The organism is Pseudomonas endophytica (genome assembly GCF_001411475.1).
Lineage (GTDB): Bacteria > Pseudomonadota > Gammaproteobacteria > Pseudomonadales > Pseudomonadaceae > Aquipseudomonas > Aquipseudomonas endophytica.
This window is the reverse complement of the sequence record NZ_LLWH01000035.1, coordinates 1-57,671: the sequence shown is the minus strand read 5'-3', so window position 1 is coordinate 57,671 and position 57,671 is coordinate 1. Positions and strand designations below refer to the sequence as shown.

At 55.9% G+C, this 57,671-nt stretch carries 50 protein-coding genes and 1 riboswitch (1 of these 51 running past the window's edge); of the genes, 15 read left to right on the top strand and 35 right to left on the bottom strand.

Translation table 11 applies throughout. From position 1 onward, the window contains the following. The 14 genes from AQS70_RS04160 to cobO all read right to left on the bottom strand — a co-directional run. Positions 1-538: the 5' portion of a glutathione peroxidase gene (locus tag AQS70_RS04160; RefSeq protein ID WP_055101662.1), read on the bottom strand. The gene continues 14 nt to the left of window position 1, outside the view; the window shows 538 of its 552 coding nt (coding positions 1-538); it begins with the start codon at positions 536-538; its stop codon lies off the left edge, out of view. 55 nt (positions 539-593) lie between these two features. Then, the gene (locus tag AQS70_RS24165; RefSeq protein ID WP_277620574.1) at positions 594-716 is read right to left on the bottom strand and encodes a hypothetical protein; all 123 of its coding nucleotides are present in this window, start codon (positions 714-716) and stop codon (positions 594-596) included. Continuing rightward, the gene (locus AQS70_RS04155; RefSeq protein WP_055101661.1) at positions 713-1,921 is read right to left on the bottom strand and encodes an MFS transporter; all 1,209 of its coding nucleotides are present in this window, start codon (positions 1,919-1,921) and stop codon (positions 713-715) included. The genes AQS70_RS24165 and AQS70_RS04155 overlap by 4 nt, the downstream gene beginning before the upstream one ends. Before the next feature lie 52 nt (positions 1,922-1,973). After that, positions 1,974-2,387, bottom strand: a complete 414-nt coding sequence (locus tag AQS70_RS04150) for a MarR family winged helix-turn-helix transcriptional regulator (protein ID WP_055101660.1) — start codon at positions 2,385-2,387, stop codon at positions 1,974-1,976. Positions 2,388-2,487: 100 nt separating this feature from the next. Next, positions 2,488-3,228, bottom strand: a complete 741-nt coding sequence (locus AQS70_RS04145; RefSeq protein WP_055101659.1) for an adenosylcobinamide-GDP ribazoletransferase — start codon at positions 3,226-3,228, stop codon at positions 2,488-2,490. A 2-nt stretch (positions 3,229-3,230) separates the two neighbouring features. After that, complete coding sequence (gene cobC / locus AQS70_RS04140; RefSeq protein WP_055101658.1) at positions 3,231-3,806, bottom strand: alpha-ribazole phosphatase family protein; 576 nt, start codon at positions 3,804-3,806, stop codon at positions 3,231-3,233. Further along, positions 3,803-4,858, bottom strand: a complete 1,056-nt coding sequence (gene cobT / locus AQS70_RS04135) for a nicotinate-nucleotide--dimethylbenzimidazole phosphoribosyltransferase (protein WP_055101657.1) — start codon at positions 4,856-4,858, stop codon at positions 3,803-3,805. The genes cobC and cobT overlap by 4 nt, the downstream gene beginning before the upstream one ends. Continuing rightward, positions 4,855-5,376, bottom strand: a complete 522-nt coding sequence (gene cobU / locus AQS70_RS04130; RefSeq protein WP_055101656.1) for a bifunctional adenosylcobinamide kinase/adenosylcobinamide-phosphate guanylyltransferase — start codon at positions 5,374-5,376, stop codon at positions 4,855-4,857. The genes cobT and cobU overlap by 4 nt, the downstream gene beginning before the upstream one ends. A 65-nt stretch (positions 5,377-5,441) precedes the next feature. Beyond that, entirely contained in the window at positions 5,442-6,893 is a 1,452-nt protein-coding gene (locus AQS70_RS04125; RefSeq protein WP_055101655.1) for a cobyric acid synthase, read from the bottom strand. Next, entirely contained in the window at positions 6,890-7,894 is a 1,005-nt protein-coding gene (cobD, locus tag AQS70_RS04120) for a threonine-phosphate decarboxylase CobD (protein ID WP_055101654.1), read from the bottom strand. The genes AQS70_RS04125 and cobD overlap by 4 nt, the downstream gene beginning before the upstream one ends. After that, on the bottom strand, positions 7,887-8,795 hold the full coding sequence (gene cbiB / locus AQS70_RS04115; protein ID WP_055101653.1) for an adenosylcobinamide-phosphate synthase CbiB: 909 nt from the start codon (positions 8,793-8,795) through the stop codon (positions 7,887-7,889). Before cbiB ends, cobD begins: the two co-directional genes overlap by 8 nt. After that, a complete protein-coding gene (bluB, locus tag AQS70_RS04110; RefSeq protein WP_055101652.1) occupies positions 8,792-9,442 on the bottom strand; it encodes a 5,6-dimethylbenzimidazole synthase in 651 nt (216 codons plus the stop codon). The genes cbiB and bluB overlap by 4 nt, the downstream gene beginning before the upstream one ends. Next, a complete protein-coding gene (locus tag AQS70_RS04105; RefSeq protein ID WP_055101651.1) occupies positions 9,439-10,752 on the bottom strand; it encodes a cobyrinic acid a,c-diamide synthase CobB in 1,314 nt (437 codons plus the stop codon). Before AQS70_RS04105 ends, bluB begins: the two co-directional genes overlap by 4 nt. 10 nt (positions 10,753-10,762) lie before the next feature. Continuing rightward, positions 10,763-11,374 (bottom strand): cob(I)yrinic acid a,c-diamide adenosyltransferase, encoded by a 612-nt coding sequence (gene cobO / locus AQS70_RS04100; RefSeq protein WP_055101650.1) that lies wholly within the window; start codon positions 11,372-11,374, stop codon positions 10,763-10,765. A gap of 82 nt (positions 11,375-11,456) precedes the next feature. After that, positions 11,457-11,704: riboswitch (cobalamin riboswitch) on the bottom strand. A gap of 126 nt (positions 11,705-11,830) precedes the next feature. On the opposite strand from cobO, the gene AQS70_RS04095 reads away from it, so the two are divergent. After that, positions 11,831-13,135 (top strand): PQQ-dependent sugar dehydrogenase, encoded by a 1,305-nt coding sequence (locus AQS70_RS04095; RefSeq protein ID WP_055101649.1) that lies wholly within the window; start codon positions 11,831-11,833, stop codon positions 13,133-13,135. A gap of 233 nt (positions 13,136-13,368) precedes the next feature. On the opposite strand, the gene AQS70_RS04090 is transcribed toward AQS70_RS04095, so the two are convergent. From AQS70_RS04090 to AQS70_RS04070, 5 genes are all read right to left on the bottom strand, one after another. Next, positions 13,369-13,908, bottom strand: coding sequence for a C40 family peptidase (locus tag AQS70_RS04090; protein WP_055101648.1), 540 nt, complete (start codon positions 13,906-13,908; stop codon positions 13,369-13,371). 143 nt (positions 13,909-14,051) lie between these two features. Beyond that, positions 14,052-14,675, bottom strand: a complete 624-nt coding sequence (locus AQS70_RS04085) for a C40 family peptidase (RefSeq protein WP_055101647.1) — start codon at positions 14,673-14,675, stop codon at positions 14,052-14,054. A gap of 305 nt (positions 14,676-14,980) precedes the next feature. Next, a complete protein-coding gene (hda, locus tag AQS70_RS04080; RefSeq protein WP_055101646.1) occupies positions 14,981-15,685 on the bottom strand; it encodes a DnaA regulatory inactivator Hda in 705 nt (234 codons plus the stop codon). 234 nt (positions 15,686-15,919) lie between these two features. Continuing rightward, on the bottom strand, positions 15,920-16,993 hold the full coding sequence (locus AQS70_RS04075; protein WP_055101645.1) for an AI-2E family transporter: 1,074 nt from the start codon (positions 16,991-16,993) through the stop codon (positions 15,920-15,922). Between the two features lie 33 nt (positions 16,994-17,026). Then, positions 17,027-18,028: a DUF2066 domain-containing protein gene (locus tag AQS70_RS04070; RefSeq protein ID WP_055101644.1), complete on the bottom strand. Its 1,002-nt coding sequence runs from the start codon at positions 18,026-18,028 to the stop codon at positions 17,027-17,029. 384 nt (positions 18,029-18,412) lie between these two features. Here AQS70_RS04070 and purM point away from each other — a divergent pair, with 384 nt between their 5' ends. From purM to AQS70_RS04050, 4 genes are all read left to right on the top strand, one after another. Beyond that, complete coding sequence (gene purM, locus AQS70_RS04065; protein WP_055101643.1) at positions 18,413-19,471, top strand: phosphoribosylformylglycinamidine cyclo-ligase; 1,059 nt, start codon at positions 18,413-18,415, stop codon at positions 19,469-19,471. After that, a complete protein-coding gene (gene purN, locus AQS70_RS04060; protein WP_055101642.1) occupies positions 19,471-20,121 on the top strand; it encodes a phosphoribosylglycinamide formyltransferase in 651 nt (216 codons plus the stop codon). The genes purM and purN overlap by 1 nt, the downstream gene beginning before the upstream one ends. An 8-nt stretch (positions 20,122-20,129) precedes the next feature. After that, positions 20,130-20,843 (top strand): DUF3108 domain-containing protein, encoded by a 714-nt coding sequence (locus AQS70_RS04055; RefSeq protein ID WP_055101641.1) that lies wholly within the window; start codon positions 20,130-20,132, stop codon positions 20,841-20,843. A gap of 641 nt (positions 20,844-21,484) precedes the next feature. Beyond that, the gene (locus tag AQS70_RS04050) at positions 21,485-21,667 is read left to right on the top strand and encodes a hypothetical protein (protein ID WP_055101640.1); all 183 of its coding nucleotides are present in this window, start codon (positions 21,485-21,487) and stop codon (positions 21,665-21,667) included. Positions 21,668-21,766: 99 nt separating this feature from the next. Here the strand turns inward: AQS70_RS04050 and AQS70_RS04045 are convergent, their stop codons facing one another. From AQS70_RS04045 to AQS70_RS04010, 8 genes are all read right to left on the bottom strand, one after another. Next, complete coding sequence (locus AQS70_RS04045) at positions 21,767-22,711, bottom strand: hypothetical protein (RefSeq protein ID WP_156354994.1); 945 nt, start codon at positions 22,709-22,711, stop codon at positions 21,767-21,769. Between the two features lie 125 nt (positions 22,712-22,836). After that, entirely contained in the window at positions 22,837-23,382 is a 546-nt protein-coding gene (locus tag AQS70_RS04040; RefSeq protein ID WP_055101638.1) for a DUF2058 domain-containing protein, read from the bottom strand. Positions 23,383-23,404: 22 nt separating this feature from the next. Further along, positions 23,405-24,238, bottom strand: a complete 834-nt coding sequence (gene mazG / locus AQS70_RS04035) for a nucleoside triphosphate pyrophosphohydrolase (RefSeq protein WP_055101637.1) — start codon at positions 24,236-24,238, stop codon at positions 23,405-23,407. A 103-nt stretch (positions 24,239-24,341) separates the two neighbouring features. Further along, positions 24,342-26,597 (bottom strand): GTP diphosphokinase, encoded by a 2,256-nt coding sequence (gene relA, locus AQS70_RS04030; protein WP_055101636.1) that lies wholly within the window; start codon positions 26,595-26,597, stop codon positions 24,342-24,344. Positions 26,598-26,703: 106 nt separating this feature from the next. Further along, on the bottom strand, positions 26,704-28,056 hold the full coding sequence (rlmD, locus tag AQS70_RS04025; RefSeq protein WP_055101635.1) for a 23S rRNA (uracil(1939)-C(5))-methyltransferase RlmD: 1,353 nt from the start codon (positions 28,054-28,056) through the stop codon (positions 26,704-26,706). Continuing rightward, a complete protein-coding gene (gene cysM, locus AQS70_RS04020; RefSeq protein ID WP_055101634.1) occupies positions 28,056-28,958 on the bottom strand; it encodes a cysteine synthase CysM in 903 nt (300 codons plus the stop codon). Before cysM ends, rlmD begins: the two co-directional genes overlap by 1 nt. Positions 28,959-29,189: 231 nt before the next feature. Beyond that, positions 29,190-30,557 carry a sensor histidine kinase gene (locus tag AQS70_RS04015; protein ID WP_055101633.1) on the bottom strand — a complete coding sequence of 456 codons (1,368 nt, stop codon included), beginning with the start codon at positions 30,555-30,557 and terminating at the stop codon, positions 29,190-29,192. After that, positions 30,547-31,263: a response regulator transcription factor gene (locus tag AQS70_RS04010; RefSeq protein ID WP_055101632.1), complete on the bottom strand. Its 717-nt coding sequence runs from the start codon at positions 31,261-31,263 to the stop codon at positions 30,547-30,549. Before AQS70_RS04010 ends, AQS70_RS04015 begins: the two co-directional genes overlap by 11 nt. A 210-nt stretch (positions 31,264-31,473) precedes the next feature. Here AQS70_RS04010 and AQS70_RS04005 point away from each other — a divergent pair, with 210 nt between their 5' ends. Genes AQS70_RS04005 through AQS70_RS03990 form a run of 4 tightly spaced genes read left to right on the top strand, consistent with a single transcriptional unit; the run spans position 31,474 to position 36,140 of the window. Continuing rightward, positions 31,474-34,239 (top strand): response regulator, encoded by a 2,766-nt coding sequence (locus AQS70_RS04005; RefSeq protein WP_055101631.1) that lies wholly within the window; start codon positions 31,474-31,476, stop codon positions 34,237-34,239. Between the two features lie 45 nt (positions 34,240-34,284). After that, complete coding sequence (locus tag AQS70_RS04000) at positions 34,285-35,274, top strand: 2-hydroxyacid dehydrogenase (protein WP_055101630.1); 990 nt, start codon at positions 34,285-34,287, stop codon at positions 35,272-35,274. 27 nt (positions 35,275-35,301) lie between these two features. Further along, positions 35,302-35,739: a hypothetical protein gene (locus tag AQS70_RS03995; protein ID WP_055101629.1), complete on the top strand. Its 438-nt coding sequence runs from the start codon at positions 35,302-35,304 to the stop codon at positions 35,737-35,739. Then, positions 35,736-36,140 (top strand): META domain-containing protein, encoded by a 405-nt coding sequence (locus AQS70_RS03990; RefSeq protein ID WP_055101628.1) that lies wholly within the window; start codon positions 35,736-35,738, stop codon positions 36,138-36,140. Before AQS70_RS03995 ends, AQS70_RS03990 begins: the two co-directional genes overlap by 4 nt. A 47-nt stretch (positions 36,141-36,187) precedes the next feature. Here the strand turns inward: AQS70_RS03990 and AQS70_RS03985 are convergent, their stop codons facing one another. Continuing rightward, entirely contained in the window at positions 36,188-36,649 is a 462-nt protein-coding gene (locus AQS70_RS03985; protein WP_055101627.1) for a TlpA disulfide reductase family protein, read from the bottom strand. Positions 36,650-36,766: 117 nt separating this feature from the next. On the opposite strand from AQS70_RS03985, the gene arsC reads away from it, so the two are divergent. The 3 genes from arsC to AQS70_RS03970 are packed head-to-tail and all read left to right on the top strand — an operon-like array spanning position 36,767 to position 38,122. Next, on the top strand, positions 36,767-37,120 hold the full coding sequence (gene arsC / locus AQS70_RS03980) for an arsenate reductase (glutaredoxin) (RefSeq protein WP_055101626.1): 354 nt from the start codon (positions 36,767-36,769) through the stop codon (positions 37,118-37,120). After that, positions 37,117-37,722, top strand: a complete 606-nt coding sequence (wrbA, locus tag AQS70_RS03975) for an NAD(P)H:quinone oxidoreductase (RefSeq protein WP_055101625.1) — start codon at positions 37,117-37,119, stop codon at positions 37,720-37,722. Before arsC ends, wrbA begins: the two co-directional genes overlap by 4 nt. Continuing rightward, entirely contained in the window at positions 37,715-38,122 is a 408-nt protein-coding gene (locus AQS70_RS03970; protein ID WP_055101624.1) for a DUF2069 domain-containing protein, read from the top strand. Before wrbA ends, AQS70_RS03970 begins: the two co-directional genes overlap by 8 nt. A gap of 53 nt (positions 38,123-38,175) precedes the next feature. Here AQS70_RS03970 and AQS70_RS03965 read toward each other — a convergent pair whose 3' ends face one another. Beyond that, on the bottom strand, positions 38,176-38,847 hold the full coding sequence (locus tag AQS70_RS03965; protein ID WP_055101623.1) for a DNA-3-methyladenine glycosylase I: 672 nt from the start codon (positions 38,845-38,847) through the stop codon (positions 38,176-38,178). A 55-nt stretch (positions 38,848-38,902) separates the two neighbouring features. Next, positions 38,903-39,727 (bottom strand): tRNA 2-thiocytidine(32) synthetase TtcA, encoded by an 825-nt coding sequence (gene ttcA, locus AQS70_RS03960; protein WP_055101622.1) that lies wholly within the window; start codon positions 39,725-39,727, stop codon positions 38,903-38,905. A 234-nt stretch (positions 39,728-39,961) separates the two neighbouring features. On the opposite strand from ttcA, the gene AQS70_RS03955 reads away from it, so the two are divergent. Further along, complete coding sequence (locus tag AQS70_RS03955; RefSeq protein ID WP_055101621.1) at positions 39,962-40,564, top strand: Yip1 family protein; 603 nt, start codon at positions 39,962-39,964, stop codon at positions 40,562-40,564. A 118-nt stretch (positions 40,565-40,682) separates the two neighbouring features. After that, entirely contained in the window at positions 40,683-41,177 is a 495-nt protein-coding gene (locus AQS70_RS03950; protein WP_055101620.1) for a SprT family zinc-dependent metalloprotease, read from the top strand. A 48-nt stretch (positions 41,178-41,225) separates the two neighbouring features. Here the strand turns inward: AQS70_RS03950 and AQS70_RS03945 are convergent, their stop codons facing one another. From AQS70_RS03945 to AQS70_RS03935, 3 genes are all read right to left on the bottom strand, one after another. Then, positions 41,226-42,560: a dicarboxylate/amino acid:cation symporter gene (locus tag AQS70_RS03945; RefSeq protein WP_055101619.1), complete on the bottom strand. Its 1,335-nt coding sequence runs from the start codon at positions 42,558-42,560 to the stop codon at positions 41,226-41,228. A 491-nt stretch (positions 42,561-43,051) separates the two neighbouring features. Then, on the bottom strand, positions 43,052-44,398 hold the full coding sequence (locus AQS70_RS03940; protein WP_055101618.1) for an ATP-binding protein: 1,347 nt from the start codon (positions 44,396-44,398) through the stop codon (positions 43,052-43,054). Further along, positions 44,395-45,072 (bottom strand): response regulator, encoded by a 678-nt coding sequence (locus AQS70_RS03935; RefSeq protein ID WP_055101617.1) that lies wholly within the window; start codon positions 45,070-45,072, stop codon positions 44,395-44,397. The genes AQS70_RS03940 and AQS70_RS03935 overlap by 4 nt, the downstream gene beginning before the upstream one ends. A gap of 136 nt (positions 45,073-45,208) precedes the next feature. Here AQS70_RS03935 and AQS70_RS03930 point away from each other — a divergent pair, with 136 nt between their 5' ends. Further along, complete coding sequence (locus AQS70_RS03930; protein WP_055101670.1) at positions 45,209-45,955, top strand: 4'-phosphopantetheinyl transferase family protein; 747 nt, start codon at positions 45,209-45,211, stop codon at positions 45,953-45,955. 62 nt (positions 45,956-46,017) lie between these two features. Here the strand turns inward: AQS70_RS03930 and AQS70_RS03925 are convergent, their stop codons facing one another. Further along, positions 46,018-52,554, bottom strand: coding sequence for an NEL-type E3 ubiquitin ligase domain-containing protein (locus tag AQS70_RS03925; RefSeq protein ID WP_055101616.1), 6,537 nt, complete (start codon positions 52,552-52,554; stop codon positions 46,018-46,020). Positions 52,555-52,674: 120 nt separating this feature from the next. Then, positions 52,675-57,639 (bottom strand): NEL-type E3 ubiquitin ligase domain-containing protein, encoded by a 4,965-nt coding sequence (locus tag AQS70_RS03920; protein ID WP_206542127.1) that lies wholly within the window; start codon positions 57,637-57,639, stop codon positions 52,675-52,677. Positions 57,640-57,671: the final 32 nt, after the last annotated feature.

The window sequence follows — 57,671 nt, the reverse complement described above, 5'->3', positions numbered from 1 at the left end:
CTATGGCTTTTTCTATAGCTTCAATCAACTCTGGACTGTCCGGCTTGGTCAAACTCGAGAAACTGGCGACCACCTGACCTTTGCGGTCCACGACGTATTTGTAGAAGTTCCACTTAGGCGAGTTGCTTTGCTCTGCCAATACCTTAAACAGATGCGTTGCATCATTACCATGAACCTTTTGCGGCTCCGTCATGGTGAACGTCACGCCGTAATTGACGTAGCAGACATTGGCAGTCTCTTCGCCATCTTTAGACTCTTGCTTGAAATCATTCGAGGGCACGCCAATCACTTCCAGCCCTTGGCCTTTAAAGCGTTGATTCAACGCCTCAAGCCCTTTGAACTGTGGAGCGAAACCACAAAAGCTCGCCGTATTAACAATCAATAAAGGCTTGCCAGCAAACTGCTGACACAAATCAATCGACTCTTTGGCTCGTAACTTAGGCAACGAGCCTTCAAGCAAAGACGGACAATCAGCCGCCCAGACAGAACCCGCACACGCTAACAGCAGAACAGGCATCGCAATCCAGCGCTTAAGCATTATCAGTGTCCTTTAATGAGAGGCAGGCACAGAACTTACTCGCCCCGGCAAGGCACTAGCAAGCGCCCATGCCTAACTCTAGCAAAGCCAACCCGCCCTGATGCCAGCCCCACCAACACAGGGCTAGCAGTAAAAAGCCCGCACCGACGGCACCCAGCCAAAGCCATGTTGAGTTCACGCCATGCCCCCTTGTGCTTGCAAACGTGCCACGGGACGCTCACGTACCGGCCAGTTCAGAGCGGCCGCCATTAAGCTGAGCACAATTGAACCCTGCCAGATCAGCTCGTAACTGCCGGTTTGATCATAGACCACGCCGCCCAGCCAGCCGCCCAAGAACGCTCCCATTTGATGGAACAAGAAGACAATTCCGCCCAGCATCGACAAATTACGTACGCCAAACATTGTTGCAACGGTTCCGTTGGTCAGCGGCACAGTCGAGAGCCACAAAAAGCCCATCGCCATGCCAAACAGGTAAGCGCTGAACTGCGTCACTGGGGCCCACAAAAATAAAACAATCACTACCGCCCGCGCCAGGTACAAGCCCGTCAATAAGCGTGGTTTAGACATACGCCCGCCCAACCACCCCGCGGTGTAGGTGCCGAAAATATTAAATAGCCCAATCAGCGCCAACACGGTTGTGCCCACAGTCGCGGGTAAATGTTGATCGACCAAGTAGGCCGGTAAGTGAATACCGATGAACACCACCTGAAATCCGCACACAAAAAAACCAAACGCCAGCAGCCAGAAACCCGAGTGCGTACAGGCCTCACGCAGCGCCTCTTTGAGCGTTTGCTCGCTGCCTAGAGTCGGCATCGGCCGATCTTTGAGCATACTCACCAGCGGCACGATCAACGCCACCAACAGCCCCAATACCAACAAGGCAGACGACCAACCGAGCCAGCCGATCAGCCCCAATGTGCCAGGCAACATTGCAAACTGGCCAAACGAACCCGCCGCACTGGCGATCCCCATGCCCATGCTGCGTTTTTCTGGCGGCAAGGCACGGCCGACCACCCCTAAGATGACCGAAAACGAGGTGCCAGACAGGCCGATACCAATCAACAAACCAGCACTGAGCGATAACGTCAGTAATGAATCCGACATTCCCATCAGCACCAGGCCCAAGGCATACAGCACACCACCGATGACGACGACCTTGGCTGCGCCAAAGCGATCCGCCAACGCGCCAGTAAACGGTTGTGCCAGCCCCCAAATCAGGTTCTGCAACGCGATAGCGAAGGCAAAGACCTCACGACCCCAACCAAACTGCGCACTCATTGGCGGCAAAAAAAGCCCAAACCCATGCCTGACGCCTAAGGACAGCGCCAATATCAATGCACAGCCAAGCAGCACCCAGCCACTGGTTCGCCACACCGTTGTCATTATTATTCTCCTGATGCGGGTACATGCCCGTTCTTATTCGTAATAACGGGTGCTAATCGACACCCGCCAGCTCATCCAGTAACTGCACTAGCTGCGCGCGCCGGTCTTCCCCTAGGCGTTCGACCAAACGCTGTTGCGCGGCCTCCCAAGCGGGGCCAGCTGCAACCAAGCGTTTTTCGCCCTCTTCGGTCAGACACACCAAACGATTACGTTGGTCTTGACCTTCAGACAGCGTCACCAGCCCCGCACTTTGAAGCACGCGTAAGTTTCGCCCAAGCGTACTGCGATCCAGCCCCATGGCCTCGGCCAGGCTGGAAATGCTCGGGTGATCAAGTCGCTTGAGATTGCTCATTAACGAAAACTGAGCGACGTTAATTCCGAAGCCATCAAGGGCTCCGTCGTAATGTCGGCTGATGCCCCGCGAGGCGCGCCGCAAGTTAGTGCACAAACACAAAGTTGGTAACATTTTATCTGTATATACCCGCAATAAAGGAGAATCAAGATTTAAAAATGCACGACTAACAGGCGCGAATTCAGGTTCGCTCCATTGATAGTGAAGCTCGCGCTTATGAGGTAAGGCTTATCGCCACACCTACCAAAACCAAGACTTCAAGCAATTCCAGCAGCGCGCCGGCTGTGTCTCCTGTGGTGCCACCCAAGCGACGCATCATCAACCGGCGCAGCCACACGAACCCTACCGCCGCTAGTGCTAAGGCCCAAACCCCTGCGCTGGATGCCAAAAGCCAACAGGTTAAAGCGCTCAGCCCTAGCACCCACCAGCCCGCCTGCCGTGGCAAATGATCAGCCAATGCCTGCCCCAAACCCCCTGCCCGCACGTAAGGTGTGGTCAGGAATATCGCGAGTAACGCACTGCGACCGATCAAAGGGACGACCAATAAAACCGCCGTCTGCTGAAGCTCGATTAGCGCCAACACTGCACAAAACTTGAGTAATAACACCAACACCAGCGTGACCACCGCTATCGGGCCACTGCGTGGGTCTTTCATGATGTTTAGGGTCCGCTCGCGATCACCAAAGCCGCCCAGCCAAGCGTCCGCACTGTCTGCCAAACCGTCCAAATGCAACCCGCCACTGAGCAACACCCAGGCGGTCAGTAATAGCGCCGCATGCAACATTAAGGGTGTGCCCGCCAGCAGACTGCTTAGCCCCCACAAGAGCACGCCAAACAACAGCCCAACCAGCGGATAAAACAACAGCGAACGACCCAGCTCTTGAGGCTGCGGCATACCGGGCAAACGTATCGGCAAGCTGCTCAAAAATTGCAGGGCGATCCACAACGGCAACATGCTCAGCGCCCCTCGCTCAATGCGCCGCATGCGTCGACGTGTAGCGTGAACAGCGCGCCATTGAGGACTTGAATTTGCAACAGCTGTTCGCGCGGTAGCCCTCGGGCTTGCGCCAACAGAAGCTTCATCACGCCCCCGTGACACACCACCAACACCCGCTCACCGGCGTAGATGTGCTGCAAACGACTAACCGCTGCCAACACCCGCGTCGAGAACTCAAGCACCGGTTCGCCTTGCGGTGGGGTGAGCGCGTAGGGATCAGCCCAAAACAAACCCAGCGCCTGTTCGTCGGTTTCCATCAGCGCGGCAGCACTCTGCCCTTCCCACGCGCCAAAATGCAGTTCTTGCAGGTCTTTATCGAATGTCACAGGGAGTTTGAGTTGCTCGCCTAATGTTTGGGCAAACAAGGCACAGCGCTGCAAAGGCGAACTGACAATTCGATTCCACGGACCTTGGCCCTCAACAGCAGCGCGCATTTGCTCCCAGCCCAGCGCTGTCAGCGCGTCATCCAGGCTGCCGCGCAGCCCGCCACCCAACTCGGTTTCGCCATGGCGCAGTAGATCCAGGGTGAGACTCATGCCGGACGATCCGCAACAGAGGCTTCAGCGAAAGTCGCCATCTGCCCGTGCAAGTCACACGCCAAGCGCACTAAAGGCACGGCCAGCGCAGCCCCACTGCCCTCTCCCAAACGCAAACCCAGATCGAGCAGCGGCTGAGCGTTCAGGCTTTCGAGCACACGTCGATGGCCCTGCTCAGCACCTCGATGGCCGAACAATAGCCACTCACGACACTCAGGGTTTAAACGCACAGCAACCATGGCTGCAACCGTACAAATAAAGCCGTCGACCAATGCGACGATGCCTGCTTGGGCGCACGCTACATAGGCACCAGCCAACGCTGCAATTTCAAACCCGCCCAAACGAAACAACGTTTGCAGCGGGTCATCCAAGTAGCCGTCATGAAATCTCAGCGCGTGCTCAATCACCCGCGCCTTATGGCTCACGCCGGCCGCATCCAGACCGGTGCCAGGCCCAGTCAAATGAGAAGCGGGGCACTGCAAAAACGCACTGGCCACGGCACTGGCGGAGGCCGTATTGCCAATGCCCATCTCGCCAGCCACAAATAGCTCACTGCCGTGCTGTTGCGCACGCGCCACGCTGTCACGTCCGGCAGCAAGGGCTTTCAAGCCTTGGGCGTCTGACATGGCAGGGCCAGAAGCGAAATTGGCGGTGCCCGCGCCCAGCTGCAAATGCCGCACCCCCGGCAAATCGAGCATTGGGGTCACGGTGCCCAAGTCAACGATGTCCAAATGCGCACCCAACTGACGGGCCAACACGCTGATTGCCGCCCCGCCGCTGACAAAGTTAGCCAGCATCTGCCCTGTTACCGCTTGCGGATAAGCCGACACACCTTCGGCCACCACGCCATGATCCCCAGCAAACATCGCAATCCATAATTGGTCCGCACGGGGTTTTAAGCGTCCTTGTAAACCGGCCAACTGCACGGCCAACGCTTCCAGTTGCCCTAGTGAACCCGCAGGTTTGGTCAACTGCTGTTGGCGCTCGGCCGCCGCGGCTTGCACCTCACGATCAACCGCTTTACAGGGGCTTAGCCACCACGGGGTGTTCATAGAGCAGTTCCTTTCAATGTCAGGGGCAGGCCCGCTACAGTCAGCACCACTCGCTGACAGCATTCGGCCAGAGCTTGATGCAACCAACCGGCTTCATCGACGTAACGGCGAGTCAATTCGCCCAGCGGTACGACACCCATTCCGGTTTCGTTGCTGACAAAAATAATCTGCCCTGGCAGTTCAGCTAGGCATTCCAGCAGTGCATCTCGCTCTGCGCTCAAGCGCTGTGGGGCGTCAAGCATCAACAGATTAGTCAGCCATAGGGTCAAGCAATCGACCAACAGACAAGTGTCTGCGCCTGCGTTTTCACGCAGCACTCGCGCCAACTCAATCGGCTCCTCTATCAACCCCCAATGCGCGGGGCGACGCTCTCGATGCTGACGAACCCGCTCGTTCATTTCACCGTCCAGCGGCTGGCTGGTAGCGATATAGATGACCGCGCAACCAGCGTCTGCAGCGAGCTTCTCGGCCAAGCGACTCTTACCCGAGCGGGCACCACCCAAAATCAATTGCTGCATGCCAAAAAACCTCTCTAAGACCGCGTATTCCTTGGAGCGAGTGTGCTCGCTCTTACGATTACCGATCAGATCCTGCACAGTTCACGTAAGTAGGCGGTATCCAGATGTTTCTCAACCAGATCAGCTAGACGTTCGATGTCGCGCTCGCGCAGGGCGTGGTAGTCCACAGGCTGTACGTTTTCTAAACCAGCCCAGCGCAGCAAAGCGCCACAGGCGGCAGGCGACTCGAACAACCCATGCAGATAAGTACCCAGAATCTGCCCGTCAGCGCTGTGCGCGCCGTCACAACGACCATCCTCTAAACGCACTGCGGGTTGCTCAAGCGCTGCACCCGTGGTGACGCCTGCGTGAATTTCGTAACCATTGACCTCGGCGTTTTCCAGCAGCAAATGACCGCGTACGTTACGTAACTGCTTTTCGGCCGCCAGTTCGGTGCTGAATGCCAGCAAGCCCAATCCATCACTGGAGCCCGCCGCGCCTTCCAACCCCAACGCGTCATGCACTTGCTCGCCGAGCATCTGCAACCCCCCGCAAACTCCCAATACTTTGCCGCCATAACGTAAGTGACGATTTATTGCCGTTTCCCAACCATTGGCGCGCAAATAGGCCAAGTCGCTGCGCACACTTTTTGAGCCCGGCAGGATGATCAAATCTGCGGACGGTATCGCCTGACCCGGCCCGACAAACTGCAAATCCACCTGCGGGTGCAGGCGCAGCGGATCGAAGTCGGTATGGTTGCTGATTCGCGGTAGCACCGGCACTACGACCTTTAACACTTGTTCAGCCTTGTCGGTTTGGCGCTGGTCAATACCGTCTTCGGCTTCTAGGTGAAGGTCCAGCACGTAGGGCAAGACACCTATTACCGGTTTCCCCGTGCGCTGCTCCAACCAATCAAGCCCCGGTTGCAACAGTGCAATATCGCCGCGAAACCGGTTGATGATGAACCCTTTGACCCGCGCCTGTTCAGGCTCTGACAACAGCTCCAGCGTGCCGACCAGATGCGCAAAAACCCCGCCGCGGTTGATGTCAGCAATCAGCACCACCGGGCAGTCCACCGCCTCGGCAAAGCCCATGTTGGCAATGTCTCCGGCACGCAGGTTGATCTCGGCCGGGGACCCCGCGCCTTCGACCATCACCACTGGGAACTCGGCACTCAAGCGTTGATGCGAAGCCAGGACCGCTTGCATCGCGATGGCTTTGTAGTCGTGATAGGCCACTGCATTCATGCTAGTGACTGCGCGGCCATGAATAATCACCTGCGCACCCGTGTCGCTGTTGGGCTTTAGCAGCACCGGGTTCATATCGGTGTGCGGGGCCAGGCCAGCTGCTTGGGCTTGAACCGCTTGCGCACGGCCGATTTCACCCCCTTCAGCGGTCACGGCGCTGTTGAGCGCCATGTTTTGTGGTTTGAACGGCACCACACGTACGCCTTCACGGGCCAGCCAGCGGCATAAGGCCGTAACCAATGTGCTTTTGCCAGCATCCGAGGTGGTGCCCTGCACCATCAAAGTACTCATGGGCCCTCCTCAACGAGCATCTGGGTATAAGCTTGCAGGGCTTGCTCCAGCTTTAACCAATCGGCTTCATCAGCAGGCAGACCAAACCGCACGCTGCTGTTAGCGATAAACAGGCGCAACAAAATCCCGCGCTGCGCCATAAACTCGTAAAGACGCCCGGCCCGTGGCGTGATCAGCCACTGGAATAAAGCGCACCCACCTTGGGGCTGTAAATCATGCTGGCCAAGCAAGTGCTGTAATCGGGTACTGGCCACCTCGCTGCGCTCGCGTTGCTGCGCTTGGGCTGCGGTATCAAGCAGGCAGGCTTGGCCGACAATGCGCGTCGGGCCGCTTACCGCCCACGGCCCAACTTGCTCAGCCAGCAGCTTGAGCAGCTTGCGTTCCGCCAGCACAAAGCCCAATCGCACCCCGGCCAAACCAAAAAACTTGCCAAAAGAACGCAGCACAATTAACCCGGTACGCCCGCTGTCAGCGGCCAAACTCAAGTCGGGGGTATTGTCCATAAACGCTTCGTCCACCACCAGCCAGCCACCGCGCTGAGTCAGCCGTGCGTGCCACGCCAGCAAACGCTCGGGTGACAGGCTTAAACCCGTAGGGTTATTAGGATTGACCACCACCAGCACATCCAGCGTGTCGAGGTATATATCGACCTCCTGCTCCATCACCTCACGCACGATGTGCCCGCTACGCCGCCAAGACTCGGCATGCTCGGCGTAACAGGGTGAAAGAACGCCCACCTTGCCATTGCGGCGCAAACGCGGCAGTAACTGGATGGCACACTGCGAGCCCGGCACCGGTAGCACGTTCTGCGCGCCGTAGTAGTCGCACGCCGCCTGCTCCAACCCGTCATCGGTTTCAGGCAAGCGTGCCCACGCGCGCTCAGCAATGGGAGCAATTGCAAACGGCCAGGGCGCCAAGCCACTGGACAAATCCAGCCAGTCAGACTCAGCGATGCCATAGCGCAAAGCCGCCTGACGCAAACGTCCGCCATGTTCAAGCAAAGAACTCACTCCCCACGCACAAGATCAGTAACCACAACCACACACCGCGCTGCACCAATTGCCAACCGCGAGCGATGGCGTCGGCATCAGCGGGGGCGCCCTCACCTAACTGCGGGCGCTCGTGTAGCTCACCGTGATAAATCGCCGAACCGCCCAACTCAACACCCAGCGCTCCAGCGCCCGCCGCCATCACCGGCCCTGCGTTGGGGCTGTCCCAAAGTGGCGCCTGTTTGCGCCAGCAGCTCATGGCTAGACGTGTTTTGCCGAGCACGGCGTAGGTCAATGCCACCAAACGTGCGGGAATATAGTTGAGTAGATCGTCGATTCGAGCGGCGGCCCAACCAAAGCGCTCGAAGCGTTCGTTGCGATAGCCCCACATCGCGTCCAGCGTATTGCTCAAGCGATAGAGCACTACCCCCGGTGCACCCGCGACAACAAACCAAAACAACGCTGCGAACACTGCATCACTGCCGTTTTCCAGCACCGACTCCGTAGCAGCACGTGCGACTTCAGTGGAGTCCAGCTCGCTGGTTTGGCGGCTGACCAAATAACCGACCCGCGTGCGCGCTTCATCCAAGTCGTTAGCACGCAATGCTTGGGCCACTGGCTGAACATGCTCACCTAAGCTGCGCATACCCAACGCGCAATACAGCGCCAGAATCTCCACTAGCCAACCGATGTATGGCAGCCACGATAAGGCCGTTGCCAGAATTGTCAGCGGCACGACGGCCAAAAACCACGCCGTCACCCCGTGGCTGCGCCAGCCACGCCCGCCCGAATTAAAACGCTGTTCGATACGCTCAGCCATACGACCAAACGCAACCAGCGGATGCCAGCGTTTAGGCTCACCGAGCAGCGCATCCAACGCCACTGCGCCAACGCACGACAACGCCACACTCATGGCTTTACCCCCCAATAATTTTCGTACAGCAATTCAGTCAGCGGTCGCGCTTGCGCCCACCCTTCCAGCACCAACATCGGTGCCGGATAAAACGCTTCAACTGGCCCTAAGCACAACACCGCCAGCGGCTTGGCGCCAGCAGGCAGGCTCAGCAGATCAGCCAACGCTTGTGGCTCAAACAATGACACCCAGCCCATGCCCAAGCCTTCAACCCGGGCCGCCAGCCACAGGTTTTGAATCGCACACGACAATGACGCCATATCCATTTCGGGCAAGGTACGACGCCCAAAAATGTGCTTTTCGCGGTCGTCCATCAACGCCGCCACTAGCACTTCGGCGCAGTCATTAATGCCTTCGACCTTGAGCGTCATGAACTCATCAGACCGCTCCCCCAACGCCTCAGCAGTGCGCACGCGTTCGTCTTCGACCACACGCTGGATCTTGCCGCGCAAACCGCGATCAGTGATGCGAATAAACCGCCACGGCTGCATCAGCCCCACACTGGGCGCTTGATGCGCGGCCTCCAACAAACGCGCCAATACCTCAGGCGCCACTGCCCCGCCGCTGAAATGCCGCATGTCGCGGCGCTCAGCAATTGCGCGGTACACGGCGGCTTTTTCTTGCGGGCTAAATGCGTTGTCGCTCATGGCACCTTCACAGCACACGGCGCGAACAACGCTGCAATGGCCTGGGGATTGGACGGAAAGTAAAAGTGCACATAGGACGCTGTCAGCCGCCCTTCGCGATACACCGCTTCTGCACCGCGCCCGCCATTTGGGCTGACGCCGCGGGCGATAGGCTTAAGTTCGGTGTTGGTCAGCGAGTGATGATAGGTGTGGCCGCGCAGCAGCCCTTCAGGCAGCTCGACGGCTTGCAACGCCAAAGCCACGAGGCGTTTTTGCATTGTGGCTTCACCCTTGAGCAAACCGACCAATGCCTCACGCTGACCGTCAACATCGGTCAAAGCATCAAGCAGATAGAGCATGCCGCCGCATTCAGCCAGCAGCGGTTTACCCGCCTGATGGTGCGCACGGATTGCATCGAGCATCGAGGTATTGCGCGACAGCTCAAGGTGATGGAGCTCCGGGTAGCCACCTGGCAAATACAGACTGTGCGCTTCAGGCAAGTGCGCGTCACGAATCGGTGAGAAAAACAGCAACTGCGCGCCCATATCACGCAACAGCGCCAGACTCGCGCCATAAGTAAAGGCGAACGCTTCATCACGCGCCACGGCAATTCGCACCCCGGCCAATAACGGTTCACTGGTGACAGATTCGGGCGCCGCGAACGTGACCGCCGGTGGCAGTGCGACCTCACAGGTGCTAGCCAATGCATTGGCAGCGGCGTCTAAACGCGCATCTAAGTCATTCAACTCGCTGGCCTGCACCAGACCCAAATGGCGGCTTGGCAGCTCGATACCGGTTTCGCGAGATAACGCGCCGTACCAGCGTAGCCCCTCGGTCAGGCTGCCTTCGAGCAGTTGTGCATGGCGTACTGTGCCGACCCGATTGGCCAAGACCCCGGCAAACGGTAAGTCTGGCTGATAACGCGCTAATCCTAAGGCCAAAGCGCCAAACGTCTGGGCCATGGCCGTGCCGTCAATCACCGCTAACACGGGTACACCAAAATGGCGCGCCAAATCAGCGCTGGACGGCGTGCCGTCGAACAGCCCCATAACACCTTCAATCAGGATCAAGTCAGACTCGCCAGCGGCTTCCCATAGCAAGCGCCGACTTTCGTCAGCGCCAACCATCCACAAATCCACTTGATACACCGGCCCACCGCTGGCGCGCTCGAGGATCATGGGGTCTAGAAAATCGGGGCCACATTTGAACACCCGCACTTTGCGCCCCTGATTGCGATGCAATCGGGCCAAGGCTGCGGTGACGGTGGTCTTGCCCTGACCGGAAGCCGGCGCAGCGATCAGTACCGCCGGGCAATGACGCGACTCTCTCATGCTTCAACACTCACAGTTCGATGCCTTTCTGGGCTTTGATACCGGCTTGGAAAGCATGTTTGACCACACCCATTTCAGTCACGGTATCGGCCAAATCAATCAGTTCAGGTTTAGCGCCGCGGCCGGTCACCAGCACATGCTGCATGGGCGGGCGGGCTTGCAGATCACTCAGCACTTGCTCTAAATCGAGGTAGCCGTGCTTAAGCGCAATGTTCAATTCATCCAAGACCACCAAACCAATGGCAGGGTCACGCAGCATCTCGCGCGACACTGCCCATGCCGCTTCGGCGGCCGCGATATCACGCTGGCGGTCTTGAGTTTCCCAAGTGAAGCCTTCGCCCATCACGTGATAGAGCACTTGTTCAGGGAAACGACGAAAAAAAAGCTCTTCGCCGGTGCTATTACGGCCCTTGATGAACTGCACCACACCACACTGCATGCCGTGGCGCATTGCTCGGGCCAACATACCAAAAGCCGAACTGCTCTTGCCTTTACCGTTGCCGGTTAACACCAACAGCAGACCACACTCGTTTGGAGCGCTGGCAATGCGCTCATCCATGATGGCTTTTTTGCGTTGCATACGCGCAAGGTGGCGCTCGTCGCGTTCAGGGGATTGGTTCATGGCAGCTCTCCGTTGGGGCTAAAAAATGCAAACGGGAGGCGGGGGAATTCATAACAAATCGACACACCTTCGCCCGCCGCGAGGGTGCTGGATGGATCAGGCCGGTCTCCGGGCTCATGAGTGGGGCGTTTTTAATACCAAAACAGCGCCTAACCACGCGCCTTCCCGTGCGTTAAACACAGTGGCCTTGAGCGTGATGTTGACTCATTTACCGTTGCGGGGGCAGCGCCGGGATCAAAGCGGTTGCGTGGATTCAACACGCCCTCACCGGCTTCCCTGTTTCACTCGGCCAACCTTAAGTTGCAGAGCACCTGAAACAAGCCGCGAAGGTTAGAGGGTTGGGGGTGGAGCGTCAATTAAAGGTGCTGGCTGCATACCAAACAATGGCGATGACCTGAACCTTTGAACGGCTAGCCTTCTCTATGCCTAGTAAGCCTACTTTTCATGGAGATCGACATGCTCAAACGCCAGCACGCTGTTGTCATCGTTTTAGCGGCAGGGTTGGCTGCCTGCGGAGAACGTTCGACCCTGAACGTCGCGGACGGTACCGGCCCTTCGCCCACGCTGCCAGAACCAAACAAAACGCTTATTCCCACCGTCAACATCGCACCGGCGGTGGGCTGGGCCGAGGGGACCAAACCGATGGCCGCGCAAGGCTTGCAGGTGCAAGCGTTTGCCGAGGGGCTTGACCACCCACGCTGGCTGTATGTATTGCCCAATGGCGATGTATTAGTGGCCGAAAGCAATGCCCCCGCTAAACCCGATGGCAGCCAAGGCATTCGTGAATGGATAGCAGGCAAGGTGATGGGCCGCGCAGGAGCAGGCGTACCGAGCGCTAACCGGATCACACTGTTGCGAGACGCCGATCACGACGGCACAGCGGAAACTCGTACGGTATTTCTTGAGAACCTGAACTCGCCCTTCGGCATGACCCTAGTGGGTAATGATCTGTACGTAGCGGATGCCGACAAATTGTTGCGTTTCCCCTATCAGCCGGGCGAAACCTCTATTAGTGCGCAGCCGACCAAGATCATTGATTTGCCGAGCGGCCTAAATCACCACTGGACCAAAAACGTCATCGCCAGCCCCGACGGTAAAAAACTGTATGTGAGTGTGGGTTCGAACAGTAACGTCGGTGAAAACGGTATGGACATTGAAGAAGGCCGAGCGGCGATCTGGGAAGTTGACCCGACCACCGGAAACCATCGTATTTTTGCCTCGGGGCTGCGCAATCCCAATGGCATGGATTGGGAACCGAAGACCGGAAAACTCTGGACCGCCGTCAATGAACGCGACGAAATCGGCAGTGATTTAGTGCCCGATTACATTACGTCCGTACAGGACGGAGGCTTCTATGGCTGGCCTTACAGCTATTACGGGCAACACATCGACGTCAGGGTCAACCCGCAAAACACCGAATTGGTCGCCAAAGCCATTGCCCCCGACTATGCCGTAGGCCCGCATACCGCCTCGCTGGGTTTAAGTTTTGCTGAAAACAGCAAGCTGCCAAATTTTACCGAGGGCGCCTTTATTGGCCAACACGGCTCATGGAACCGCAAACCGCACAGTGGCTACAAAGTGATCTTCGTACCCTTTGCGGACGGCAAGCCGAACGGCATGCCCGTTGATGTACTGACGGGCTTTCTCAACACCGACGAAAAAGCCATGGGCCGGCCTGTGGGCGTCGTCATCGACAAACAAGGGGATTTGCTGGTAGCCGATGACACGGGTAACAAAGTCTGGCGAGTATCAGGCCAGTAACTCAAAACCTTTAGGAGATTCCCTGTCGTCCATACACTGCTGGCAGTCGTAACACCACCGCGCACGGTGTTTGGGTGCATCTCGTTTTTTGTAGCGGGACATTTGTCTGCTAACACACCCCGTGATGTCTTTTAAAATCAATAACTTACTTCATGTTTGATAAGAGCGAGCTTGCTCGCAATCTTTTAATCGTCTTACCCGACAGGACGCCGGGTAAGGCGCTTACATAGACGTTAAGGCAACCGCGCCAAATGCTGTTCGCTCGGCAGAACGCGCTTGGCATTGAGATAGGCTTTTTGCCAGTAGGCTTTGCTGAGGCTGTCTAGCTTAACCGTACCGCCTGTCGCAGGAGCATGAACGAAACGGCCTTCACCGACATAGATACCTGCGTGACTCACCTGGCTGCCGCCACTGGTGGCGAAAAACAGCAAGTCACCCGTTTGCAGTTGGTCTTTGCCGACATTCTGCGCCCTCATCACGATCATCTCGCGGGTGGTGCGCGGCAATGAAATACCCGCCATATCGTTGTAGACGTACTTGATCAAACCACTGCAATCAAAGCCTGAGTCCGGAGTATTGCCACCCCAGCGGTAAGGTGTCCCCACCAAGCCCAAAGCGCGAAATAGCACGTCGGCAGCCAACGGTGAGCCGTTATCAATCTGCTGGGTAACGGCGGGCTGTTTGACCACCACTGGGGTAGGGGCAGGACGATTGGCGCAAGCACTAAGCAGTGCAGCGAAAGTGATAAGGGCAACACGGGCCATGATCGACATAAACAGAATGTTCCTGATTCTGGATACGGCTACTGGGCCGCGAAACCCGAAGCCGCGACAGGAGGACCTTCGCGGCTTCAGGAATTTAACATTGCGACTGAATTCTAGCTCTTAGGAGCCAAACTTCAAGTAAGACTTTAACTTTACTTGCGAGCCACTACGCTCGCTGGCGCCATCGCCAAAGCACGCTTGGCTTCCATAAAGGTCTTGTTCCAGTAGGTATCGCCCAGGCTATCAATTCTGACCCCACCGCTGCGGCGGCTGCTGGAGTGAATAAACTGATCGTCGCCCAAGTAAATACCCGCGTGACTGACACGTCCGCGGCCATTGGTGCTGAAGAACAGTAGGTCACCTGGCTTGAGGTTATTACGCGAAACCAACGGGGCTTTTACGTTGATCATTTCCCGCGTAGAGCGTGGCAATTGCATGCCCGCTTCTTCTTTAAACAGGTAGCCGATAAAGCCACTGCAATCGAATCCAGCCTCAGACGTGCCACCAAAACGGTAACGAGTACCGATCAAGGACATGCCGCGCTCAAGAATGCTGTCAGCCAAGGCTGGCAGTTCGTAAGGCTTGCTGTTTTCGGAGAATTGAGCCAGTTCTTTTTCTGTCGCCAGTTCTTCCTGATCAATAGCGGAAGATTGCGAAGAAGGTGACTTTTGAACCTGAGATTCGACAACTTGTTGGGACACTGGCGTATGAGCAGCGCAGCCGAACAACAGGGTAACGAGTGCGAGAGGCACGAGGGGTGCGAAGCGCTTTAGCATGGGCACGACCGTGGCTTGTAGGAAAAGTAGCGGAGACTATGCCCTCTATGATCCTCATTTGCAAATTCAATCGAAAGAAATGTGACTTAGTCGATTTCACGTGGCATCTAAGGTTTTACACCCCTGACACTCGATTTTGCATCGCCCTCTTCTAGTGCGCGGGTTCACTGACGCCTGAAACTTTCTAAGCCCCGCACTCGCACAATGTTGTTGACTTAAAAACAACGCACCACTAGCCGTAGGAGCGAGCTTGCTCGCGATCTTTAAACATCAAAAAATCATCGCCGCACAACCCATTGAGCTGTTTACCAGCCGAGTGTTTCTTTTAAGAAGGGAATGGTCAGCTTGCGTTGCGCTTGCAAAGACGCCTGATCGAGGCGTTCAAGCAACTCAAACAATGCACTCATGCTGCGCGTACCGCGGGTCAAGATGAAATGCCCGACTTCATCCGTCAGGTGCAGCCCACGACGTGATGCACGCAATTGCAAGGCTCGTAGTTTGTCTTCGTCAGACAAGGGGCGCATTTGGAAAATCAGTGCCAAGGTGAGGCGCGATTTAAGGTCTGCTAGTTTGATCGGCAATTCACGCGGCGAAGCAGAAGCCGCAATTAACAAACGACGACCACTGTCACGTAGACGATTGAACAAGTGAAACAGCGCTTCTTCCCAATCAGCCCGTCCGGCGACGGCCTGGAGGTCATCCAGACACACCAGCTCGTATTGCTCTAAGTTATCGAGGATCTCAATCCCGCGATCCAGCAGCTCAGCCAGTGGTAAATACACAGCAGGCTCGCCCATCTGTTCAAACCGCAAGCATGCTGCCTGTAACAAGTGGGTACGGCCTACGCCATGCTTGCCCCAGAGATAAATCAGACTTTCGGTCCAGCCGGCGTCGGCTTCGCACAGACGTTCGACATAGCCGAGTGCAGCGGCATTGGCGCCTGGATAGTAATTGATAAAGGTAGCGTCATCTCGCAGACGCACACCTAGGGGCAGCTGAATCGGTTTCATGCTGACTGAACAGTTCAAACGAACCGTTAGTGGCCTCTGTGTAAAGTTTGCAAAGTTTATACCCGTGTAGCCGGGCGCACAATGTAACAGACCGCGAGCAAAATCAAAGGTTTACGCTAAAACATTGGAATTAATGAAGTTTCCTAATAGCGCGGCCCATGACTCACACATAAAAAGAGGCCGGTTCATCGCCACATGAACCGGCCTCTTTACTAACCGCCCAACACACCCACGCTACAACTCAGGCTCTTCATCACCTTTGTAAGCCCGCGAGTGCTTGTACAAATCGTGTACATGACGCACCAACACCATAATCACCGCCGCCACTGGCAAGGCCAGTAATACGCCAGCAAATCCAAACAACTCACCACCCGCCAGAATCGCGAAGATCACTGCCACCGGATGCAGGCCGATTCGGTCACCGACCAACAGCGGCGTCAGCACCATGCCCTCTAGCGCCTGCCCCACCATAAAGACCGCGACAATGCCGAGCATCGGATACAAGTCGCCGCCAAACTGAAACAAGCCTGCTATCAGCGCCGCGCCAATACCCACAATAAAGCCCATGTACGGCACGATAGACGCAAGCCCTGCTAACAAGCCAATCAACAGCCCCAGCTCAAGCCCCAGCAACATCAGACCCGCTGAATAAATCACACCCAGCGCCAGCATCACCAGTAACTGGCCACGGACAAAGGCGCCCAGTACGTCGTGGCATTCCGTGGCCAGCGACACAATCTGCTGCTCGCGATCACGCGGTAACAGGCCGCGGATTTTGGCTAACAAAATGTCCCAGTCACGCAGCAGGTAAAAAGCCACTACCGGAATCAGCACCAAATTGACCAAAAAGCCAACCAACGCCAAGCTCGAAGCCGTTGCCCGTGACAGCACTACGCCTGCAATGTCACCCGCCTGCCCCATGTGCGTGCTGATCGTGGCTTTGATCTTGTCGAAGTTCCAGAATCCGTCGCTCAACCCGAACTTGGTTTGCACCCAAGGCAAAGCGGTATTTTGCAACCAGTCCAAGACCTGCGGAGCCAGTTGATAGAGCTTCATCAACTGCTTAGCCAACATCGGCATTAGCACCACCATCAACGCCACCAGAATGACGGTGAATAGGGCAAATACCGAGATCGTGCCCCACGTTCTTGAAAGCCCGACTTTTTCTAGACGATCAACCATGGGGTCGAACATGTAAGCAAGCAGCATCGCGATCAAAAAAGGCGTCAGTATCGTGTGCAAGAAGAACACAAATAGCACTGCCACCAGCGCTACCCCAAACCACACCCACAGCCGCGAAGCCCTCATAAACACCCGCCCTTATATATAGAAGAGAAAAACCTACCAGCTAAAGAGCAACTGCGGCCCCGCAGCTGCGCCCGGTGCTTGATCCGCCGGCACTTCATGCATCTGCGCAAGCGTCAGTTGCGAACGCAATTGTTCAGCACTGCCGTTTACCTGATACACGATACGATCACCGTCGACGCTGATAAGTTGCCCACCAAACGGTTCGAGCAAACGATTTAATTGAGCGTAGCGCGCAAGCGTCATGCCTTGCACTTCAAGTAGCTGTTGCGTAGAGACGCCCGGTTTTACCGCGTAACGTGGGGCGAGTCGCTCGCTGACCTGCAACAGAACGTCATCGGCCAGCGCGGCTTGATCAGGGCCCGTAGCGCTGCCTTGCTCTTGTTGATCGCCAATCCATAAGCGCCACTTGGCTTGCCATTGGCCACTGTCTTCATGAGCATGCACTGCCAACAGCGCGTCAGCCCCATAGCGTTCGGAAGCCTCTTTTAAAGGGGCTGGATTAGAACCTTCAAGGTTTTCAGCGGTGCCCACCAACTGCTCGCTTAAATCTGCCAACGGCAGTCGAAGCGGCAGGCCACGGTGTTGCGCGGCACGGCGTAATGGCTCGGCAGCCGATTGGCCGTCACCGACTAGGCTGGAACCGTCAACCGAATCGTTCAACCACCAGCCCAACAATGCAGGGCGGTTGGTGCCCCACAGCGACAAACCCGCTTCACGCAGGGCGCGATCAGTACTCACAGGGTCGAAGTCGACTTGCAAGGACTCAGGCGGACCTGCGTCATAGCCGTATTGGCTGATGATTTGCTGAGGATCTTTACGGATCGCTTCCAAGGCTGGGCTTTGTGCCGCCTTGGCGTTCCCGGTCAAGCGCACCACTAAGGTTTGCAGCGCTTTTTGCGTCGCTTGCGCTCGCTCGTCAGGGGACTGGCTAGTCACCGGCTCACGCACTTGATAAAGACCTGTCAGGATTTCGGCATGACTCGCTAGGCTAAAAAAGGACAAACAGCCCACGGCTACTAATTGATGAAAACGCATGAAAGATTCCCGACGGCAAAAAAAGGGCATTAAAAGGCCGTTTATAAAATTCAATACCGCTTGAGACAGGCCGCCAGCCAGATCATTCAAGTACGTATCGCAGAATTCATAGGCCCCGACAAAATCAGAACTTAGCGGGTATACCTTATACAGCGTCACGCAAAGCAGCCAGTACGACTAAAAAAGGTTTTTTTCGACAGATATAACCCTGCCTGTCGGCCCGAGGATGGCCGCTGCCCTTCAAGCCTGATAAAATCGCGCGCCTTCGCAGACCGGCCGCAGCCGGGCACTCTGCAAATGCTCTGTTTTAAACCCTGAGCACTTGCAAGCAGGCCCGCTAAGATCGGTCGATACCCCCGAATCCCTCCCCTAAAGGCCTGGATCATGAGCAAGCAACCCTCCCTGAGCTACAAGGACGCCGGTGTAGACATCGACGCCGGTGAAGCATTGGTCGAACGCATCAAGAGCGTAGCCAAGCGCACTGCGCGCCCTGAAGTGATGGGCGGCCTTGGCGGTTTTGGCGCCCTGTGCGAAATCCCGGCGGGTTACAAGCAACCTGTTCTGGTTTCCGGTACCGACGGTGTAGGCACCAAGCTGCGTCTGGCCCTGAACCTGAACAAACACGACAGCATCGGCATCGACCTGGTTGCCATGTGCGTTAACGACCTGATCGTGTGCGGCGCAGAACCTCTGTTCTTCCTCGACTACTACGCCACCGGCAAGCTCAACGTAGAGACGGCGACCCAAGTAGTGACCGGCATCGGCGCTGGCTGCGAATTGTCCGGTTGCTCGCTGGTAGGCGGCGAAACCGCAGAAATGCCTGGCATGTACGAAGGCGAAGACTACGACTTGGCCGGTTTCTGTGTTGGCGTAGTCGAAAAGTCTGAAATCATCGACGGCTCCAAAGTCGCTGCCGGTGATGCCCTGCTCGCGCTGCCATCGTCGGGCCCGCACTCTAACGGTTACTCGTTGATCCGCAAGATCATCGAAGTGTCTGGCGCAGACATCGAAAACATCCAGCTCGATGGCAAACCGCTGACCGATCTACTGATGGCTCCTACCCGCATCTACGTTAAGCCGTTGCTAAAGCTGATCAAAGAAACCGGCGTGGTAAAAGCCATGGCTCACATCACCGGTGGCGGCCTGCTCGACAACATCCCGCGCGTTCTGCCTAAAGGCGCTCAAGCGGTAGTTGACGTCGCCAGCTGGCAGCGTCCTGCGGTCTTCAACTGGCTGCAAGAAAAAGGCAACGTGAACGAAACCGAAATGCACCGCGTGCTGAACTGCGGCGTAGGCATGGTAATTTGCGTGGCTCAGGCCGATGTTGAAACCGCGTTGAACGTTCTGCGTGAAGCGGGCGAACAACCTTGGGTGATCGGCCAGATCGCAACGGCCGCCGAAGGCGCACCGCAAGTTGAGCTGCAAAACCTCAAGGCGCACTAATGCCTGATACCTGTGATGTAGTGGTGCTGCTTTCCGGCACCGGCAGCAACTTGCAGGCCTTGATCAACAGCGTTGAGCCTGAGAACAGCCCGGTCAAGATCCGCGCGGTGATCTCTAACCGCGAAGATGCCTACGGCCTGCAACGCGCCAAAGACGCGGGTATCGACACCCACGTACTGGATCACACAGCATTCGAGGGCCGCGAGGCCTTCGATGCTGCACTGATCGAAGTCATTGATACCTTCAACCCGCAACTGGTGGTTTTGGCCGGATTCATGCGCATCCTCAGCGCAAACTTCGTGCGTCACTATCAGGGTCGCCTGCTCAACATCCACCCTTCTCTGCTGCCCAAGTACAAAGGTTTGCATACGCATCAGCGTGCTTTGGAAGCGGGTGACAGCGAGCATGGTTGTAGCGTGCACTTTGTCACCGAGGAACTCGATGGCGGGCCTCTGGTCGTACAAGCAGTCATTGCGATAGAGTCCGACGACTCGCCGCACAGTCTGGCGCAACGGGTTCACACCCAAGAGCACCTGATTTATCCGCTTGCAGTGCGCTGGTTTGCCGAAGGTCGCTTGTCTCTTGACGAGCAAGGCGCATTATTAGACGGTCAATTACTCGCGGCCAGCGGCCACTTGATACGAACCTAGGAGAAATTATGCGTCGTGCCCTGCTCCTCGCCCTGAGCCTGCTGGCTGTCCCAGCAGTGCAAGCGGCCGAACTCCATCCTTTCCAGGCCAGCTACACGGCTGACTGGAAGCAGCTACCCATGAGTGGCTCTGCCGAGCGCAGCTTGGTCAAGAATGACAACGGCAATTGGACCTTGAACTTCAAGGCTTCGATGATGATTGCCAGCCTGACTGAATCCAGTACCTTCGCCTTCAAAAACGACAGCCTGATACCGCAGTCTTACAGCTTCGAGCGTGGCGGCTTGGGTAAATCCAAGAACGTCAGCCTAGACTTCGACTGGGCCACAAACATGGTCACCGGCACCGATAACAAAGACGCAGTCAAAGTGCCACTGCTCAGCGGTATGCTCGACAAATCGACTTACCAGTTGGCGTTGCAACGCGATGTCGTAGCAGGCAAAAAGAGCATGAGCTACCAAGTAGTTGATGGTAACGACGTCGATACCTATGACTTTCGCGTCATAGGCTCAGAGGTCGTCGACACCAAAGCTGGCAAGGTAGACGCCATCAAGGTGGAGCGCGTTCGCGATCCGACACAAAACAAGCGCATCACTGAAATGTGGTTCGCTAAAAATTGGGAAGGCTTGCTGGTCAAGCTGCGTCAAGTTGAAAAAGACGGCAAGGAATACAACATCATGCTGCAAGACGGCACGGTGAACGGCCAGGCTGTTAAAGGTAATTAAGGCAGCTACAAGCCTTGAGCTGTACCCGTCATGAAAACCCCGCTTCGGCGGGGTTTTTCGTTAAAACGGCGCAACCCACTTCTCGTAGGAACTGCAGAAGGCTGCAAGCTTGGACTTTAAAGATCAAAAGATCGCAGCCTGCGGCAGCTCCTACATTTATAAGCCCACAAACTCCCCCGTAGGAGCTGCCGAAGGCTGCAAGCTTGGGCTTTAAAGATCAAAAGATCGCAGCCTGCGGCTGCTCCTACATTTATAAGCCCACAAACTCCCCCGTAGGAGCTGCCGTAGGCTGCGAGCTTGGGCGTTAAAGATCAAAAGATCGCAGCCTGCGGCTGCTCCTACACAGCTATCCGTCAGCCATTGTGATTCAAATGCCCACTTGGACAGGTCAATCAGAACCTTGGGCGAGGGGCATTTTCTACAGATAACCGAGTTCAATGAGTCGCCAATCATGAAACTTTTGTCATAAAACCAATCCTAAAAACGCTAAACACCCCGTATTTAAAGGGCTTCAGGCATTTTTCGTTTTTTATCAAAATGACAGCACGACAATTAGCTATTTACTTAGGAAGCTAACAAATTCTATAAAGAAGGCCTGCGACGTCTTGCCGCAGACCCTTACTAGAATTTGGAGCAAGCAGATGACTATCAAAGTAACTGAGCGCGACGATTCACGTATGTTCCACCAGTTGGTTGCCCATGGCGTTCATCTGTGGGACGTTCATCAGGAAGACGTATTGGTCGGTATGTTCCACCGCGAGAGCGACGCTCGAGACTACAAAGCCGAGCTGGAAAAGCTTGAAGCGCAAAAAAGCAAAGCGTAAGCAGTGAAATTACAGTCTTGAAAAACGCACCCCCCGCAGCCGCGGGGGGTGTTTTTAAGTAACCCACGCGCCGATTACTCCAGCGCACCCATAAAGGCCTTACGCAACGTTAATGTGCACCATGTGAATATTGTTATCGACGCGTACCGTGGGCAATTTATTAGTAATACGGCCATTCACAACGGTAACTGCTTCACACATCCCCGCGCCCATCCCGTCATTTCTGAACGCAAATTGAAGACTTTCGAGGTGTTGCTTCTCTCGATCAAACTCCATACCGCAGGCTATTATAAAGTCGAGCTTTGAATTCCAATCGGTGTATTCATTCTCACGCTCTTGGTTACCGACTACCGCATAATCAAGGCATAAATCTATGCTGATAGGGCAGCGCTCAACAAAGTCATTTTTAAATATAGTTCTGTAGCCCGCCGCCGTATTAGACTCAGCCAACGATGAACTTTTATTTTTCACCTTTATCGTGACACCTTCGGCAAGTTCAAAAAACCAATAGTTCGAATCGCCTTTTTTGTTATTTCCAAAATCAATACCAGACACATACCGCTTTGGCCACATCACCAATGATGATTTGCCCAGCGCGTTTTGGCTTGCGTTGCTACCGGCCAATAAATAATTAATAACTTCAAAGTGCGTGCCCGTTGTACTTTCGACTTCAGCAAGCGTCGCACAGGTGCCTGCCAGCACCGCCAAATGCCCATGGGTACTAACAGGAAAGCTATCCAGTAAGTGGCTTACACATTCCGAAATTCGTTCAAAACACGTATCACTCAGTGCCAATAACTCTTCACGACTCGCCACCGCAGACCACGGGACATTCCAAAAAAATTCGGGCAGCACAAAAAACAAACACTCACTATTAGCGTTGTCTTGATGCACAACAGCCAATGCAGACTTAATTTTTTCAGCCATATATTGAGTACGCCGCTCAAGCTCTCGCTCAACATACTCAATGATGGATTGGCCAGGCGATCTCGGCAAAGAGAACTCAGAATTAAAAGTCGCCTGCTGGAGTAATGCAACGCTCACATACATATCAATACCTGACCACGTTAATTAATGAAGACTTAGGAGAAGCGTAGTGTCTCGCTTCTCCTTTCGCTTATTAACCCAGCGCTCAAAGTATTAATGCATGTGTAACCACTAACGCCTTGTTACCACATTAAGTCGTCAGGGATCTGATACGCCGCGTACGGATCGTCTTCTTCGGGTGTTTTCGACTCCACCAGCACGTTTAACTGAACAATACGCCGCGGGTCACGCTCTTGAATTTTCAGTGCCGCCTCACGCGGGATCACTTCATAACCGCCTTGGTGCTGCACAATGGCCAGCGACCCATTGGCCAGCTTATTGCGCATTAAGGTGTTGACCGATAGGCGCTTGACCTTTTTGTCGTCGACAAAGTTGTAGTAGTCCTCGGTGTTCAGCTTGGGCACGCGTGACACTTCGATCAATTGTTTGATCTGGGCGGCACGGGCCTTTTGCTCGGCCTTTTCTTGCTGCTGGCGGTTAAGCTCCTGATCTCGCTTGAGCTTCTCAGCCTTGGCTTCAGCCGCCAGACGCTGCTGGGTGTCATCCAGTTCGGCTTGGCCTTTGTGGGCCAAGCGCTGCTGCTTCTGCTTTTCTTTGCCGGCCTGCTTGGCCTGCTTTTCATTGACCAGTCCGGCTTTGAGCAACTGGTCGCGTAGGGAAATGCTCATCTGCTTACTCACTTAGGCAAACTCAGCCGCAGCTGGGTAAATTCTTTTCCTGACGCTTGGCTTCGCCCCACAGAGCGTCCAAGTCTTCAAGGGTGCAATCTTCAATGGGACGCAGGGTATCGCGCAATGCTTGCTCGATAAACCGGAAACGTCGGTCAAATTTTGCATTCGCACCACGCAGGGCGGTTTCTGGATCAACTTTTAAGTGCCGCGCCAGATTCACCACCGAAAACAACAAGTCGCCGACTTCGTCATGGATCGCTGCCGAATCATCATCGGCCATGGCTTCCAGCACTTCGTCCAGCTCTTCACGCACCTTGTCTAACACCGGCAAAGCCCCAGGCCAGTCAAAGCCGACCTGGGCCGCGCGTTTTTGTAACTTGGCCGCACGTGACAAGGCAGGCAGTGCCGTTGGTACATCATCAAGCAGCGACAACTGCTGCGGCGCGTGCGCTTTTTCGGCGCGCTCATGCGCTTTGATTTCTTCCCAACGCAGCTTGACCTGCTCTTCGCTCAAGCGCGGCACGTCTAGGGATGCGTAAAGATCGCCGGTCGGGAACACGTGGGGATGGCGGCGAATCAGCTTGCGAGTGATGCTGTCGATCACTCCGGCAAATTCAAAACGCCCTTCCTCGCGGGCCAACTGGCTGTAATACACCACTTGAAACAGTAGATCGCCCAGCTCGCCCTGCAAGTGCTCAAAGTCGCTGCGCTCGATAGCGTCAGCCACTTCATAGGCTTCTTCGAGGGTATGCGGCACGATGGTCGCGTAGGTTTGTTTGATATCCCACGGGCAGCCGTACTGCGGATCACGCAGGCGGGACATGAGGTTTAGCAAGTCGTCGAGGGTGTACATCATTAATCCTTGTGCAAAACCCTGCTGGAGGCGCCAGCTCGCGATCCTTTTAAGATCAAAAGATCGCGAGGCAAGCTCGCTCCTACAATTTCACCCGGCGTGTTTAGCGCGGCTCACTCCGCCCGATACGGCGGGTTTCGATGATATTGGGCAGTTGCGAAATACGCCCTAGCAAACGCCCCAACGCATCAAGCCCCGGGATCTCGATGGTCAAGGACATCAACGCGGTGTTGTCCTCTTTGTTCGAGCGGGTGTTGACCGCCAATACGTTGATTCGCTCGTTAAGCAGAACTTGTGACACATCACGCAACAAGCCCGAACGGTCGTAGGCACGAATTTCGATATCGACCGGGTAGGTCGACACTGGAATCGGCCCCCAATTGACCTGAATGATGCGTTCCGGCTCACGGCTGCTCAGTTGCAGCACCGAGGCGCAATCCTGACGGTGAATGCTCACGCCACGCCCTTGGGTGATGTAACCGACAATCGCATCGCCCGGCAGTGGTTGGCAGCAGCCGGCCATTTGGGTCAACAGGTTGCCCACGCCTTCGATCTGGATGTCTCCACGCTTACCTGGCTTATAGCCGGTGGCTTTACGCGGAATCAGTTCGATCTGCTCGTTGCCGCGCTCTGGGTCGACCAGTTGCTGCGCAAGATTGATCAATTGGGCCAAGCGCAAATCGCCCGCACCCAATGCCGCGAACATGTCCTCGGCGGTTTTCATGTTGGCTTTGTCAGCGAGCTTCTCGTAGTCAACCGCTGGCAAGCCCAAGCGGCCCAGCTCGCGCTCAAGCAAGGTTTTACCGGCCAAGACGTTTTGATCACGGGCCTGCAATTTAAACCAGTGAACAATCTTCGCCCGCGCCCGCGAGGTGGTGACGTAGCCCAAGTTCGAGTTCAGCCAGTCGCGGCTGGGTGTGCCGTGTTTGCTGGTGATGATCTCAACTTGCTCGCCGGTTTGCAGGCTGTAGTTGAGCGGTACGATGCGCCCGTTGATCTTGGCGCCACGGCAGTTATGGCCGATCTCGGTGTGTACGCGATAGGCGAAGTCCAGCGGGGTTGCACCCTTGGGCAAGTCGATGGCATGCCCGTCCGGGGTGAAGATATAGACCCGGTCTGGCTCGATATCGACGCGTAACTGATCGGCCAAACCGCCGATATCCCCTAGTTCTTCGTGCCACTCCAGGACTTGGCGCAGCCACGAAATTTTCTCTTCGTACTGGTTAGACCCGGCTTTAACGTCGGTGCCCTTATAGCGCCAGTGCGCACACACGCCCAGCTCAGCCTCTTCGTGCATCGCATGGGTGCGGATTTGTACTTCCAGCACCTTGCCTTCAGGCCCAATAACCGCAGTGTGCAGCGAGCGGTAGCCGTTCTCTTTGGGGTTGGCGATGTAGTCGTCGAACTCTTTGGGAATGTGCCGCCACAGGGTATGAACGATGCCCAATGCGGTGTAGCAATCGCGCATTTCCGGGACCAGAACCCGCACAGCGCGCACGTCATAGATCTGGCTAAAAGCCAGACCCTTGCGCTGCATTTTGCGCCAGATCGAATAGATGTGTTTGGCCCGACCGCTGATATCAGCGTCGGTCACCCCAGTGGCCTCAAGCTCGGTGCGTAACTGGTTCATCACATCGCTGATAAAACGCTCACGGTCTAAGCGGCGCTCATGCAGCAAGGTGGCGATTTGTTTGTACTGCTCTGGCTCCAGATAGCGGAAGGACAAGTCCTCCAGCTCCCACTTGATGTGGCCAATCCCTAAGCGGTGCGCCAGCGGCGCATAAATATCGAAAACCTCACGGGCAACGCGGGTGCGTTTTTCGTCCGTGGCATTTTTGACTTCTCGAATCGCGCACGTGCGTTCGGCCAGTTTGATCAGTGCCACTCGCACGTCATCAACCATCGCCACCAGCATTTTGCGCAGGTTCTCAACCTGCGCCTGAGAGCCCAATACCATGGATTGACGAGGGCTGAGGCTGGCGCTGATAGCCGCCATGCGCAACACGCCATCAATCAATTTGGCGACAACCGGGCCAAAGCGCTGGCTGACGGCGGGCAGCAAGATTTGCCCTTCGCGCACGCCGCGATACAAAATCGCCGCCACCAGCGAATCTTGATCCAGCTTCAGATCGGCGAGGATTTCAGCAATTTCTAACCCAGTGCGAAAACTCGACGTCCCTTCAGACCATCGGTTTTTTGCTGCATTGGCCTGCTGCTCAGCCTCACGTGCGAACTCACACGCTTGCTTCAAGGCTTCGCGGTCCAGTGCTACATCGACACTCACCGCATGATCAAGCCATGCTTCGAGGTTGAGACTGCCGTCAGTGTTGATCGGCTGGTGTGCTCTGACCTGTACCATCTTGCTTACCTTCCCTACGGGGCACGTTCAATGCACCGATATACCGACCCGAATCCCAACCACACGCTCCGGGGTCAAGCGGCATGTGGTTGCGGGCCCGTCGAACCTAATCTGCTTCAAATAACGCCATCGCCTCGACATGCGCGGTTTGCGGGAACATATCGAGGATTCCGGCACGTTTTAACCGATATCCCTGTTTCATCAATTCAACCGTGTCGCGAGCCAGCGTAGCCGGGTTACACGACACGTACACCAAACGTTTGGCCCCTAGGCCCGAGAGCTTGCGCACTACCTCGAAGGCGCCATCGCGCGGCGGGTCTAAGAGTACAGCGGCAAAGCCCTGTTTGGCCCACGTCGCGTCCACTAAAGGCTGCGACAGATCGGCCTGAAAAAACGCTGCATTATGCAGCTTGTTACTGGCCGCGTTTTGCGCGGCACGTTCGACCATCGTCTTAACCCCTTCGACGGCCACCACCTCGCGCACTTGACGCGCCAGTGGCAATGCGAAATTACCCAGCCCGCAGAACAAGTCAAGAACCCGTTCGTCAGCCTGCGGCGCCAGCCACTCTAGCGCTTGTGCGACCATGGCTTCGTTAACCCCGGCGTTGACTTGAACAAAGTCACCCGGCCGATACGCTAATTCCAGATCCCATTGCTGTAAACGGTAGCCCAAGGTCTGCGTCAAATCGACCGGCTGTGGCTCGGCGTCGCCATGAAGCCACAATTGAGCCTGATGGGTGGAGCAAAAATCCTTTAAAACCTGCACGTCAGTGTCGTTAAGCGGCGCCATATGGCGCAGCAACACAGCATTTGCCGAACCGCTGAACAGTTCGACATGCCCTAAGGCTTTCGGATTGCTCAACTGGCGCAGCATGCTCGGCAAACCGCTCATGATAGGTTGCAAAGCCTGTACCAGAACCAAACAGTGGTCGATGGCCACGATGTCTTGGCTGCCCGCTGCACGAAACCCGACATCTAAGCGCTTGGCCCGGGCATCCCAGCGCACCGCAATACGCGCCCGACGACGGTAGCCAAACTCTGGCCCGGTCAACGGCGGTGCCCATTCGTCAGGCTCAACACCGGCGACGCGGGTCAGTTGCTCGGCGAGCATGCGCTGTTTCAGTGCAAGCTGCTCGTCGTGAGGCAGATGTTGCAGGCTGCACCCGCCGCACTTGCCTGCATGCACACAGGGCGGCTCGCGACGACTGGCGTTGGCAGTGAATACCCGCTCAGTGCGGGCCTCAACCACTTTGCCGTGGGCACCCAATACACGGGCTTCGACGTCTTCACCGGCCAAAGCCCCCGACACAAACCAGGTACGGCCTTGTAAAAAGGCAATACCGCGGCCGTCATTGGCTAAGCGTTCAATACTCAAACGCTGCTTTTTACCCGTCGGTACTTGCGGCGTTTTGGTGCCGCCAGTGGGCTGGAAGCGCAGCCCTCTCTCTTGCTTAGCCATTAGTTGGGCGCATCGTAAATGCCAGTCGATAAGTAACGGTCGCCACGGTCGCAAATGATGCCGACAATCACGGCGTTTTCTACTTCTTGAGACAGGCGCAACATAGCGGCTACTGCACCGCCTGATGACACGCCGCAAAAAATACCTTCTTCGCGAGCCAGACGGCGCATCACGTCTTCAGCTTCTTGCTGAGCCATGTCGACAATCCGATCAACACGCTCGGCTTGATAGATTTTTGGTAGGTACTCAACTGGCCAGCGACGAATACCAGGGATGGCAGCGCCTTCCATCGGTTGCAAACCGACGATCTGCACCGCTGGGTTTTGCTCTTTGAGGTATCGCGAAACCCCCATGATGGTACCCGTGGTGCCCATCGAACTGACGAAGTGGGTAACCGTACCTTGGGTCTGGCGCCAGATTTCTGGGCCCGTGGACGTGTAATGGGCCTCTGGGTTATCACCGTTGGCGAACTGGTCGAGCACTTTGCCACGACCTTCGGCCTGAAGCTTATCGGCCAAGTCACGAGCACCTTCCATGCCCTCTTCTTGACTGACCAGGATCAGCTCGGCGCCATAAGCGGTCATGGCCGCTTTGCGCTCAGCGCTCGAATTGTCAGGCATGATCAGGAGCATCTTGTAACCCTTGATCGCAGCGGCCATTGCCAACGCAATACCGGTGTTGCCCGAGGTGGCTTCGATCAAGGTATCGCCCGACTGGATCTGCCCACGCAATTCAGCGCGGGTAATCATCGACAACGCGGGGCGATCCTTGACTGAGCCTGCCGGGTTATTCCCTTCGAGCTTGAGCAATAAGGTGTTAGTCGTGTTCCCGGCAAGGCGCTGCACGCGCACCAGCGGGGTGTTACCGATGCAATCGGCAATAGTGGGGTACTGCAATGTCATGGCGTATTCGCAATCCAGACCGCGGGGGCGCACATCATACCGACAAACGCCGACAGCCCATATCACGCAAAGAACAAAGCTTATGGCTAAAAGCTATAAGGCAAGCCTAGCCTGCTTTGCGTAGGCTCTGTTTTTTGAATGTAAAGATCGCAGCCTGCGGGCTAGGTTTGATCGTGGCTGCGTAGGAGCTGCCGAAGGCTGCGATCTTTTGCTTTTAACCTACAGCAACCCCTAGCGATTAGGTTGCTCTGCGCAAGGCAGCCGCAGATGGACGCGCAAACCGTGCTCGGTGTTTTGCGCCCATAAGCTGCCACCCTGCACGCGCAAGGCATTACGCGCGATGCTCAGACCAAGGCCAAATCCGCCATCCCCCGGGCGCGAGCCGTCAAGGCGGATAAACGGCGCAAAGATCCGTTCCAGCGCTTGAGGGGCAACACCCCCACCTTGATCGTCAAGCCATAAGTGCCATTCATCACCTTCGCGCTGACCATTTAGGCTGACGATGCCATCGGCTGGAGAGTGGCGAATGGCATTGCGCAGAATATTCTCCAACGCCTGCGCCAAGCTGTTGAGGTGGCCGTTGACCCAGCAGTCGGCCTCAACGCCGCACGGTAAGCGTGACTCCGACCAGCCACTTTCAAAGCGCGCATTTTCGGTCAGCATCTCCCACAACGCCAGAATCTGAATCCTTTCCATCGGCAGTGGCCCGCGCTCCGCATCCAGCCAGGCCAGTTGTAAGGTGTCTTCTACCAGGCGCTGCATGCCGTCGACTTCACGGCTCAAACGCTCGCGCAGGGCTTCAACGCTTTGCTCGCTGTCACACGCGACGCGCAAGCGGCTCAACGGCGTACGCAGCTCATGGGACAGGTCGCGCAGGAGTTGTTGCTGTTGGCTGACCGTGCTTTGCAGACGCTCAGACATTTGATCGAACGCACGGCCCAACTCGCCCAATTCGTCCTGACGGCTGGTGGTCTGGCTCGACAGCCGGACGCCCAACTGGTCTGCGCGCCAAGCATTGGCCTGCTCTCGCAACTGGTTCAGCGGCACAATCAGTAAACGGTAAAGCCCCACGCACAGCAGCAGCGTGATTAGACCCGGGATCACCCCATTGATCAGGATGCGCCACACTAACTGCGAACGCCCTGGCATGTAACGCTGCGGCAGCTCTATGACTAAGTAACCGGCTGAGGGGTCTTTAGGAAATGGCACTTTGAGCCAAGGACGCGTTCGATTGACGTGGCTGATGGGCCAATCCAACCCGCGCAGAAAGGTCATGCGCTGGGCTTCGAGTTCATTCAACGGGTAGCTGCTCAGCGCCTGTAAGTCTTGGCCGACCACGCCCACCCAGCCATGTTCGGTTTTCCCAACGGTTTGCAACCATTGATCGACACCCACTTGTTGGCCCTGATTCCAAGCTTGCTCGGCTTGGGCGGCGTAACGGATCAACGTGCTCTTGGCCTCATCGCTTAAATAGCCAGTGCGTTTGTCCATGTACCGCCCCCAGGACCAACTGAGCCATATCATCAGCAAACAAAAAGCCACCAGCAAACACGCCAGCTTCCAAAACACCGAGTGCTTGCTAGGCAGCTTAGGACGCATCGTTTTCGCTCAAAACATAGCCCTTGCCCCACACCGTGCGCACGGTTCGCTCGTGATAGCCAATGGCCTTGAGCTTGCGCCGGATTTGGCTGATGTGCATGTCTAAACTGCGGTCATGAGCCGAGTAGCCGCGTTGTAAGACCTGTTGATAGAGAAACGCCTTACTCAACACTTCATCTGTGTTGCGTTGCAGGGTGTCGAGCAAGCGGTATTCGCTGCGCGTCAGCCCGGCCCATTGCTGGCCATAGCGCACGTCCCCAACGCTGTCATCGAATATCAGCGCGCCCTCGACCAATGCTGGAGCCGGTGGCGACATGCGATCCAGCGCCACCCGGCGCAAGATGGCCTGAATCCGTACGCTTAACTCCGCCATGCTGAAAGGCTTGGGCAAGTAGTCATCGGCGCCCAACTGAAACCCGCTAATACGGTCAGCTTCAGCCCCCAACGCCGACATCAAAATAACCGGCAACGCATGGGTTTGACGCAACTGCGTGAGCACCTGCAAGCCGTTCATGCCCGGTAGCAGAATGTCCATCAGCACCACATCAAAAGGCTCATGGGTGGCGCGGCTCAAACCTTCTTGACCATTTTGGCACCACACCACCTCAAACCCGCTGCGCGCCAATTGCTCATGCAAATAGGCACCCAAAATGGGGTCATCTTCAATGGCCAAAAGGCGCGGGGGTTGAGCGATTACGTGATTCATTAGCGTCTGCAAGTCATTCTCAGTCGCCGATTATTAAAGATTGAGCCTGCACGAGCAACAGACAAGGCCGCTGCACGGCTGATTAGTAAGCCCTAGGCGCCTACACGCTAAATTTACAAAGGTTTGCCTTGTATCAAATGGCTACACTGCGAGCTGATCTATACCTAACTGCACAGGAATGCTTTTAAAAATGCTCGGCCGGAGAGTTGTGTGCTGAAAAATCTGGGGATAAAAGGCCGCGTCTTGCTGCTGACCTTGCTACCCGTCACCTTGATGGCCGTGGTGCTAGGTAGCTACTTCACGTGGTTGCAGCAATCAGAATTGGAATCGCAGTTGTTGCAACGCGGTGAAATGATCGCTGAGCAACTTGCGCCGCTGGTCGCTCCAGCCATGGGGCGGCATGACAAAGCCTTGCTGGAGCGCATCGCCAGCGAATCCCTTGATCAGCAAGACGTGCGCGCCGTGGCGTTCCTAAGCCCCAATCACGAGCCGTTAGCCCATGCTGGCCCAACCATGCTCAACCAAACCCCGTTGGGCAACAGCAGCCAACTGCTGCAACGTACCGACGGCGATGCCACGCGTTATTTACTGCCGGTCTTTGGCCGCCATCGCAATCTGGCTGGCGATATCATCCCCAACGAAGCCCACCGCTTACTGGGTTGGGTCGAACTGGAGCTGTCGCATCACACAATGCTGCTGCGCGGCTATCGCAGCTTGTTTGCCAGCTTGCTGCTGATTGTTAGCGGCTTAGTGTTAACCACCCTGCTGGCCTTACGCATGAGCCGCACGATCAACGCGCCTATAGGGCAAATCAAGCAAGCGGTGGCTCAACTTAAGGACGGTCAGTTACACACCCGCTTACCCGCGCTGGGTAGCCAAGAGTTAGACGAGTTGGCCTCGGGCATCAATCGCATGGCCGAAACCCTGCAAAACGCCCAAGAAGAGTTGCAACACAGCGTCGATCAAGCCACCGAAGACGTGCGTCAAAACCTTGAAACCATCGAAATCCAGAATCTGGAGCTAGACCTGGCACGTAAAGAAGCCCTCGAAGCCAGCCGGATCAAGTCTGAGTTCCTGGCCAATATGAGCCACGAAATCCGCACGCCGCTCAATGGCATTCTAGGCTTCACCCATTTGCTGCAAAAAAGTGAACTCACGCCTCGCCAGTTCGACTACCTGCATACCATCGAGAAATCAGCTGACAACCTGCTCGGAATCATCAACGAAATTCTTGACTTCTCGAAAATCGAAGCTGGCAAGTTGGTTCTCGATAGCACGCCGTTCAACCTGCGCGACCTGTTGCAAGACACCCTGACCATCCTCGCCCCCTCCGCCCACGGAAAAGGCCTCGAACTGGTCAGCCTGGTGTACCGCGACACCCCGCTGTCGCTGATTGGCGACCCGCTGCGGCTCAAGCAAATCCTCACTAACTTGGTCAACAACGCGATCAAATTCACCCGCGAAGGCACGATTGTGGTGCGGGCGATGCTCGAAGACGATGACAACAACTCCACCAGCGGCGGCGTCCAATTGCGCATCAGCGTACAAGACACCGGGATCGGGCTGACCAACCAAGACGTACGGGCGCTGTTCCAAGCCTTCACCCAGGCCGATAATTCACTCTCACGCCAAACGGGCGGTACTGGGCTGGGGCTGGTGATTTCCAAGCGTCTGGTCGAACAAATGGGCGGCGAAATCGGGGTTGAAAGCGAACCGGGTGAAGGCTCGGGATTTTGGATCAGCGTCAACCTACCCAAAGCTCAAGATGATATTGACGACCTACCCGTTGCGCCGCTCCTCGGTCACAGTGTGGCGCTGTTGGAAAAACACGACCTTGCCCGTCAAGCCATGCTGCACCAACTCGAAGATTGTGGGCTAAGCGTGACGCCGTACCTCACCTTGGACAACCTCAGTAACGGTGTGACCAGCGCCCATCAAACTGAACACCCTGTGGATCTGGCCGTCCTCGGCGTGACGGCCCATGACCTCCCGCCTGAGCGTCTCAACCAGTACATTTGGGACCTTGAGCACTTGGGGTGCAAGGTATTGGTGCTGTGCCCAACCACTGAGTTGGTTTTGTTCAATACCGCGGTGCCTAACCCTCACAACCAGTTACAAGCCAAGCCTGCCTGCACCCGAAAATTGCGCCGAGCACTGATCCAACTCATCAACCCGCAGCAAATTCGCAACGAGCCCGGCGAAATACTCGCCAGCCGTGCTCCGCGTATTTTGTGTGTGGATGACAACCCGGCCAACCTGCTACTGGTGCAAACGCTGCTCGAAGACATGGGCGCCAAGGTCAAGGCGGTCGACAGTGGTTATGCCGCCGTGGATACCTTCAAGACCCAAGCCTTCGACTTGGTGCTAATGGACGTGCAAATGCCCGGCATGGATGGCCGCGAAACCACCGAAGTGCTGCGCCAGTGGGAACAAAAACAACAATCTTCGCCGATGCCCATCGTGGCGCTGACCGCCCATGCAATGGCCAACGAGAAACGAGCCCTGCTGCAAAGTGGCATGGACGACTACCTCACCAAGCCCATCAGCGAGCGCCAATTGGCGCAAGTGGTCTTGAAATGGACAGGTTTGGCGTTGCTCAACCAAACCAGCGAAAGCGCCAAGGACCGCTTCAGATCCGCGAACAAATTGGCCGTACTCGATGCCGACGAAGGTTTACGCTTGGCGGCTGGCAAAGCAGATCTTGCCGCCGACATGCTGTCGATGTTATTGGCGTCACTTGAAACAGACCGTCTGGCGATTCGCCAGGCCCGCGCAGACAACGACCGCACAGCCTTGATCGAACATGTTCACCGCTTGCACGGCGCAACCCGCTACTGTGGTGTGCCGCAATTGCGCGGTGCCTGCCAACGCAGCGAAACCTTACTCAAGCAAGAAAGCCCAAAAGCCGATACGGCTCTCGACGAACTGGACCAAGCTATTTTGCGTCTGGCGCATGAGGCCCGCAGCACGGCCTAACCTAGACCACCCGTCAGGTTTAACCCAACACTCAAGGAAGAACAGATGCGCATCCTTCTTTTCAGCAGCCAGACCTACGACAGCGAAAGCTTCTTGGCCGCCCCACAGCCCGAAGACCTTGAGCTGCACTTTCAGCCTGCGCGCTTGAGCTTCGACACCGCAGCGCTGGCGCATGGCTATGACGTGGTCTGCCCTTTTATCAATGATGACTTGAGCGCCCCGGTGCTTGAGCAACTGGCTGGCGGTGGAACCCGCCTAATCGCCTTGCGCTCTGCCGGTTACAACCATATTGATCTAGCCGCAGCCAAACGCTTGGGCTTGAGCGTGGTACGCGTGCCGGCCTACTCGCCGCACGCCGTGGCTGAGCACGCCGTGGCGTTGATTCTGGCGCTCAACCGCCGCCTGCACCGGGCCTACAACCGCACCCGCGAAGGCGACTTCACTTTGCACGGTTTGACCGGTTTTGATCTGGTGGGCAAAACCGTTGGGGTTGTCGGCACCGGCCAGATCGGCGCGACCTTCGGTAAGATCATGGCCGGCTTTGGCTGCCAATTGCAGTGCTACGACCCCTACCCCAACCCCGAACTGGTCGCGCTGGGCGCGCAGTACGTAAGCCTGCCAGCGCTACTGGCCAGCTCACAGATCATCAGCCTGCATTGCCCGCTGACCGCTGACAATAAACACCTGATCAACAGCCAGTCCCTGGCCACCCTGCAACACGGCGCCATGCTGATCAACACCGGGCGCGGAGCATTGGTCGATACCCCGGCCTTAATCGAAGCGCTCAAGAGCGGCCAATTGGGTTATTTGGGGCTAGATGTGTACGAAGAAGAAGCCCAATTGTTCTTTGAAGACCGCTCCGACCTGCCCTTGCAAGACGACGTGCTGGCACGCCTGCTGACCTTCCCCAATGTGATTATTACCGCGCATCAGGCTTTTCTGACCCGCGAAGCGTTGAATGCGATTGCCAGCACCACCCTGAACAATATCGCTGCTTGGCGCAAAGGCGCGCCACAAAACCTGATCGAAGATTGATAGCATAGCGGCCCATTTGGAGGACCCATGGTCGAACACGATTTCCGCTACAACCTGCTTAGCCCTCAGCACACCTTGATCGAGTGCCGCGCCCTGATGCCTGGCCGTTATCAAGTGACAGGCAATGGCGGCTCGATTCAAAACGACGATGTTCTGGTTGTGACCCTCAAAGGCAGCAAGGACTTGTCCATGCGCCTGACCGTCGAAAAAGTTCGTCACCTGATCAACCCTCGCGCTCAGTGGGTGGCTGTGGCCCATGGCCCAGTGTTTGGTGAGTTGGCGATTCATGAGTGGCAAGTCAACTGTGACGGTTGTGCCAAAACGCTGAAATTCGAGTTCGCGGTCGATGCCAAACAGGGTGTCAAAGCCCAGAAACCCGCGGCCAGCGCACGGATTGCCGAGCTGGGCTGGAGCACTGAGGGCAGCAAGCACCTGTGCCCACAGTGCCAAAAGGCAGCGGTATGAAGCGCGTAATCCTGCTGGCATTACTGGGCGCCAGCTTAGTGGGCTGCGCAGGCCACTCGCCGCAGTTGCAGCGCAATCATGCGTACGTGGTGGAGTGGATTGGTGAGCGCCCGTTGATGGACTACAGCCACTTGACCGTAACCTTCGACGACGCTGGCCGGGCCTATGGCAACGGCGGCTGTAACCATTGGTTCGCACCGTACACCTTGGACGGTGACACGCTGACCTTTGGTGCCATAGGTAGTACTCGCAAAGCGTGCGCCCCCGCGTTGATGGAACAAGAGCAACGGTTTTTCAAAACCTTGCAGACGGTACAACGTTGGGACATTTCGCCGATTGAGCAAGTGCGTTTTTGGCCTGCCGAAGGCCAGCCCCTGCGGCTTTGGCCCGAAGACAGCTAATCAATGTCCCGTAGCAGCTAACGAGCTGCTACGGGGGCAGTCGTTGACTACCCCTTCAAGTCTTTGAGCTTGGCCAAGATCCCCTCTGCTGTCTGTTCACCGAGCATTTGCGCCCGCACCTTACCGTTGTCATCAATGATGTAGGTTACCGGCAGCGCTTCACTGCGTGGCAGGTCAAAGATATCCGCCGGGTCTTGGGCCAAGACCGTAAAGGTAATACCCATGGCATTGCTCGCATCGCTGAGCTCTTTGCCCTGCAAACCGTCATAGTTCACACCGAACAACTCAACCGACTGTGCCTGCAATTGTGTTTCCAGCGCGTTGAGTTCGGGGATTTCAACCCGGCACGGCCCGCACCACTCGGCCCAGTAGTTAACCACCTTCCAGTGCTTGTCTAGACGCTCGGAAGCGACCTTTTCTGCATGTTGATCGACCCCGTAATCATTTCCGCAACCGGCGAGTAATAAGGTAGCGGCCACGCCTGCCGCCGCCAAAAGTCGCTTCAACATGTACTGTTCCTTCTCGATAAAAACCAACTTTACAGGCGACCAATGACCGCACACGGTTCAGACCCGCCAGTGAGACGAGTAGAATACCCGCCACCTTACGCAAGAAGCGACCCGCTCATGACTGATCTGACGCTTTATCACAATCCGCGCTGCTCTAAATCACGCGCTGCGCTCGAAATTCTCGAAGCCCGTGGCCTTGCACCGACCGTGGTGCGCTACCTCGAAACGCCACTGGACGCCGCGCAACTGCGCAGCCTGCTGAGCGCACTTAAGCTCAGCGCACGCCAATTGTTGCGCACCGGCGAAGACGACTACAAAGCCCTTAACCTGGCCGATACCAGCCTCAGCGATGAACAACTGATCGCAGCCATGGCCACACATCCCAAATTGATTGAGCGACCGATTCTGGTGGTGGGTGACAAAGCGGTCATCGGCCGACCACCGGAAAAGGTTCTGGAGATCCTGCCATGAGCGCGCCCTACATTCTGGTGCTGTTTTACAGCCGCCATGGCTCGACCCGCGACATGGCTCGACACATTGCTCGGGGCATCGAGCAAGGCGGCCTTGAGGCGCGGCTGCGTACCGTGCCAGCGATTTCCGCCGAGTGCGAAGCCGTGGCCCCGGACATTCCGCTGGAGGGCGCCACCTATGCAAGCCTCGATGACTTGAAAAACTGCGCAGGCTTGGCACTGGGCAGCCCTACCCGCTTCGGCAACATGGCCGCGCCGCTCAAGTATTTTCTGGATGGCACCAGCAACCTGTGGTTGACCGGCGCTCTGGTGGGCAAACCCGCAGGCGTGTTCACCTCCACCGCCAGTTTGCACGGCGGCCAAGAAACCACCCTGCTGTCGATGATCATGCCGCTGCTGCATCACGGCATGCTGATCACCGGCTTGCCTTACAGCGAGACGGCCCTGCTCAACACCGCTGGCGGCGGCACGCCCTATGGGCCAAGCCATCACGCGGGCGCAGATGGCAAGCGCAAGCTGGACGAACACGAAATTGCGCTGTGCCGGGCACTCGGCCAACGCTTGGCCGCAACCGCCCTGAAGCTGGAGAGCCCCCGTGGCTAAAAAGCCCAAGGTATTGCCGTCGATTGAATGGCTTGAACCCCGCGTGCAATTGATGCGGGTTTTAAGCCTGACGTGCTTTCTGGGTCTGATCGGCTTGCTGTGCGTGTACTACTGGGTGTTTGCCAACCTGCACGGCGCACGGCCTTGGGTGATTTTGCTGATTGAGCTGGTGCCGTTGCTGATTCTGTTGCCGGGCATGCTCAAAGGCAGCCCTCGCGGGCACTCGTTTATCTGCTTTGTAGTGAACCTGTATGTGATCAAAGGCGCGTTGGCCGCATTTGACTCGAACCGACAAGTGTTCGGCTTGCTGGAAATAACCGCCAGCATCGCGCTGTTCATTAGCGCAATGCTGTTTGTGCGCTGGCGCTACCAACTAGATCGCCGATTGGCGGGGGAATAATGCACAGGTTGCGACCGCTTGATCGGCTAAGAGATCGCAACCTGCAACAGCGCTTAATGGTTAACCGTAAACGCCAGCATCTGTGACAACTGGCACAGAGGGCGGCCGCTTTCAGCGTGCCATTGGTTGAACGCGTTTTGCACGATCGCCAAATCCCGCAAGCTGGTCGGCGCCTTGTCCACCAGCTTTTGCGCGTTGAGCGCGGCGACCACGTCATCGCTCGGTACAAAGGTGTCTTTGCCGACCATGCGCAAAAAGCGTGGCGCCGACAACCCGCCCAATTGATTCCCGTGCTTGGCTAGGTACTTCCACAACCCCACGATGTCGGTGACCGGCCAATCGGCAATAAAAGCGCCAAAGCTGCCGTGTTCGTGGGCAATATCCAAGATCATCTGCGCGTTACGCGGCACGCTTTTGAGCTTGCCCAAGTGGCGAATAATCCGCGCGTCTTGCATCAGGCGCTCGATGTGTTCAGCACCCATCAACACGACTTTTTCCGGCTTGAAGCCGAAGAACAGCTCTTCAAATACCGGCCATTTAGCATCTACCACGCTGTGCTTGAGCCCCGCACGAAATACCCGCAGCGCCAGAGTCGACAGATAACGATCATCGGGGATCTTGCGCAATTGCGCGGGTGTGCGAGGAACGGACAATTCAGCTTCCAGCGCGGCGGACGAACCAAAACGATTCAAACAATATTCGTGCAGCCAAGTGTAGTCGCGCATGCCCTCTCCTCTGGGTCAGTAGGGTCTCACCGTAACGTCAGAGCCATAGACGGGCTTAGAGGTTCAACAGATTAACGAAACGCGGGGTCGCGGTGTCGTCGATCTTGAGGCTGGCAAAATCAAACAGGTTGCGGTCCGCCAGTTGCGACGGGTTCACGTGTTGCAGGCTGCGAAAGATGCTTTCAGTCCGGCCGGGGTTCTTGCGTTCCCACTCTTGCAGCATGTCTTTGACGACCTGACGCTGCAGGTTTTCCTGCGAGCCGCAGAGGTTGCACGGAATAATCGGGAACTGCTGCAAATCTGAGTAAGCCTGAATGTCCTTCTCATTGCAGTAAGCCAATGGCCGGATCACCACGTTACGCCCGTCGTCGGAACGCAGCTTGGGAGGCATGGCTTTGAGGGTGCCGTTGAAGAACATATTAAGGAAGAAAGTTTCGACAATGTCGTCACGATGGTGGCCCAGCGCCATTTTTGTTGCACCGATTTCGTCGGCAAAGGTATACAAGGTGCCCCGGCGCAAGCGCGAGCACAGCGAACACGTGGTTTTGCCTTCTGGAATCAGCTCCTTGACCACCGAGTAGGTGTCTTTTTCAACAATGTGGTAATCCACGCCCAGCGACTTGAGATAAGCCGGAAGCACCTCTTCAGGAAAGCCCGGCTGCTTCTGGTCCATGTTCACCGCCACAATCGAGAACTGGATGGGCGCGACTTTTTGCAGGTGCAACAGCACATCCAGCAAGGTGTAACTGTCTTTGCCGCCCGACAGACAAACCATGACCTTGTCGCCGTCTTCAATCATGTTGAAATCAGCAACTGCCTCACCGGTCAATCGGCGCAGGCGTTTCTGGAGTTTGAGTTGTGAAACCGAGAGAGTGCCCATAGCGCTTCAATTCCGCGAGTTAAGACCAAAAACCGGGCATTTTACTTAACCGGCCTAAAGACGCCAATGCGATAAGCCCGCGCCTGTCAGTACTATTCGCTCTAAAGGAATCCAGCAGTAAATCAATTAGCTTTCTATACTTCAGTTATGGCCATATGCCTTCATTGAAGCATCTGACCACGCGACCTTATGCATCCCCATCACGGACGATGCGTTTTAACAGGAGTAAGCGGCATGATCCAACATGTTCTAGGTCTCCTTACCCGCCCTGATCACGCATGGCGCCAAATACGTGTCGACGCCGAAGAAAGCGTTAGCCGCACGTACCTCACCCACACCTTGATTCTGGCCGCGATCCCACCGCTTTGCGCATTCATTGGCACCACTCAGGTCGGTTGGACCATCGGCGCAAATCCGCCCGTCATGCTCACCCTGCACAGCGCTCTGTGGATGAGCGTGCTGTCTTACTTAGCAATGCTCGTCGGCGTTGGGGTGATGGCCAGCTTTATTCACTGGATGGCCCGTACTTACGATGCCGTTCCCAGCATGGCCCGCTGCGTGGCCTTTGCGACCTACACCGCCACGCCCTTATTTATTGCCGGACTGGCAGCGCTGTACCCGCAAATGTGGTTGGCAATGCTGATCGGCACGGCGGCGATTTGCTACACGGTGTTCCTACTCTTCGTAGGCGTCCCGACCATCATGAACATTGACCCGGACGAAGGCTTCCTGTTTTCCAGCTCAATACTGGCTGTGGGCTTGGTCGTCTTGGTAGCGATCGTTGCCTTCAGCGTTATCGTGTGGGGGTTGGGGATTGGGCCGACTTATGTGGGTTAGCTAAGCGGCAAGTCAACGCGAATCTACGTGGCTTGCAGCTTGTCGCTTAGGGCTTACCTCTTGTAGCTTGCCGCTGCTCCAAAGCCGCATAATCGCGGCTTCTGGAGAACCGAACCGCATGCCCGAGCTACTTAACACCCGCGTAGAAGACTGTTTCAAGCAGGCCGAAGTGTTTTTCAAGCGGCCCTTTAAGCGCCCAGTGGTCAGCTTCAAGCTGCGAGGTCAAAAGGCTGGGGTTGCCCATCTGCATGAGAATCTGCTGCGTTTCAATCCGCAGCTGTACCGCGAAAACAGCGAAGACTTCCTCAAACAAACCGTCCCTCACGAAGTCGCGCACCTCATTGCCCACCAGCTGTTTGGCGACCGTATAGCCCCCCATGGCGAGGAATGGCAGCTCATTATGCGTGGGGTGTACGAGTTGCCTCCCAACCGCTGCCATACCTACGCGATCAAGCGCCGCAGCGCCACACGTTATATCTACCGCTGCCCGTGCCCAGACAGCGACTTCCCGTTCTCGGCCCAGCGTCACGGCTTGGTGAAGCAGGGCCGCCGCTATCTGTGCCGACGCTGCCGACAAACACTGGTGTTCAGTGGCCATACCCGAGTCGAATAACACCCATAAAAAAACCCATCCGAAGATGGGTTTTTTAGACGCTTAACGTTACTTCACTTGCGAAGGCATTTGGCCCTCAGCCACCAGCAGGTCATCTTCAGGCAGGGTGTTGTCCAGTGGGCTACCACCGGAGTCCAGCTCTTTGTGCATGACGTCTACGTCCAGCTCTTTTACCCACTTGGCAATAACCAAGGTCGCCACGGCGTTACCGATCAGGTTAGTGAGGGCGCGGGCTTCGGACATGAAGCGGTCGATACCCAGAATCAGCGCCAAACCCGCCACCGGCAAGTGACCCACCGCCGACAAGGTAGCTGCCAGTACGATAAAGCCGCTACCGGTCACGCCAGCTGCGCCTTTAGACGACAACAGCAACACCAGCAGCAGGGTGATCTGGTGCGTGATGTCCATGTGGGTGTCAGTTGCCTGAGCAATAAACACGGCCGCCATGGTCAGGTAGATCGAAGTACCGTCGAGGTTGAACGAGTAACCGGTTGGAATCACCAGGCCAACGACTGACTTCTTCGCGCCCAGACGCTCCATTTTCACCAGCATGCGTGGCAGTGCCGATTCCGACGAAGAGGTGCCCAATACGATCAGCAGTTCTTCACGGATGTAGCGGATCAGCTTAACGACGCTGAAGCCGTGAGCGCGAGCGATGGAACCCAGCACCAGCAGAACGAACAGCACGCAGGTGACGTAGAAGCAGATCATCAACTGGCCCAGTTGCACCAGCGAACCTACACCGTAGGCACCGATGGTGAACGCCATGGCGCCCAAGGCACCGATCGGCGCGAGCTTCATGATCATGTTGATGATGTTGAACATCACATGAGCGAAGCGATCAATGAAGTCCAGTACCGGCTTGCCGTAGGCACCCAGGCGATGCAGGGCAAAACCGAACAGCACCGAGAACATCAGTACTTGCAGAATATCGCCGTTGGCAAAAGCACCAACGATAGTCGACGGAATGACGTTAAGGATAAAGCCAACGATGCTTTGATCCGCACCCGCAGTCACGTAGGCCGCGACTTTGGAGGCGTCCAGAGTAGAAACGTCGATGTGCATGCCAGCGCCTGGCTGCACCACGTTTACCACTACCAGACCGATAATCAGGGCTAGGGTCGATACGATTTCGAAGTAAAGCAACGCATAACCGCCGGTCTTACCGACCGATTTCATGCTCTGCATACCGGCGATACCGCTCACCACCGTACAGAAAATAATGGGCGCGATAACCATTTTGATCAGTTTGATAAAGCCATCACCCAGGGGTTTAAGTGCAACCCCGGTTTCTGGGTAGTAATGGCCCAGCAAGATACCGATAGCAATCGCTAAGATCACTTGCACATACAGAGATTTGTACAGTGGCTGACGAGTCGTCATTGCAATGTTCCTCAAGTGCATCACCCCGTCGTCATTCCATCTGAGACGGCTGATACCTAAAGCGCGAACCCTCCTGTACTTGGAGGGATTTGTTTTTTCGAGCGGCTCTAACGGCAGCTCTCGCACCTGTCATTGCAAGGCACGGGCCACATTGCATAAAACCAGTGCAATGGCCCATCTCACCTGATCTTGTAGGAAAATTAAGATGATTTCTGTAGGGCAAAGCTTGGCGGATTTCCGCCCTTTGCTGTGCTTAGACGAGGGGATATGGCGGATACCCGCCTAAGCATTAAAAAAACGCGGGCCCGTCACGCTATGTAGGAGCTGCCGCAGGCTGCGATCTTTTGATTTTTTTGCGGTTAAAGATCAAAAGATCGCAGCCTGCGGCAGCTCCTACGCAAAGCAAAAGCAAAAGCATCAGAAGCAGCGCCGAGTGCGGCCGCAACCGCAGCAACGGATATGACACAGATCGCAACCACGCTTGTGCGGCGCTAGGCCGTCACAAAGTGAATCCGAAACGCAGCCCCGCCCAGCGATGAATCTTCGAGCGTCAGTTGAGCGTCATAACTTTCGATAATGTCTTTGACCACGGCCAAGCCAATCCCCTGCCCCGGATGTTGGCGATCCAAGCGTTCGCCACGCTGAAGAATCCGTGCCCGTTGATCCGCCGGAACACCGGGGCCGTCGTCTTCAACACACACTTCAATGCCCAGCGCATGGCGACGCAGGCTAATACGCACTTGCTTGAGGCAAAGCCGGTAGGCGTTTTCCAACAGGTTACCCAACAACTCCAGCAAGGCGTTCTGTTCAATCGGCACGTGGCTGAGCGGCGCAATGTCATAGCTGACAACGACCTGCTTGTCGCGATAGACCTTGTCTAACGTATTGCACAAGCTTTCAACCACCGGCAGCAATTCAACCTGATGCCTGACCAACCCGCTTTTACGCAAACTGGCGCGTTGCAGTTGATAGCCGATTTGTTGGTTCATACGCTCAATCTGGCTTTGCAGCACCTTAGCTTGTTCGCGCTCTGTAGCCCGTTGCGCCATGCTTTCACTCACGCCTTGCAATACCGCCAGCGGTGTTTTCAAGCTGTGCGCTAGGTCATCCAGCGAGTCGCGGTAGCGCGCACGTTGCTCGCGCTCGCTGTGCAGCAACCGGTTCAGCGAGCCGGTTAAACGTAATAGCTCACGAGGATGCTGCTCACTCAAGCTCTCACGCTCGCCCGTTTCGATTTCATCAAGTTCCTGACTTAAGCGCCGCAATGCCTTTAACCCCCACGTCAGACCAATCCATAGCAACGCCAGTAAAACAAACAAGGCCGCGCCAAACCCCAAGTAGAGGTTTTCGCGCAAACCCGCGAGCGTCAGGTTGTATTCGCGCATGGGTTGCAACGCCACAAAGCTGAATGCAGCGTTTCTCCCCCCCAGCGCCTTTACTTCAACGTCATAGACGAAAAACTCTTGGCCATTGTCCTCGCGAATGCTGGCGAACTCGCTGCCGCGACCGTCGTAGCGAGGTGTGTAGTTAATGTTTTCTTCTTGGGTGGCACGCGAACGCCAAACCAGACGACCTTCGCGGTCATAGATGTAGCCCAACAAGCGGCTGTCGGGCAGATGGAGTTCTTCATCCGGTAACAACACCGGCATTTTCAGACGATTTTTTTCAACCTTCGCCGCCGAGATCAGCGTTGCAACATCAGACGCCAAACGCTGCTCAATGGCATCTTTAAGCGCAAGACTGAACGCACCTTGCATGGCCGGCAGCAGTGCGAGCATAAACAGGACGGCCAACAACGTGGCCGCCAGCATCAAGCGAACGCGAAGCGAGCGAATCAACGGCAGCGCTCAGTAAACAGGTAGCCCAAACCGCGGACCGTATCGATAGGCTTAAAGCCGTTTGCCCCCTCAAGCTTGCGACGCAGGCGCCCGACCAGCACCTCGATCACATTCGGATCACGCTCCTCGTCATCCGGGTATAACTGTTCCATCAAGCGGTCTTTGGCCACCACTTGCTGGTGATGGCGCATCAGGTACTCCAAAATCCGGTACTCATAAGCGGTGAGTGCCAGCGGGACCTCATCGAGTACCGCTTGTTTACGATTGATATCGAGCACCAGCCCACCCGCGACAATGGTCGGCTGGGTGAAACCACTGGAGCGACGCAATAACGCATTGAGCCGAGCTTCAAGCTCTTCAAATTGGAACGGCTTGACAACGTAGTCATCGGCTCCGGCCGCCAACCCTTCGACTTTGTCCTGCCAGTTGCCGCGAGCTGTGAGTATCAGGATCGGGAAGGTTTTGCCCCGCTCCCGCAGCTGACGAATCAAATCCAGCCCGCCCATGCCCGGCAGGCCCAGATCAATCATCGCCAGATCGTGATTGAACTGCTCGGTCTGGTACAACGCCTCATTGGCATTGGCCACCGCCTCGACCACATGGCCGCTTTCACTCAGACGGGTTTGCAAGTGATGACGCAACAGCGCCTCATCTTCAACCACCAGCAATTTCATCGCGCTCTCCCAAGCCAATCGCGTCGCACAAGACGCGGATCCCCTATCAAAGACTAGCCTCAATACATTAAGGCGTATGCCCTGAACACACTCTGAACAATTGCACCGCCAAGGTTAGGCCCGCAAAATGCCTGCCATGAATAGACTTCCAGACTTGCCAACCTGCTGCACCGCACTTAGTGGCGACTGGCCATTGCCCATCGCGTTGCCCGGTTGCGTGTGGCGCTGCACCAAGTTTTCCACGGCGAACTTCACCTTCGAAGATTTTGCCCGCAGCGCGATTGCGGCACCTGCGAGTATTCAACGATCAGTGGCAAAACGCCAAGCCGAATTTTTGGCTGGCCGCCTGTGTGCCCGCGATGCGTTGCTGCACCTTGATGGCACGCTGGCACCCCCCGCAATCGGGGAGGATCGTGCTCCCGTATGGCCCGGTCACATCACTGGGGCTATCACTCACAGCAACGGCCGCGCCGGTGCGCTCGTCGCGCACAAACGTGACTGGCAAGGGCTGGGCATCGACTTGGAAAATATGCTGAGCAACGGGCGCGCTCAGCGGTTGGCCAACCAAATCCTCACCCCGGACGAACTGCAACGCATGGCGGCCGGCCCTGCTGAAGACCAAGCTCTGGCCATCACGCTGACGTTCTCGATCAAGGAGAGCCTGTTCAAGGCACTGTACCCACTGGTGCACAAGCGCTTTTACTTTGAACATGCGCAAGTGCTGAACTGGTCAAAAGACGGCTCTGTGCGCTTGGGGTTGCTCACCGAGCTGTCGACCGAGTGGTATCGCGGCAGGGTGATAGAAGGGCAATTTGCCTTGCTTGATGGGCACGTTTTAAGTGCAGTTGCCATCAAAGCCCTACCCGCCCCCAAGTCTATTTAGTTAGGGCGTAATAAAAGCCCTGAAGCCATCGCTTCAGGGCTCATTGTTTAAGGCAAGACAATTTATAACTGCGTGACCTCTATGCCCTGGGCAGCTTGCTGCTCAGATCGGGTCAACTCATGAAATAAAGCCTCTCTGGCCTGATTATTAACGGTGAGCAACGCCTCTCCTTGGTTGTTGTACTCCAGCTCTCCCAAAGCTTCGCTTTGGTTGGACAATGCAGCGAGTTGTTTATCGTAGTCATCCTTAATGACCTTGAACCGATCTGCGTACCGACTCTCCAGAAATCTGCGCCAAAACTTCTCACGTGTGATGGAGTACTGCAATGCAGGGGTACCATCTAGGCTCAACACGTGATCTTTGGTGCTGTTAAGCGTTGCCTGGGATACTGCGGCAATTTCCTGATGGAGCATGCCTCTGGTTTTGATAGGCAACTGCAACGTATCAGCCAGGAACACACGGTAAAACAGCTGTACTTGGGCCTCGTCAGGATGGCCGCCCGCTTTGTAACGATTGCTGATGTCTTGGTTCGCTATCTGATCCACCTCACGCAAACGGAACAACCCTTTGGCAAGGCTCAATAAGTTAGCGGCGATCGTTTGCTCGGTGCTCGCACGCTCTACCTTGTGCGCAAGGGTCACGACTTCAAGGTTATCGAACACCACCATCACCCCGTCCCCGCAAGTCTGCCCAAAATTTATTTCGTTAAGCACCTCACGACGCAGGTCTGTGGACTCGACCATCAGCCCAATCATGTCCCACACCCGCTCTGTTAACGGATGATGGGGGGTGGCCACCATGTAATCTTTGGCCTTGGTCATCTCTCTAAGCAGCCTGAAAAAATCTTCCGCCACGCGCCCTTCGCGCTCCAGCAGATCCCATTGAGCGCTCCTTTCGGTTTTCTGGATGGCCGTGTGGTCAGCGGATAACCAGGCATCAACCCCACGCCTGTCTGACTCACGAACCCGGACATGCTCACGCCGCGAGATAATGCCCATATTGAACCCAGTCCTCACGCGGTAACTGTTCAACCGGTCCCGACTGTCTGCATCGAGAGGGTTATCGTGCAACCACGTGCTACGGTTAACCGGGCTGCTGTCAGGCAGGTCAAAAACCGCCCGAGGGATGGTCGTAATCGCATTACTGCGCAAGTCCAACCGTTCGATGTTGGTCAGCTCTAACACGCCGGTCGGCCAGGTCGTCGCGCCAGTGCTGCGCAACAGCAGCCCGCGTAGATCAGCCATGCGGCTGACATCGGGCACCAGCCCCAGAAGGTTGAATTGAAGGTTCAACACTTTTAAAGCCGTGAGGTCACTTAACGCCTGCACACTGGCAGGGGTCAGGACGATAGTGTTTCGGCTCAAATTAAGCTGACTAAGCCCTGTCATGCCCAAGATGGCAGGCGGAATGGACAATAAATGATTGCTTGCCATCGACATCCAGCGCAGCGCAGTAAAACGGCTCAAAAAGGCATTTGACCCATCGAACAACCCCATGCCTTCCATGATCAATGAGCCTATATGGCTAAAGTCGGCTTGCAACGCAGGTAAATCCCCCACCATCAGGTTGGACAGATCCAGTTTGTAGCCGATGAAATGACCATCGCGCGCATATTCCCTGTCTGTTTCCTTACGCCAGGCACTCAAAACGCGATCCGCGACTTGCCTTCTTTCTGCTCGGTTCACGGGCACAATGTGGTCAACCGTTACCGACCGAAAATTCTGCCCAGCCCAGCCTTCCAGTTGATCCCTCATGGTTTGATATTCGACCCGTCGCCGCTCCAACTCTTGATGCCGGGCGGCATCATTACTCCCCAGCGTATTCAGAAATTGATTGATGTCATCGGCGCTGAAACGCGGATACAAGCTGACTGCCTTGCGGATCAAATCGTTCGAATGCCCCCGACGACCAAAGAGCGGAAACAGGGGGTAGGCAATAAAAGAGGTATCCACTTTTATAGGCGGACTGAGCCAGGGTTTGTCGTTATCCAAGCCCAACAGGGTTTTGACCTTGGCCCGATGCTCCTTGGCCAAATCAGCGATCTTAGTCGCCAGCGTCTGAGTGTCGTTAACGTCTTTAAAGCCAATTGCGGTCCGTTCTGTATCGTTAAGCACATGCAAAATCGAAGACAGCAGGTTATTACCCACGTCAGGCAATGTGTTTAACACCTTGCCATCAGACGCATACGCCAGATATTGATCATCACGTTTGACCAGTCGATAACGTTTGCTCGTGTCGGCTGCGCCAATACTGTCCAGCAGCGTCCCGGTCAGAGAGTTATTGAACACATCAATCGCGATGTGCCCCGGCCAGCCCGGCAACGCCTGCAGCATATGCAACGTCAGTTTCTCGCTGTCTGGCGTGGCAGTGGCCCCCAGATACAGCCCCTCATAGGCACGCACAAGCCGCACCTCTTTGGCCGACCAAGGAATTTGCTCCTTCACCCGCGGTGCAATATCGCCTTTGTCCAAGTACTCGGTCTTTTCATGGCTGGTGGTGCGAGTCAACAGATCCTTGATCACGCTGAGGGGCAATTGCGGTTCGTGTTTCTGGATTAATTGCACGTGGGGATCGCTGCTTTGTTCCTGCTTCTCGTAAAGCGAGTTGAACAGCGGCGGTTTGCGTTTCAATGCATGGGCGGCAATTTTTTTCGCCAATACCAGCATGCGTTGCTCAATAACCGGGTCGTAGCTGCCCAGAAGTGTCTGCGTGTCTTCTTTGCCCAGCTGCATCAGTAAGGCTCGCAAAAAGCTGCCGTTGCTGGAGTCACTCTGCGAAATGCTGATCCGTGGAACATCGGGGCTAAGATCAGCACCATATTCGGCGAGAATGACGCCCTGTGCGTCAACAATTTGCAGTACTTTGTCGCGTGGCCAGCCCGGCAGGCTTTGCAGCAACAACAATTGGATATCCGTGCGCGCAGTACGCAGGGAATAGTGCTCTTGCATGGACCTCACAAAACTCTGGATTTCGGCCTCTATATCGAAGCGCTTCCAAGTATCGATCAGCAACGGCGGCGCACTGCGGTTGTTCATATGAACCTGACGCAACACCGCTTCATCGGTATTGCTCACGGCCATGATCTGTTTGCCCACCGCATCGTTAAAGGTGACGGGATCGGTCCGCAGACGGCGCAGCAATGACAAGCCTTCCCATTGCAACGGATTGTCATTGCTGACTCGCCATGCACCCTCGTGGTTATGCACCAGGGTTGGGGCATCGACCCCGACTTTGCCGGGGTGTTTCATTCGCCACTTTTGCCGCGAGCTATCAAACTCAACCTGAAAGATAGAACCGGCTAAGGGCAGGTATTTTTTACCCTCGATCTCATACAACCCCAGCTCATCGGGTTTCAAGTCACGGGGCAAACGCACATCCTGGACAAACTGGCCAGCCGTGTTCTCCCAAAGCCTGACCTCACCCGTGGGTTGGCGCATGGCCGTCATCGCATCCCCTAACGTTTTGCGCATACCTGCCGCATCGCTAGCGTGTTGCATGCCCATGGCCGTGCGCTCATGAGGCTGCAACACCGAAGCAATCGCCAAGTAAATACTGTCACTGCCTTCAGGCACCGGGATCTCGCCACCATTGCGAAAATCAGACGCCCTGTACACACCGCGTCCGTAATGGCAAAGCTCCACGGTGGTGTCGTCCGGCCCCGTTGAGACATAAGGCTTGACGTTCGCCGGGGCGCCATATTCCGTCACCACCAGATAACGATTGAGCTTTTGGTCCAGCAACCCTTTGGCAAATTCACGTGTCCACAGATCGGTATCCGGGGTGTAAGCCCTTGTGTGATAAATGCCATCCAGCACCAAATCAATGCGTAGTTGAATTTTTAGCCGGTCTGCCGCTTCAGAAAAAGGGATCGGCTGGCGATTGTGTTCCAGCGCGCCCGTGGTTTGACGCTCAGTAAAGGGGTGCTCCAGCAATAACTGTTCAATACACGCCACCGATAAAGCGGGGTTGAGCGTATGCAACTTGGCAATCAGCGCAGAAGTACGGGCCGAGAACGGCGGATACAGCAGCGGCAGGAACTTGTTGCCTGGTGCGTGGCTGGCGGCCGGATCAGAGCGTTGATGGCCTTCCAGAATGGTCATGGCCTGAAATAACTGCGCATGTTCGGTTTTGGCCAGCGTCGAAATATGCTCACGAATCGTGGCAATTTGGCTGGTCTTGCTGGCCGTTGGATTGCCCTCACGGCCCAGTGTCGAATCGGCAGGCAACTGATCGACGATCAGTGTGAATAATTGCTCACCCCCCGCGGCACTTTGCGTTTCATCGTTTCTGGCGACGTAACTGCCATGGTCCAGACGTTTGACTTCAATGTGCTTAAGCTCGGTACCGGGTCGATGATCCAGGCCGTAAGACTCGATCTTTACCCCTTTCTGGTTATAGATATCCAGAACGGTATTGGCCGGCCAGTTCTGCAACTGGGTCAACAACGCGAATACCGCGTGATCGGCATTTGCCGGCATCTCTGCACGCAGCGGCAAGTCATCGATGATGTGCTTGATTTGCTGTTCGACACGCAAGCGGCGCACGCCATCGGCCAGTGGTCCCGGCATTGACTGCCCCCGCCAGGTACTCTCCAACTGCGCCCGGGTGGTCCCGGTGATGCGCAGCATTAACTCAATGTCTTTGAGCGCCACCTGGCTCGCATCAAAAGGCAACATGCGCTGTAGCCACTGTGCATCGCTTAAAGTACTCGTATCGTCCAGCACCAAACGCCAAGCTTGCTGCGCGGTATCAAACTGGATGGCAGGTCTGTAGCTGTGGGCCTCAGTGGTTTTGAGTACGTATCGTTTGCCCTGGCCGTCATAAATAATTTCGACAGCCCGCTGCACATCGCCATCATGCACCTTGGCATACAGCTTATTATTGACCTCATAAATCCCTTGGGCATTGGGTGCCAGGCTGTCCAGCGTGCTGGCGTCCACCTGCGAATAGGTGTTCAAGTCCGCACGCCACAACCCCTCTTTGCCATCTTCATACATAACCTTTCGGGGTTGCCCCACCTGCTGCCACAACGTGTTCATGCGCTTGCGGTGCAGTTTGCCGCCCAGCCCGACCAACCAACCGCTGACCAGCAGATCGGCGGTATCGGCCAAGGCCGAACCAAACTCACTGGCATCGCCGCGGCTCGCATCCAGTCCCCCTTTGACCAGGCTGTAGCTCAGCGAGCCGAAGACGGTCACTTGCATCACCCGGTTAAGCCCTGTAACCCCACCAGGCACAGGCGTCGTGAGCAGGCTCAAGACTTCTTGACCAATCGCCTGCATCGCCTCCTTGAGTGCCTCCCAATCAGCAGTTGAGCGGCGGCTGGCCAACAGGTTGAGGTTTGCCTTGTAGCGATTCACCTGACGGGCGCCCAGCACATTGACCAGTGCCTGGCGAGGGTTCGCAACCGGCTCGACCTCAAGCACTAGGCTGTCCAGTGTCGGCGCTTTGAACGCCACATGAAAACCGTCATACAACTTGCCTGCCAGCCAGCTCATGCCTGCCGGGCGAGGCTCTTCACTCAAGAGCTTTTGAAATTGACGGGTATCGGGCAAAGGGAGTTGTGCGGCAAACCAGCCCAGATTTTTTTCAAGGTGGGACTGTTTCAATTGTTGTTTGAACTGTGCTTTAGCCTCAATACCTTGCGCGTGATAACGCAAAGCACCGCCAGGACGGTGCGGGAAATAACTGTAAACGCCCGGCTCACCGTCGAAATGCAGGATCACCAGCGAAACAGGTACCCGCTCCTCAAACAACGCGCTGGCAGATCGGGCCATCGACACCGGATGTACATCACACGCGATCTGATCGTTAAACACATTGAGCAAGCGCTCATAGGCAACCTTTGTGACACCGCTGGCGGCCGAATTTCGATAAGCCTCCATCAACTCAAACTCAAAGGTGGCTTTGCTGTACGCGTAAAGCCGTTTGCTCAGCTGCCCGTCAGCTGCCATGGCTTGCACCAACTGGTTCGACAATTCAGAACCAAAATCCAGACGCCGGACCAGGGCAATAAACGCTTTGACGTCTATGGTCTTGTTCAACGGGCCATATTGAATGTAACTGGCCTCGACGTAACTGAACGGCTTGAGAAAAATAGAGTCGGTACTGAACCCGAAATTCGAGCATGCGGCTTCCCACAGCGTGATGGAGCGCACATGCGCGACCGTTTCCGATTCGTCCAGCGCACGCCGGGTTCGGCTGCTGTCTTTTGCACGCTCAGGGGTGACCCATTCGCTCAGGATGTCCAGCGGCGTGCGCTCTTGCTTGTCCTTGATTTCCTGATAGCGGGTGTAAAGCCTGGCCTGTTGTGGGTCAACCTCCTCTCCCGTCAAGGTTTTGAGCTCACGCTTGAGGATGGCCAAATGAGTGCTCTGAAACGCTTCCCTGAACCGTAAGTTCTCAGTATCGACGGCACTTAAAGCGGTTTGTGCCTTACGTTGCAGCGCGATGTACTGCTTGATTTGCGCTGTATCGAACCCTGTAAAGCTGGTCTTCATGGTCGCAGCCATAAAGGCCAGCGCCTCTTGCTGCGCCCACAAATTGGCTGATAGCAGCGCGGGTGGCCGCTCAGGTACGTTTAACGTTGTAAGGGGCATGTTGGTTTCCTGTGAATGAAAACCTCACCCTAAACAGGAGCGAACCGGGCCAAGCGGTAGATAATTGTTCACCCTGAAAAAGCCCTGAAAAACCTCCAGGGCCCCACGTCATGTCACGTGTTACTGCGCAATAGATCGAGTCGCGAATTGCTCATTACGGGTCAACTCGTTAAACAACGCCTCGATCGCTTGCTCCTTCTTGGTCAATGTTTCCTGACTCTGCCTGAGATAGTCAGTCGCCCCCCGCGACGCGAGCCGGTCAAAAAATACGTCGCTCGCCCTGACAAAGTCATTCTCTAGAGCCTTGAACCGCTGCGCATACTTGCGCTGCAAAAACGATCGCCAAAAACCTTCCTGAATAATGGATGACTGCATGGCCGACGTGCCATCCATGCTCAAGACCAGTAGTTTCGCGGCCTTCAGTTGCTGCTCGGTCCCCACCGTTGGTTCAAAATCCAGGGTCTTCGAACTGATAGGAAGTTCGAGTTCGCGCGCAAGCTTGACCCTGTAGAACCTTTTTATTTCAGCCTCATCTACCCGCTTACCGGCTAGTTTTCGATCAGTAATATCGTGCTGAGCAATCAGGTCCACCTGACGCAGACGAAACATTTTTTTGGCCTGGTTCAACAAGAACGCAGCAGCCTGACCTTCGCCCTCCAGATGTTCGGCGGTATGAATCTGCACCAACCTGTCGAGGTCATCAAATATCACCACTGCACCGCCAGCACACACTCGCTCGTGACTCGCAGCTTCAAATACGTTGGTGCGCAGCTCAACAGAATGGCTCATGTGTTCAATCATTGACCAGACGCGCGTCCTTAACGGCAGTTGCACTGCAAGCGATGCGTATTCCCGGGACTGAGTCAGGTCATTAAGCAATTTGAAAAAGTCTTCGGCAACTTGACCTTCGCGTATGAGCAAATCCCATTGCTCGGCTCTGTTGGTCCTTTCTTCAACAGACAACTCATGAGGTAACCAGGCCGCCAAGGCTTCCAGTTCAGAGATTGGCGCTTCAACGTGCTCACGCTGCACACCACTCCCAAGCCCCCCGGAACGCTCTCGATAAGCGCGAAGTTGCTCAAGGCTTTGAGCGTCGATCGGGTTGTCATGCAGCGCCGTACTGCGATTGACCGGGCTGACCTCGGGCAACTCAAACACCGCAGGGGGAATGCTTGTGATCAGGTTATTACGCAAGTCCACACGTTCGATGTGGGTCAATTTAAGTAAGCCCACAGGCCATGTCGTGATCCTTGTGTGCCGCAGAAAAAGGAACCTCAGATGGGTCATGAGCGTCACATCCGGCGCCAGGCCCAACGGGTTGCGCTCAAGGTTCAACACCCTCAACTCCGTCAACCTGCGTAGTTGCTGCACCTCTTGATCCGCCAGGACGATGCGATTGTTGTTCAACATCAATCGTCTCAGCCCCGTCATCCTCAAGGCAGATGCCGGGGGAGCCGATAACTGGTTGTTGGCCATCGACAACCTGCGCAACTCGGTAAAACAGTCCAAAAACTCATTAGAACCGCTGTAAAGCTCCATGCCATCCATCTGTAATGCGCCGACATGCCTGAAATCACCTCGCAGCGCAGGAAGATCGCCGACCATCAGGTTGGACAAATCTAGGTTGAAGCCGATGAAGTAGCCGTCATGGGAGAAAACCCGGGGGGTTTCCCTGCGCCAGGCACTCAGAATGCGAGCTGCAACCTGGACTCTCTCAGCGCGTGACACAGGGCTTATGTAGCCAGGAGACACAGGACGAACCATTGAGAGAGTCCAATTGTCCAGTTGCCGCTTCAACGTTTCATATTCCACCCGCAAACGTTCCAGCTCAATCTGTCGGCTCGCCTCGTTAGCGCCCAGCGTATTGAGAAACAGCGTGATCTCATCAACGGCCAGGCTCGGGTAAAGCCGGGCAGCCCTATGGGCCAGTTGATTGGAATGCGGCCCCCGACCCAGTCGCGGGAACAATGGGTACGTAATAAAAGAGACGTCCACCTCGATCGGTGGTTTAAGCCACGGTTTTGGCCGCTCCAGACCTAAAAGCGTTTTCACTTGCTCACGATGGGCAATGGCCAGATCGCTGATTTTCGCAGCCAATACTTGCGTGTCTTCGATACTCTGGATGCCAATTGCCTTGCGTTCATCATCACTGAGCAAAGTCAGGATAGACGCCAGTAAATTGTTTCCCGACTCAGGCAGGCTATTGAGCGCCAGCCCGGCAGGTGAATAGGCCAAGTACTGGTTATCATGCTTGACCAATATTTGGCGGCTGCCGGCCTCTGCACTGCCGATAGTGTCCAGCACCGGCCCATTGACCGAGTCAATTCGCATGTCAATGGAGACGTTCCCCGGCCAACCCGGCAAGGCCTGCAGCATGCGCAACGTAAGCTTTTCACTGTCTGGTGTCGGGGCACTGCCCAGAAACAAACCTTCATAGGCACGGGTCAAGCGCACCTCTCTGGTCGACCAGGGAATTTGCTCCAACAATCGAGGGGCAAGGTCACCTTTGTCCAGGTATTCGGTTCTCTCGTGGCGGGAGGTATGGCTTAACAGGTTTTTGATCACACTCAGAGGCAATTTGGAGGGGTGCTGCTGCACCAATTGCACATGTGGATCTAAGCTTTGCTCCTTTTTTTCGTAAAGCGCATTGAACACACGGGCCTTGTGTTTCAGCGCATGCGCGGCAATCTTTTTGGCCAGCATTAGCATGCGCTCCTCTATGCTCGGGTCATAGCTACCCAAAAGCCACTGCGTCTCTTCCTTGCTCAGAGGCGTCAGCAGTGCTCGCAAAAAGCTGTCACTGCGGTTTGCATCAGGCAACACGATTTTTACCCTGGGCACATCAGGACTCAAATCAGAACCGCACTCCGCGAGTGTTTTACCCTTCGCGTCCACGACGTGTAGCACCTTATCCAGCGGCCAGCCCTGCAGGGTTGGCAGCAACAGCAATGGAATATCGGTACGGGCCTTGCGCAGGGAATAATGCTCCTGCATTGAATTCACAAAATGTTCAATCTCGGCCTCAGTATCGAAACGTTTCCAGGTGTCCATCAATAACGGCGGCGCGGCAAAATTATTCATATGCACTTGGCGCAATACCGCTTCATCCGTATTGCTGACCTGCATGATCTGCCTGCCCACCTCATCGTTAAAGGTCACGGGGGTGGTCCGCAAACGACGTAGTAACGTCAGCCCTTCCCAGAGCGAGGGATCCTCGGTGCTGATACGCCATGCGCCTTGCGGGTTGCGCTCCAGCTCCGGAGCATCAACGCCCACTTTGTCGGGGTGTTTCATCCGCCATTTATTGAGCGTGGTATCCAGCTCGACCTCGTAGACAGCGTCGTTTAACGGTAAATATTTTTTCCCGTTCAACTCGTATAAACCCAGCCCGTCTGGTTCCAGTTCATTGGGCAAACGCACGTCGAGCGCAAACTGGACTACCGAGTTTTCCCACAACATGACCTTGCCATTGGGCAAACGCATGGAAGACATCATGTTGCCCATACGTTGACGCAAACCTTCGACATCGTAGCCATGCTTCATCCCCAATAAAATGCGCTCTTCACGCACCAGCATCGAACCCATCGCCAGATAAAAACTGTCAACGGTCGGGAGCGCAGGGACATCGACGTTCCGTTGAAAATCGTAGGCGCGATAAATACCGTCGCCGTAATGGCGCAACTCCAGTGCAGTATCCTCGGGGCCAGTAGGAACATAGGGCTTGGCGTTTTTAGGGTCGCCATACTCGCTAATCACCAGTTGGCGATCCAGCACGTCGCGCAGCAGCCCCTTGGCAAATTCACGAGCCCATTGATCTGTATCAGCGCTGTAAGCCCGCGAGTGATAAATGGCATCCAGCGTCTGGTCGACCCTTAACTGAACCTTGAGTCGCCCCGCCGCCTCGGCAAAAGCAACCGGCGCACGCCCCTCATTTAACAGCACAGAAGCCTGAAAGGGTGTAAAGGGATGATCGACCAACAACTGTTCAAGACACTCCCCTGACAACAGCGGGTTAAGCGCATGAAGCTTGGCCATTAAGGCCGATGAGGTGGTAGAGAATGGCGGGCAAACCAGCGGCAAAAACTTTTTAGCCGGGTCAAGGCTGACGACAGAATCTGAGCGTTGATGACCTTGCAAGACCGTCAATGCCTTGAACAACAAAATGTGCTCACGCTTGGCCAACAAAGCGATTTGCTCGCGAATGGAGGCAATACGGCTGGTCTTGCTGACCGTTGGGCTACCTTCGCGGCCCAACTCGGAATCGACGGGCAACTGATCAATGATCAGGGTAAACAACTGCTCGGCGCTTGCCGCACCTTGTGTCTCATCGGCTTTGGCCACATAGCGACCCGAGTCCAGCCGCTTGATTCCAATCGACCGTTGCTGTGCCCGTGCGCGAGGGTCAAGCCCGTATGACTCCACCCGCACCCCTTGCGGGTCAAAAACATCCAGCACCGTATCAGCGGGCCACTTTGGCAACTGTACCAACAAGGCAAAAATGGCCGGGTCCGCATGAGCAGGTATTTCCCCGCGCAAAGGCAGCTTGTCGATAATACGGTTGATCGTGTGATCAACCCTCAACCGCCGCACGCCATCGGCCAGAGGCCCGGGAAGGCGTTGCCCCTGCCAGACATTCAATACGTGGTCACGGGTCGTCCCGGTAATACGCAACATCAGTTCGATATCTTGGATCGCCATATCAGACGCGTCGAAAGGCATCATGCGCTGCAATAACTGCGCGTCACTCAGATGATCCACACTGTCCAACTCCAAGCGCCAGACTTGCTGCGAAACGTCAAACCTCACCGCGGGTCTATACGCATGCGTGTCTTGGGTTTTCATTACATAGTGTTTGCTGTCGGCGTCGTAGATCACTTCGACGGCGCGATACGCCTCGCCGTAACGCACCTTGACATACAGCTTGCTGTTGATGTCATAGATGCCTTGGACGTTGGGCGCCAGACTGTTCAGTGTGCTGGCATCTACTTGTGAATATCGGTCCAGTTCAGGGCGCCATAGCTGTGTTTGTCCATCCTTGAATATCACCTTTCGCGGCTGCCCAAGTTGGCCCCACAGTGCGCTCATGCGCATGCGCTGGATTTTGCCTCCAACCCCGC

Coding starts and splice junctions, on each gene's coding strand:
- AQS70_RS03945 (WP_055101619.1), bottom strand. CDS start 42,560: ATGACGACTCGTCAGCCACTGTACAAATCTCTGTATGTGCAAGTGATC.
- cysM (WP_055101634.1), bottom strand. CDS start 28,958: ATGACATTGCAGTACCCCACTATTGCCGATTGCATCGGTAACACCCCG.
- AQS70_RS04040 (WP_055101638.1), bottom strand. CDS start 23,382: ATGAGCATTTCCCTACGCGACCAGTTGCTCAAAGCCGGACTGGTCAAT.
- AQS70_RS04055 (WP_055101641.1), top strand. CDS start 20,130: ATGCGTCGTGCCCTGCTCCTCGCCCTGAGCCTGCTGGCTGTCCCAGCA.
- purM (WP_055101643.1), top strand. CDS start 18,413: ATGAGCAAGCAACCCTCCCTGAGCTACAAGGACGCCGGTGTAGACATC.
- arsC (WP_055101626.1), top strand. CDS start 36,767: ATGACTGATCTGACGCTTTATCACAATCCGCGCTGCTCTAAATCACGC.
- cobO (WP_055101650.1), bottom strand. CDS start 11,374: ATGAACCAATCCCCTGAACGCGACGAGCGCCACCTTGCGCGTATGCAA.
- AQS70_RS03920 (WP_206542127.1), bottom strand. CDS start 57,639: ATGAGCGCACTGTGGGGCCAACTTGGGCAGCCGCGAAAGGTGATATTC.
- relA (WP_055101636.1), bottom strand. CDS start 26,597: ATGGTACAGGTCAGAGCACACCAGCCGATCAACACTGACGGCAGTCTC.
- AQS70_RS04125 (WP_055101655.1), bottom strand. CDS start 6,893: ATGAGTACTTTGATGGTGCAGGGCACCACCTCGGATGCTGGCAAAAGC.
- cobT (WP_055101657.1), bottom strand. CDS start 4,858: ATGAACACCCCGTGGTGGCTAAGCCCCTGTAAAGCGGTTGATCGTGAG.
- AQS70_RS03995 (WP_055101629.1), top strand. CDS start 35,302: ATGGTCGAACACGATTTCCGCTACAACCTGCTTAGCCCTCAGCACACC.
- AQS70_RS04155 (WP_055101661.1), bottom strand. CDS start 1,921: ATGACAACGGTGTGGCGAACCAGTGGCTGGGTGCTGCTTGGCTGTGCA.
- ttcA (WP_055101622.1), bottom strand. CDS start 39,727: ATGGGCACTCTCTCGGTTTCACAACTCAAACTCCAGAAACGCCTGCGC.
- AQS70_RS03965 (WP_055101623.1), bottom strand. CDS start 38,847: ATGCGCGACTACACTTGGCTGCACGAATATTGTTTGAATCGTTTTGGT.
- cobC (WP_055101658.1), bottom strand. CDS start 3,806: ATGAGTCTCACCCTGGATCTACTGCGCCATGGCGAAACCGAGTTGGGT.
- AQS70_RS04050 (WP_055101640.1), top strand. CDS start 21,485: ATGACTATCAAAGTAACTGAGCGCGACGATTCACGTATGTTCCACCAG.
- AQS70_RS03990 (WP_055101628.1), top strand. CDS start 35,736: ATGAAGCGCGTAATCCTGCTGGCATTACTGGGCGCCAGCTTAGTGGGC.
- AQS70_RS03930 (WP_055101670.1), top strand. CDS start 45,209: ATGAATAGACTTCCAGACTTGCCAACCTGCTGCACCGCACTTAGTGGC.
- AQS70_RS03950 (WP_055101620.1), top strand. CDS start 40,683: ATGCCCGAGCTACTTAACACCCGCGTAGAAGACTGTTTCAAGCAGGCC.
- AQS70_RS04145 (WP_055101659.1), bottom strand. CDS start 3,228: ATGTTGCCGTTGTGGATCGCCCTGCAATTTTTGAGCAGCTTGCCGATA.
- AQS70_RS04015 (WP_055101633.1), bottom strand. CDS start 30,557: ATGCGTCCTAAGCTGCCTAGCAAGCACTCGGTGTTTTGGAAGCTGGCG.
- AQS70_RS03935 (WP_055101617.1), bottom strand. CDS start 45,072: ATGAAATTGCTGGTGGTTGAAGATGAGGCGCTGTTGCGTCATCACTTG.
- AQS70_RS04070 (WP_055101644.1), bottom strand. CDS start 18,028: ATGCGTTTTCATCAATTAGTAGCCGTGGGCTGTTTGTCCTTTTTTAGC.
- AQS70_RS04105 (WP_055101651.1), bottom strand. CDS start 10,752: ATGAGAGAGTCGCGTCATTGCCCGGCGGTACTGATCGCTGCGCCGGCT.
- AQS70_RS04150 (WP_055101660.1), bottom strand. CDS start 2,387: ATGTTACCAACTTTGTGTTTGTGCACTAACTTGCGGCGCGCCTCGCGG.
- AQS70_RS04095 (WP_055101649.1), top strand. CDS start 11,831: ATGCTCAAACGCCAGCACGCTGTTGTCATCGTTTTAGCGGCAGGGTTG.
- AQS70_RS03985 (WP_055101627.1), bottom strand. CDS start 36,649: ATGTTGAAGCGACTTTTGGCGGCGGCAGGCGTGGCCGCTACCTTATTA.
- cbiB (WP_055101653.1), bottom strand. CDS start 8,795: ATGAGTGTGGCGTTGTCGTGCGTTGGCGCAGTGGCGTTGGATGCGCTG.
- AQS70_RS04000 (WP_055101630.1), top strand. CDS start 34,285: ATGCGCATCCTTCTTTTCAGCAGCCAGACCTACGACAGCGAAAGCTTC.
- AQS70_RS04010 (WP_055101632.1), bottom strand. CDS start 31,263: ATGAATCACGTAATCGCTCAACCCCCGCGCCTTTTGGCCATTGAAGAT.
- bluB (WP_055101652.1), bottom strand. CDS start 9,442: ATGAGCGACAACGCATTTAGCCCGCAAGAAAAAGCCGCCGTGTACCGC.
- wrbA (WP_055101625.1), top strand. CDS start 37,117: ATGAGCGCGCCCTACATTCTGGTGCTGTTTTACAGCCGCCATGGCTCG.
- AQS70_RS03955 (WP_055101621.1), top strand. CDS start 39,962: ATGATCCAACATGTTCTAGGTCTCCTTACCCGCCCTGATCACGCATGG.
- hda (WP_055101646.1), bottom strand. CDS start 15,685: ATGAAACCGATTCAGCTGCCCCTAGGTGTGCGTCTGCGAGATGACGCT.
- mazG (WP_055101637.1), bottom strand. CDS start 24,238: ATGTACACCCTCGACGACTTGCTAAACCTCATGTCCCGCCTGCGTGAT.
- rlmD (WP_055101635.1), bottom strand. CDS start 28,056: ATGGCTAAGCAAGAGAGAGGGCTGCGCTTCCAGCCCACTGGCGGCACC.
- AQS70_RS04075 (WP_055101645.1), bottom strand. CDS start 16,993: ATGAGGGCTTCGCGGCTGTGGGTGTGGTTTGGGGTAGCGCTGGTGGCA.
- AQS70_RS04085 (WP_055101647.1), bottom strand. CDS start 14,675: ATGCTAAAGCGCTTCGCACCCCTCGTGCCTCTCGCACTCGTTACCCTG.
- AQS70_RS04090 (WP_055101648.1), bottom strand. CDS start 13,908: ATGTCGATCATGGCCCGTGTTGCCCTTATCACTTTCGCTGCACTGCTT.
- AQS70_RS03925 (WP_055101616.1), bottom strand. CDS start 52,554: ATGCCCCTTACAACGTTAAACGTACCTGAGCGGCCACCCGCGCTGCTA.
- cobU (WP_055101656.1), bottom strand. CDS start 5,376: ATGCAGCAATTGATTTTGGGTGGTGCCCGCTCGGGTAAGAGTCGCTTG.
- purN (WP_055101642.1), top strand. CDS start 19,471: ATGCCTGATACCTGTGATGTAGTGGTGCTGCTTTCCGGCACCGGCAGC.